Origin of the sequence: Fibrella forsythiae (genome assembly GCF_017353175.1) — a bacterium.
Taxonomy (GTDB): Bacteria; Bacteroidota; Bacteroidia; order Cytophagales; family Spirosomataceae; genus Fibrella; species Fibrella forsythiae.
This window is the reverse complement of the sequence record NZ_JAFMYW010000007.1, coordinates 1-57241: the sequence shown is the minus strand read 5'-3', so window position 1 is coordinate 57241 and position 57241 is coordinate 1. Positions and strand designations below refer to the sequence as shown.

The following is a 57241-nucleotide window of genomic DNA, read 5'->3' as shown; positions in this document are numbered from 1 at the left end:
GTAACGGCTATTGATCTGCCTGCCAACGGATTTGCCCAACATTACAATTACCTGAAACTCCGTGACCGGGCCTCGTATGCCTTCGCTCTGGTGTCTGTCGCTGCTGGCTTGGAACTTGAAGGAAACACCGTAACCAACGCGCGGATTGCATTGGGTGGTGTGGCCCACAAGCCTTGGCGAAAAACGGAGGCGGAAGAACTGCTGGTTGGCAAAGAGGCGGTTGCCGCAAACTTCCGGCCCGTTGCCGAGAAGCTGCTGGAAGGAGCGAAAGGATACGGCCACAATACGTTTAAGATCGATCTGGCAAAACGGGCCATCGTTCGTGCTTTGACTGAAGCGGTAACCATGCAGAAAGCCACGCCACAGTGAGTGAATCAACTAAAAAGACTCAACAAATGACTTATATCGGACAACCCGTTAAACGTGTCGAAGGCGCGGATAAAGTGACCGGCAAGGCAAAATATGCCGCTGAGTTTAACGTACCTGACCTGACCTACGGCTACGTCGTGTCGAGCGCGCTCGTGAAAGGAAAGATCACCAGTATCGATACATCAGAGGCCCTGGCTCTACCCGGCGTGCTGGAGGTCTTCACGCATGAGAACCGGCCCAAAACCGCCTGGTTCGACATGAATTACAAGGATATGGATGCGCCGCCCGGCTCACCGTTCCGGCCCTTACACGACGAAAAAATCAAGTATAGTGGCCAACCCATTGCGCTGGTCGTAGCTGAAACCTTTGAGCTGGCCCGCTACGCCGCGTCGCTCGTGAAAGCCACCTACGAGCAGGAAGCTCACGAGACCGATCTGGAAGCCCATCTGGCCGAAGCCCGCGATCCTGCAGTTGGCGTAGCGAGCCTGCTGAAACCGCCACCACCCAAACCACGTGGCAATGCCGATATGGCGATGATGGCGGCAGACGTCTCGATTAAAGCGCGGCATGTGCATGGTCCACAGCATCATAACCCAATGGAAATGTTTGCAACAACGGTGGAGTACGGGAAGGAAGATAAGGACGGGAAACCTTACCTGACGATCTACGACAAAACGCAGGGCGCCTACAACAGCCAGCTCTACGTAGCGCAGATATTCGATCTGCCGTTTAGCCACGTACGGGTCATTTCGCCCTACGTAGGTGGTGGTTTTGGCTCAGGACTTCGGCCTCAGTATCAGCTGTTTCTGGCCGTAATGGCGTCTAAAGCGCTGAAACGGTCGGTACGGGTCACACTCACCCGGCAGCAGATGTTTACGTTCGGCCACCGCCCAAACACGGTGCAGGAGGTTGAACTTGGCGCTTCATCCGACGGAACCATTACCGCCATTAAACACGACGCCAAAGCAGCCACGTCGCAGTTTGAAGATTATACCGAAGTGGTTGTAAACTGGACAGGCATGCTCTACGACGTACCTGATACCACGCTGACGTATAAACTGAAGCCACTGGACATTTATTCGCCCCTCGATATGCGGGCACCCGGCGGTGTTACGGGCGATCACGCCATTGAAACGGCTATCGATGCACTGGCCTACGAGCTTGGCATGGACCCGGTTGAATTGCGGTTGAAAAACTATTCCGAGAAGAACTGGACGGAAGGCGATAAGCCGTATTCAAGCAAGGAGCTACGGGCCTGTTTTTATCAGGGGGCTGAACGCTTTGGCTGGAAAGAGCGGAACCCTGAACCACGGTCGATGAAGCGAGGTCATAACCTGGTAGGCTGGGGGATGGCAACCGGCATCTGGGACGCCGGGCGATTGTTTGCCCGGGCTGAAGCGATCCTGACGGTGAACGGAAAACTCCGCGTGAGCAGCGCCACGGCCGATATTGGCACAGGTACGTATACGATCATGACGCAGATTGCCGCCGACACGTTAGGCATGCCAATCGAGGACGTGATCTTCAAATTAGGTGATACTGAAATGCCGCTGGCTCCCTTCCAGGGTGGCTCAATGACCATTTCGACGGTAGGCTCGGCCGTTAAGCAGGTGTGCGAAGATCTGGGTAAGAAATTGCTTAAGCTGGCCGGTAAAGACGCCAAGTCGCCGTTTTATGATGCAAACTGGAAAGACGTCACGTTTTTTGATGGTGAACTACGCCTGAAAAAAGACCCGCACGTGTCGATGAAACTTGTTGATATCGTAGCCCTGAACGGTGGTAGGGCCGTGAGCGAAACGTCCACGTCGATGCCGAATCCGTTGGTGTCGGGTAAGTATTCGAAGCACACTCACTCGGCCGCGTTTGTCGAGGTTGAGGTTGATGAAGACCTGGGGACGGTGACGGTGAAAAGGGCAGTAACGGCCGTAGCGGGTGGTCGGATCATGAATCCCCGTACAGCCCGCAGCCAGATCATTGGCGGTATGGTTTGGGGTATCAGCAGTGCCTTGCAGGAAGACAGTAAAATGGACCATAATTACGGCCGGTTTATGAACCACAACCTGGCCGAATACCACGTACCTGTCTGCGCTGATATCCATGACCTCGACGTGATCTTCGTAGAAGAACACGATGATATCGTAAATCCGCTTGGCGCAAAAGGGCTTGGTGAGATTGGTATCGTGGGTATGCCCGCCGCGATTGCCAACGCTGTTTTCCACGCCACCGGCAAACGGATCTATGACCTTCCGATCACCATCGATCGGGTGCTTTACTAGGAAGATTTGTTTTCAGTGCTACAGCGCGCAGTAGCACTGAAAACAAGGCAGTTTATTCAGTAGCAGACTGCCATTTGGCTACGTCTTCCGGCGTATCTAAATCGATGGTACCCTGCTCAAATGGCACCCCGGCTACATCGTCGGGGTGTTTTTGTACCAGCTTTCTGGCACCGGTATCACCTTCCAACGATTTCAACGCCTCAAAAAATTCGGGGCGGAACAGCACAGGAACACCCAGTGTGTCGCCGTATTCGCTGGCGATAATGCCTTTATGCGTCGACGTGGCTGTTTCGATCAGTTGCTCGATCAGCGCCCGGCTTACATAAGGTTGATCCGTCAGCAGAACCAGAATGGCTTCGGGGAATGTCTTTTCCAGCGTTTCCACGCCGACTTTAAGCGAACTGGCCATGCCCGTTTTCCAGTCTGGGTTCGGCACAACACGGACCTGAATATCGTGAATCGCTTCCCTGATAGGTTCGGCATTGGCACCGACGACAACGACAACCGGACCGGCGTTGAGGTCATGGGCAAGCTGCGCCATATGGCGAACAAGCGGTTGTCCGTTCTTTTCCAGTAATTGTTTAGGCTGTCCCAGGCGAGACGATTCGCCTGCGGCCAGAATAATGGTGCCGATAGTCATAGGTAGGTAGCTTTACTGTCTTATAGTAATTTCGATACGTAACGATTTACGCAGTAGCGCAGATGTATACTGTGGAAGCTGTCAATGCTTTCCAACCAAAAATAGCTGGCTATACCGTACTGTCTGAGAAATCATATTCACCGGCCTGCTTGCCCGTTTCCAGAAGGTTCTCACATCAGGGGAAAAGCGACCTTGCCCACAACCAGCGCTATAAACTACTTTTACCCATGCTGCACCAAGAATTTTCACCTCCGAAAGGGCTACAGGATTCCATAAAGTGCTTTTGGTATAACAGTCGAGATGTCGGAGAACAGGAGTCGAATTTTGAGGTACTGCCTGACGGTTACGCTGAACTGATCTTTTATTTTGGAAGTGCCTGTAGCATTTTCCACAATGGAGGCTTGCAGCCATTGCCATCACCATTTATGGTATGGCTGCTTAATCAGCCGGTTGTTTTTTACACGAGAAATCGGTTGGAAATCATCGGCATCCGATGCTTTCCCTGGGCCGTCTTCGATTTGCTAGGCCTGCCACCAGGTAATGACGGACTACGGGTAGTTGATCATCCAATTGCTCAGCTTCAACCCATCTTAACAAAGCTGATCCATGCTGGTGATATAGAGACGGCGTTAGATCACTTGGACCAGTATTTTCTGGATAACCGATCGCGAACTGCCAGCGACAACACGCTGGCCAGGGCTGGCGTTGCCATGCGGAAAGCAAACGGTACCATGCCGGTGAGCCAGGTAGCTGCGGCGGCGCATGCGACGATTCGTACGCTGGAAAGGAAGTTCAAGCAATCGTCTGGCTATAGCGTTAAAGACGTGTCCGGTCTAATTCGTTTTGAGCAGGTTCGAAACCACCTGTGGCTTTTTCCGGATGCCAATCTGGCTGGTATAGCGCATGAGTTTGGCTACACCGATCAATCTCATTTGAGCCGAGAGTTTAAGCGGTACAGTGGCACGTCACCAGGCGCATTCGCGCGGAAAGCAAAAAAACAGGCTATCGATTTTGTCGCGTTTGTACAAGCCTAGGCCTTAGGCAATCCAGAATTTTGTGTGACAATCAGTCCTTATGAAAGCAACACAAAATCAGTCTATTTACGATGTACTCATCGCAGGTGCGGGCCCTGTAGGGCTTTTTCTGGCCTGTGAACTGGCCCTGGCCAACTGTTCAGTTCTGATACTGGAAAAAAAAGAAACCCCACACTCGCCTTTGAAGCAATTTCCTTTTGGGATTCGTGGACTATCGGCTCCTACTATAGAAGCATTTTATCGCCGCGGATTGCTGGACGAACTTGAACTACATAAACGCCTTAAAAACCCACATAGCACCCCAGGTAAGGAAGGGCCGCAGCCACATCGTCAGGGTGGACACTTCGCGGGCATTCCATTCAATCTCAACGACATTGATACGTCGCAGTGGACGCTTCGCCTGCCAGGTTCGACCGACCCAAGTTTGATTTCTACGATGGAGGAGCTTGAAACGGTGCTGACTCGCCGTGCAGAATCATTAGGCGTGGGCATCAGGCGCGGGCTTACCCTGACCGACGTTCGTCAAACCGAGGATGGGGTACTTTGCCAGTCAGGTGAGCAATCGTTTCAGGGCAAATGGCTTGTGGGGTGCGATGGAAGCCGCAGTGTTGTTCGCAAAGCGGGCGGGTTTGAGTTTGCCGGTACAGAGCCAGCATTTACCGGCTACTCCGCTCAGGTTGACCTTGCCGACCCGGAGAAACTACGCCCAGGCCGCAACCTGACACCAACTGGTATGTATTTCCAGTCGCAGCCTGGCTATCTGGTAATGCTGGAGTTTGATGGCGGGGCAGCGCATAAGGCCGAAAAGTCAGTTACGCTTGAACACGTGCAGGATGTATTACGTCGTGTGTCGAACACCGACGTTGCAATCAATGCGCTTCATACCGCAACCACGTGGACTGACCGGGCACGGCAAACCACAACCTACCGCAACGGACGGTTACTGGTAGCCGGTGATGCTGCGCATATTCATTCGCCCTTGGGAGGTCAGGGGCTTAATCTTGGTATAGGTGATGCTATGAACCTTGGCTGGAAGCTGGCCGCAACTATACAACGGAAAGCGCCGGAAGGCTTGCTGGACAGTTATGCTACCGAGCGCCATCCAATTGGTGCCCAGGTGCTGGACTGGTCACGTGCTCAGGTAGCCATTATGCGGCCGGACCCACATGCCCGTGCGCTGAATGCGATTATCCGCGACCTGATGCAAACGCGCGACGGTGCCACGTACATGGCCGGACGGGTGTGGGGTATTTACACGCATTATGATCTGGGTAGCGGCCACCCGCTTGTCGGTCATAGCGTTCCTGATGTTGAGTTCGAGAATGGTACACGACTTGGCGAGCTACTACGCGATGGTCAAGGCATACTGCTCGATTTTGATGGTAATCCGGCTCTTAAAACGCTGGCAAGTGACATTGGTAATCGAATTCATTATATATCGGACAGGGTAAAAGACCATTTGGCTGTGCATGCCCTTCTGATACGTCCTGACGGAATTATTGCCTGGGCATCGGATAACGACTCCGGTTATAACGAACTCCGTAAAGCAGCCGCTCGCTGGTTCGTTCATGAGTAGCTAAACGCTCAGAATCAAGGTGTGACTTATTCGTTATTGCCGTAGGTGGCCGCGCTTTATGAACGAGAAAAGGTACGTCCTTACTAATCGCCTCAACGTCAATTGTGTCTGCTGAGGCGATTAGTAAGGACGTACCTTACAATTCTAATGCTATTTGGCTACGCTTCACCCTGGAGCATGAGTGCTCCAACCGTCACGTTACTGGTTTCGTCAATCAGAATGGCTCCGCCGTTGGCCCGGTTTTGACCATAGGGATCAAAAGCAACGGGCTGAGCTGTACGCAGCACTACCCGTGCCAGATCGTTCAGTTTCAATGTATCAACGCCTTCGATCTGTTCATAGGTCTCAATATTCAACTGATACGGAATGGCCCGAACCGAACAGCGCGTGCGGGACGTACCTACCTGTAACACGTACTTGCTGCCGAGCGACAGCGTTTTGGTATCCATCCAGCAAAGCATCGCGTCAACATCCTGACTTAATACCGGCTGGTTGGCCGACGGCACAATCAGGTCACCCCGGCTGATGTCGATGTTGTCGGCCAGGTGCAAAATAACCGATTGGTTTACGTGCGCTACCTGAACATCCTGTTCATTAGTTTCGATCCGAGAGATGGTCGAGCTTTCGCCGGATGGGAGCACGGTTACGGCTTCACCTACGTAGAACGAGCCGCTGTTAATTTTTCCGGCATACCCCCGATAATCAGGTAGTTCAGCCGTTTGAGGGCGAATGACCAGCTGAACCGGCAGACGGCCAAGCAGTTGGCTGTCGCTCTGGTCGATCTCAATCGTTTCCAGGTGGCTCAACAGTGTTGTGCCCGTATACCACGGCATCGCCGCTGATTGATCAACCACGTTATCGCCGTTAAGCGCGCTCATTGGGATGTACGTGATATCGGGAATGGTCAGTTTCTGCGCTAGTTCGGCGTACTGGATGCAGATATTCGAGAAAACATCTTCTGAGAAATTGACCAGGTCCATCTTATTTACCGCCACCACTACGTGCCGTATACCGAGCATGCTGGCGATGAGTGAATGCCGCCGGGTCTGCTCTACCACACCATGCCGTGCATCGATCAGGACAATCGCCAGTTGGCAGTTCGACGCGCCGGTCACCATGTTGCGGGTGTACTGAATGTGCCCCGGTGCATCGACGATAATGAACTTGCGGGCGGTTGTCTGGAAGTAGCGGTACGCCACGTCGATGGTAATTCCCTGTTCGCGTTCCGAGCGAAGGCCGTCGGTCAGCAAGGCTAGATCAACCTCGCCATTATCCCGACTTTTGCTGGCTTTCTCGATGGCTTCGAGCTGATCGGCCAGGATTGATTTGGAATCATACAGCAGACGACCAATGAGGGTGCTTTTTCCATCATCAACGCTGCCACAGGTTATAAAACGTAGTAAGTCCAATGTGTCAAAGAGTGAAAGTGTGAATGAGTGAAAGTGCGTAAGAGAGGAGGTGCCGGCATTAACCAGTCACTCTTTCACTCTCTCTCCCTTTCACTCTTTAAAAATAACCGCCTTTCTTGCGGTCTTCCATGGCGGCTTCGGATAGTTGATCGTCCATGCGGGTTTCGCCCCGTTCAGACACGCGCGTAGCCTGAATCTCGGCAATAACTTCGTCGAGTGAATCAGCATCCGATTCAGAAGCGGCGGTGCAGGAGATGTCGCCAACGGTACGGAAACGTACCCGGCGGGTTACGCGCTCATCGTCGGCTTCCTGTTGAATCACATTGCCGGCAGTGGCCATCAGCTTACCGTCGCGGAGCAGTAATTCGCGGTCATGGGCGAAGTAAAGGCTTGGCAGGGCGATGTTCTCGCGACGGATATAATTCCATACGTCGAGTTCGGTCCAGTTGGAGATGGGGAACACGCGCACGTTTTCGCCTTTGTGGATCCGGCCGTTGTATAGGTTCCAGAGCTCGGGACGTTGCCGCTTGGGGTCCCATGAACCGAACTCGTCACGCACCGAGAACACCCGCTCTTTTGCACGTGCTTTCTCTTCATCTCGACGGGCACCACCGATACAGGCATCAAACTCGAACTCCTCGATGGTATCCAGCAGGGTGAACGTTTGCAGTCCGTTGCGGGTGGCGTTGCGGCCGGTAGGCTCTTTCAATTTCCGGGTACGGATCGTGTCTTCAACGTACCTGACAATCAGCCGTTCGCCGAGGCTATCGGCCAGCCAGTCACGGAAATCAAGGGCTTCCTGAAAGTTATGTCCCGTGTCGATATGCACGAGCGGGAACGGAAATTTGCCGGGGCGAAACGCTTTACGAGCCAGATGTACGAGCGTAATCGAGTCTTTACCGCCCGAAAACAGCAAAGCAGGCCGTTCAAACTGACCGGCCACTTCCCGCATGATGTGAATCGCTTCCGATTCGAGTTGATCTAAATAATCCATAAAAAACAGCTTACTGTTTTCAGTTTACCGTTTGCTGTTTACTGTTTTCTGTTGCGCTGCTGATTACACAATCCGTGATTTAGCAGCGCAACAGAAAACAGTAAACAGCAAACGGTAAACTGATGATGTTACGGTTTGAAAACTTCTTCGTGGGTATGAAGACCGCATTCTTTTTTCGAATTGTCTTCCCACCACCAGCGGCCGGCGCGGAAATCTTCGCCGGGCTGAATGGCGCGGGTGCAAGGCTGACAGCCAATGCTCACGAACCCCTTATCGTGCAGGGGGTTGTACGGTACGTTATGCTCTTTGACGTAGGCTTTTACGTCATCGAATGACCAGTTCATCAACGGGTGGAACTTGAACAGTTGATGGGCTTCGTCCCACTCCAGCTGCGTCATGTCGTGCCGGTTGTTCGACTGCTCGGCCCGGATGCCGGTGATCCATATTTTCTGGCCTGCCAGTGCCCGGTTCAACGGCTCTACCTTCCGAATAAAGCAGCATTCTTTCCGGTTGTCCACACTCTCGTACATGCTATATGGGCCTTTGGCGGTCATTAGCTGTTCGATCTTTGCCTGATCGGGAAACATCGTTTCGATGGGCAGTCCGTAGCGGCTCAGCGTCTTGTTCCAGACCGAATATGTCTCGCCGAACATGCGGCCGGTATCCAGCGTGAAGAGCCGAACAGGTAGCTCGTTTCGGGCAATAAGGTCAGTGATGACCTGATCTTCGTAACCCAGGCTCGTCGAAAAAACGACCTGACCGGGGAAAAGCTCCGTTAGTTTTCGGAGCGCGTCGACCTCATTCAGACCTGCTAATTGGGCTGAAAGTGATTCGAGGGTGGGGGAGGTGGATTCGGTAATCATACGTATCGTAAGAACTTCTTTCGGCTGAAAAAGGCAACAAATGTGCCCAGTAAGCAATGACTATAACCCGCCACGACTAGCCAAAGTGCGAAACGAACGCCGTCTGGATCGGATTCAGAGTGAACTAATAAGCGAAATATCGCGACATAAATAACGACTAGCGCTACATGGCCAATCACATACTGTTTGAAATAACGCCACGGATAGACCAGCAAAAAACTCCAGAAGAATGTGCTGATAGGGAGCACAGTCAGGAACAACCAAAGTATAATTTGCGGGCCTATCATAAACTACTTCAAGATAACCGCTTTACCCGTTTTGGCTGACTGACGGGCGGCGTCTAAAATTTCGACAACAATCAGGTTGTTTTCCAGCGATGTGAGCGCGTCGGGTTTGGTTTCACCGCGTAGTAGACGGGCCAGGTACGTAAACGGGTCGCTGGCGGGAGCTTCCGTTTGAGGGGCTTCCATGGGCCGTTCAGCTTTGTCAGCCTTTAACCGCACGCGCATCCGGTTGCCATCGATGGTGTTAACGTACCCAGTTTGCCCATATACTTCCATATCCTTGCGACCGAATGGCCAGTTCCAGGATGCCTGAATCACGGCCTGTGCCTTCGGGTACGTTAGTAAAACGGTCGCTTCGTCATCAACGTTCGGATACAGATCAGGCTTGATCTGCTGGGTCACCGCACGCACCGACGTTGGTCGCTGGCCCTGCATGAGCCAGGTCGACAGGTTGGCGCCATAGCAGCCAAAGTCGAACAGCGCACCGGCTCCGTTGGCGACCGGGTCTGTCAGCCAGGCCAGAAACTCCGGATTGCAGCCAATTTCTTTCGGTCCTTCGTGCCCATCATGTACCACGATCTTCCGAATATCGCCGATAGCCTTGTCTGTATGAGCCACGGCATAGGCACGGTGATTACTGCCGTACCAGGTTGTTTCGTAATTCGTCAGTAACTGCGTCTTATGTTTTCGGGCCAATGCCGCCATCTGAACGGCATCGGCATAGGTCGTGGCAAGCGGCTTCTCAACCATGACATGAACGCCACGCGGCGCACAAACCCGAACGGTTTTCACATGATCGGCGATGGCCCCAAAATCAAGCACGGCTTCCGGCTTGCCTTTGGTCAGCATCTCATCGATCGTCGGATAAACCAGCGCCATATCAAACCCGTATTGCTTGGCCAGTCGCCCGGCCAGATCGAGATTGGTTTCGGCAATGCCAACCAAAACAAGATCGCCTTTTTTTAGCCGACCGAGTATCGTGTTCACGTGTGCATGCGTCAACCCCGCAATGCCAACCCGCAGCGGCTTTGGCGCTGTTTGGGCTACGGCAAACTGCGTGATCAGGAGCAGTAGGAGGGTGAGGCGGGTTAACATTGGCTGGTGCGGGCGAATCAGGTGATTATACGCGTTCTTTCAAAATCTCAGCGCTCACGGTCGCTGCCTGCTCAAAATCGGCGATCAGGTCATCGATGTGTTCCAGCCCAACCGAGATACGAATAAGGCCCGGCGTAATGCCCAGCGCCGCTTTTTCGTCAGGTTTCAGCTTCGCATGTGTAGTTGTATTCGGGTTAGTCACGATCGTGCGCGAATCACCCAGATTCGATGAGAGCGTTGGAATCTCCAGCGCCTCCATGAATGCCTGTACGCGCTCAAAGCCCCCTTCCAGTTCGATGGTGACAATGGAGCCACCCGCGCTCATCTGTGATTTGGCCAGATCGTGTTGCGGATGAGAAGGCAGGAACGGATACTTCACCGTTGCCACGTCGGGATGATTCTCCAGGGCTTCGGCCAGTGCCATCGCGTTTGAACAATGCCGCTCCATGCGCAATTCGAGCGTCTCGAGGCTCTTCGATAATGTCCAGGCGTTAAAGGGCGACATCGAAGGACCCGTATGCCGGGCAAAAAAACGAATGGGGGCAATCAGATCGGCGCGGCCTACCACAATGCCGCCCAGCACCCGGCCCTGACCGTCCATGAATTTAGTAGCCGAGTGAACAGATAGATCGGCACCGAAGTCGAGTGGGGTTTGCAGGATAGGGGTGGCAAAGCAGTTGTCGACGTTCAGAACGAAGCCGTGCTTTTCTTTCAACCTGCCCAGCATCGCCAGATCAACCAGTTCAAGGCCGGGATTCGAGGGCGTTTCCAGGTAGACCATTTTGGTATTCGGTTGAATGGCCGCCTCCCACTCGGCTTCCGTCGCCGTCGCGTCGACGTAGGTGTGGGTGATGCCCCATTTGCTCAGGATCTGGGTGATGATCTGATGCGCCGAGCCGAATAGTGCCCGACAGGCTACCAGGTGATCACCCGATTTTAACAGACCCGCCATCGACGCAAATACCGCCGCCATACCTGTTGCCGTGGCGATGCCTTCTTCGGCGCCTTCCAGCATACAAACCTTGTCGACAAACTCGGTGACGTTGGGGTTCGAGAAGCGGCTATAGATGTTTCCTTCGATGGTTTCCTCGAAGAGCTCTTTGCCCTGTTCGGCACTTTCGAAGGTGAAACTAGACGTTAAAAACAGCGGGGTCGAGTGCTCCCGATACTGTGTTTTTTTCGTCTGGGTACGTATGGCTTTGGTCTGTTTTTTCATGGGAGAAATGTCATTCGCTTCGCTGTCATTTATGGCCATTTATTGTTTTGCAATGGATGACTACTTAATGACAATCAATGTCCGCGCAGCAAAATGACCACTTTATGGCTTAAAAGAACATGATTATTTTCCGCAAACTTACGATGATCACGACGATGCCGACCAATACCATCATGGTTTTAACAGGAAGGCGCTGTGCCAGATGTGCCGCAATGGGTGCCGCGATGCTGCCGCCCAGTATCAGACCCAGGATAACCAGGCCGTAATTGCCCAAGCCGACGTAGAGAGCAAATACCACCGACGAAGCGAAGGATATAAAGAATTCAGCCAGGTTGACCGAGCCAATGGTGTAACGCGGATGCCGCCCACTGGCGATAAGTGTTGAGTTCACGATCGGGCCCCAACCACCGCCACCGATTGAGTCGAGAAAGCCACCCGTCCAGGCCAGCATACCGATGTTTTTGATCGGTTTTTTGACAATCCGTTTGACGAGCGCTTTTCGAATGATCAGGATACCCAGAATGGCCGTATACACCGAAATGATGGGCTGTAGCGCCTTGGCATATTGCTCAAACGATGATAATTCGGAGATGAGCCAGGCACCCAGCGCCGCGCCGATGACACCAGGAATCAAGACGGCTTTGAACAGTTTGCTGTTGATGTTGCCAAACTTAAGGTGCATGTAGCCCGAGACGCCCGAGGTGAAAATTTCGGAGCTATGTACGCTGGCCGTAGCATGTAAGGGACTGATGCCCACGCTCATCAGAAATGTTGTGGCCGTGACGCCGTAGGCCATGCCCAGGGCGCCGTCGATCATCTGGGCCACAAAACCAGCCATCAGAAAATAGAAAAATTCGGGTTCGACCCGAACAGACGTTGCCAGTACCGTAATGCGATCCAGTGTGAAATAGCTCAACAGCAAATGCCCCACGATCATCAGCGACAGAGCTGCCGTAACGTAGATTGCAATCTCGGTCCGGGTACGTCGCCGCCAGATAGGCGGCGGTGGCGCAGTCGTGATTTTTGCGGCAGGGTACGCCTTTCGCAAGGCTACGGCTTTCTGGTCAGCTTGCTCACCCTGAATGACAACAGACATGCCGTTGAGGTCGATGGCTGGCGCAACAGAGACAGCGGATACGGGTTCAGAAACAGGCTCAGCCTGATTGTCGATCTGCATAATGTATTAACTATATCGACTTAATAGAGTATTGTTCTTATGAAAAACGCCACAGCGATTGTGGCGTTTTAGTTGGCTGATGAAGCGCAAAGGTAAAAGAAATATTTTGTCCGCATAGTTCACGGCACCCCGCATTTATGATAAATGCACAACAAAGACGGGTAATTCTGCCAGAGTAGAGGCCGTGCCCAGCGAAGTGCGTTGCCGCCACCCATCCACCGACTACGGTGAAAGAGAGAGTCAAACTGAACAACTCAACGTTGACCGGATGACCCTTTCTGGCTACTCATTACCACTAGAATGACTCAGGTAAGCAATCCGTCAGTACTTGCAGGTACATATCAACATACTGTTCCAGATACTTCGAGCGGTACTGGAGAATGTATCGGGGATGATCGACGGTGACGATTCGTCCGAAAAATCCCTGCTCGTCATTCAGCTTTTTCAGGAAACCCTCGTTTTTCCGCCCCAGACAAATGGCCACCCGCTTATCGCAGCCAAACGTCTGTTGTTGGTGCAGGCTGTCGATCATCACCGGCCACAGCTCTTGTGTAGTGGCTTTATCATCATAAAAATTGTAGTTCTTGCCGTCTTTCACCAGCGCCAACGGATACAGCGACGACAGGAAAAAACGGCCGTAAAAGGCATCGACGCCACCAAATGCCTCGATCACTTTATAGATGAATCGGCTCGACAGTTCGGGTGTGGGCGGCAGGTCGTTTGGAATACCGCAGTAACGGGCCAGATTCTGTGGGGTGGTAAACGAAAGGCCCGTTACCCCCGCGCCAAACCGGCCGGGGTTAATACCCAGAATGAACACTCGCGGCTGCTGATCGCTGTAGAACTTGGTGTAAAATCGTTGAACAATGTCTTTCACCACCGGATCGGCGTACGGGTTCATTGCCGAAACACCCGCTGGCAGGCTGTCGGGCTCATGCTGATTGAGATAAAACCGGATAGCCCGTTCTGAAAAAGTCATTGCGCTAACGTGAAGGCGTAACGTTGAGAGTTGAAAAAGCAAAAGTTAATTTTTTCTGATAAACGTTTATGATTAATCCAGTCTGTACCCCGTTTTAATTAGTTCAGTTTCGCTTTCAGTACGTCGATCAACGCACTCATGGTGTCATACGTCTTTATATTATAGCGTTTACAAACAATATCCACATCCCCTTACGCCAATATCCGTCCGGGCAGACAACCATTAATTTTTTTGTTTTGGCGTAGAGACCTAATTCCAGAAGACTGATTGGGCTCTGCGAGGTTGGCGAAAAATACATGATGATGTCAGCTTGTTCCAAAGCTGACAATTCCCATTCTACTTGTTTTCTAAAGTTGCTATCCGAAATGACTGGTTTCCAGTCTTTATTCCAATCATCGCGTCGTGGATTGAGTAACACTGCGTTTTTATCTGTCAGTTGCTGTTCGATTTTAGCCTGCCAATTCTCTGCAGTGCCCATGTCGATACTGCCGCCTAAAAATATCTTAGGGCGATTGTCTTTAGCGGGTACTGCTGCTGGTGATTTTATGATGGTGACTTTCTGCGCAGACGTGGTTAGAGAGAGAAATAGTAATGCGATGGTGAAGCAGGAATATCTCATACCTATTAATTGTTGCAATTAGTCTGCGACGACTATACTGATTATATAATGGCACAAACGACCCTGTCAAAAAGGGCACAACGCTACGATTATGCGGCCATTTATTAAAACAAATATCGATCATGGCTAATACTGATCGCGCTTCGGAATGATATGAATCTACCGTTCAATCCGGTATTTGATCAGCGTTAGATCCTGGCCCATGCCGCCGGTATCATCATACTGACTGATAATCGCCGCGCCAAGCGATTCCGGGATTTTGCGACTGGAAATATTGCGCGAATCAACGGGGTAGATCAGGTATTCGTAGGGAATGTGCTCGTCGGCCCAGTGTTTCAGTGTGTGAATGGCCTCCCGTCCGTAACCGTGCATATGCGCCGACTGTTTCACCCATATACCAAACTCCGGCCGTTTGTCGGCCAGTTTATGCAGTCCGACGCAGCCCAGGAAATCGCCCGTCTGGCGCTCGGTGATGACCATGTTCAGGCTGCTGCCTTCCCGATTGCATGCCTTTGCTGACTCAACAAACGCTTCGGTTTCTGTTCGTTCGTTGGCGGGGCGCGGGTGCATGTAGGTAGCCACCTCGGGCGTAAATTCGCGGAAAATCAGGTCGGTATACTCGTCAGTAACGGGCAACAGGCGAAGCCGTTCCGAGTCGAGGGTCAGGGTGGTCAGGTCGGGTAACATAGTCGTCAGCGTGCACACGGGGCAGTTTCACGAATATACAGGATTGCTCACGTTGGGCAAGCAATGTACCTACAGCAGGAGAGAGCCCACGCAAAAGGCATCGACGATCCACAGGCCTATGGGTACATCCTGTCGTTTACCAACTGCCAGCTTGATGACTGTCCAGCTCAGAAAACCCCAGACGATGCCCTGCGTAATCGAGTAGCTGAACGGAATCAGGACCAGCGCCAGAAAACAGGGGATGGCTTCATCGAGTTCGGTCCATCGAATGCGGGTGACGGGCTGAATCATGAACGTACCCACCAGCACCAGGGCTGGCGCCGTTGCCAGGCTTGGAATGATGGAAAGCAGTGGCGACAGGAACAAAAAGGGTAAAAACAGGCTCCCGGCCACAACAGCTACCAAGCCTGTCCGGCCGCCCTGTGCAATGCCTACTGCCGATTCGATATAAGCGGTGCCCGGACTGGTACCAAAGAATCCGGCCAGTGTGGTAGCTACGGCATCCGTGAGCAGCGATCGGCTTAGGTGTTGGGGTTCACCCTGTTCATCCTGCAAGCCGGAAGCCTCTGCTACGCCGACAAAGGTGGAGATGCTATCAAACAGATCCGTAAAGGCGAAGGCGAAAATGACCGGGGCAAGCGACCATTTCAGTGAGCCGATTAAATCGAGTTTGCCAATCAGGCTGAAATCGGGCGCGGCCACTACGCCCTTCCAACTGACTAATGTAGCTTGTCCGAAGTTGATCGCGGAGGCATCGCCCCACCAGCGGCCAATAGGCCAGGCCAGGGCCGTTGTCAATGTGATGCCTAGCAAAATAGCCCCCGGCACCCGTCGTGCGACAAGCATAGCCGTCAGGAGCAAACCCACCATGAATGTCAGCACAATTGGGTCGTGAAAATTGGCCATCTGCACCAGTGTGGCGGGGCTGGCTACGATGAAATGGGCGTTCTCGAAGCCAATGAGTGTGATGAACAGGCCAATACCGACCGAGATGGCGTACCGGAGCGGGGTTGGAATCGCCCGTACGAGGGCAGTGCGCACATTGAAAACCGTAAGCAACAGAAACAGTACGCCCGCCCAAAATACGGCACCCAGTGCCACTTCGGGCCGGATGCCCATGCCTTTCACCGCTGAAAAGGTAAAGAACGCGTTCAGCCCCATGCCCGGTGCCACCACAATCGGGTTGCGGGCGTACAGGCCCATCATCAGGCTACAAAAGAACGAGAGCAATACGGTGGCGGTTACCACGCCCGAAAAGGGTAACCCGCTCTGGCTTAGAATAGACGGGTTCACCACAATGATGTACATCGTGGCAACAAAGGTCGAGACACCCGCGAGGATCTCGGTTCGGGTAGAGGGTGGAGCCGTATTCACTATTTACAGTCTGGTTGTATCGACTAGTTAGATTTTTGTCATCCCGCAACGGCGGACCGCTCCTGTCGTCGGGATGACAAAATCATACGCGTTTCATGCAAAGGCATCAATCAGCATCGAACGCTACAGGGTATCCAGCGCCGATTTCATGGCTTCGAGCTGCCGTTTTTTCTGAAGCACTTTGGGGGAGGCCACCCGCTCCCGACAGTCGAAAATGCCACAGCGTTCGCAGGCTTCGTTCACGACCCGGTGCGGAATACCCGCGTCAGGATTGTTCAAAAAGCGCATCTTTGCCTTAAGCGTATCATTCACCGCAAAACACATCGACACGCTCATATTCTGTCCGGCGCTGCCATCCGATCGGTCAGAGCGATGGGGATGCGCTACCGAAACGATCAGAAACGTCTGCCCCGTATCGGCGTAAGTCGACAACTGTGCCCGACACAGCGACCCCGTGAAATCTTTATGGTGCTGCAGGAAGCCAAGCTCCTGCAGGCTTGTCAACGCTACCCAACGTCGACAGAAATGCTCGTCGACCATACCACGTGGACCCTGTTGCCGCGACAGGTGCATTTCTTTGGTGAGGGCAAATGTGGTTTGGCCGGGTACGTGGTTGAACCGGTAAAAAAATAGCTGATCGATGCCGAAATCGCGGGGTAGAATATTGCTGAGCCGGTAAAAAAAGCGTTCAGGCGTCGCCCCGAATTCATCGATAACCTCCAGTAATGCCTCGTTGCTCCAGGTGTCGCGGGCAAATAACTCGTTTATACGATCAACCATCGTTTCGCGGCGAATCAGTACAGCCCCGGCAAAATAAGAAGCTTTGTAGTTATTCAGAATCTGCTCGAACGACTCTGCTTCAACATAGGCGTAGGTATAGGGGCGAACCTTCAGCGTGAGGTAATGAAAGCCAACCTCTCGCGCCAGCACGTAGGCGCGTTGCGGCTCCGTCAGCGTGCTGTTCACGTGCAGCGTATGCGATTCGGGCCGGTAGACCGACCGCAACGACGCCAGCGCCGGTTGCTGAGCCGGATCGAAATAGGTCAGCGTAACGGCATAGCGCGTTTTCAGCAGGTTCGTTAACAAACCCGTATCAACGGAGCGCCCCGACGGCGCAAATTCGGTCAGAAACCGACTGGCTTCCACCTCAATATCTTCGAAATGGTTGTCGTTGATCTCCTGATAAGACCGGAGCATGGTCAGGTATAACCGCTCGACGCTCATGTTGTAGCTCAACGCAATATCCATGAACGTACGGATCATGGCGCTGACTTTATCAGGTGCACCCGCCAGCAGATCGAGCAGGTCTGATGGGTCAATGCCAAAGAGTTCGAGCGGAATTTCGGTCAGGAATTTAGACCGGAGCAGGTCAGCAATAGGAGCGAGCTTCTTATTAACCTTCAGCGAAACCAGCGTATCATAATCGACGTCGAGTGCCCTGGCCAGGCCCGAAATCTTGTCGGCTTTCGGGTACTTGCGCCCCTTCTCGATTTCGGAAATGTAGGAGATCGCCAGACCCGACCGTTGAGCCAGCTCACTGACAGAAATACCTCTTTCCTGACGAAGCTGACGGAGTTTGAGCCCAAATAACAGGCGAATATGATCGGAAGAAAGCGACACGGATGATGATTTAGACCTGTAAAGATAGCATTCTCCTGCGGATGCCCGATAATCAGGCCGTTGGCGACTATTTGCCAAACAATACACCTGGTTTAAGTCTATTAATAGCAGTACCGGCTTTACCGGACAATCAAACTGTTAACGGATTCTTTAAATCTATGGAACAAGAGGTGAAACGCCCTGAAAGCGGCGAGTTGAAAAGTGAAGTACAGGATTTCCCGGCCATTCAGGCCAAAATGACGCCTGAGCCGCAGAGCGATCTGTCCAGCTACAACGCGGCGGGCAAACTGGCTGGCAAAGTGGCCATCGTGACCGGTGGCGATAGCGGCATTGGTCGGGCGGTGGCCGTCGCCTTTGCCAAAGAAGGCGCCAATGTGGCGATTATGTATCTGGACGAGGAGCAGGAGGATGCCGACGAAACCAAGCGATTGGCTGAACAATTTGGCACAAAATGCCTGCTGATTCCGTCGGATGTGCGCAGTAAAGCCAAGTGTGTGGAGGCTGTAGAGCAGACCGTGGCTGAGTTCGGTAAACTCAATATTCTGGTCAATAACGCCGCCTATCAGCATATTGTTGAGAAGATCACCGACATCACCGAAGAACAGTTACGCCGCACCTTCGACACGAATATTCTCGGCTATTTCTTCATGGTACAGGCGGCCTTGCCCCATCTGCACGAGAACGACGTTATCATCAACACGGGCAGTATCGTGGGTAAAATGGGTCAGCCTAAACTGGTCGATTATGCCTCAACGAAAGGGGCCATCCACGCGTTCACCATGTCGTTGGCTACACAATTGGGTGAGCAGAAGATTCGCGTGAATGCGGTATTGCCGGGTCCGATCTATACGCCATTTCTGCCGGGTGCGGGTATGGGTCCGGAAGGCGTCGAGGAAGCTGCCAGCAAAACCATTCTGCAACGTCCCGGTCAGCCCGACGAGTTGGCGCCGGCCTATGTGCTGCTGGCGTCGAGTGATGGCTCGTACATTACTGGTAGCCTGCTGGACGTGAACGGCGGGAATGCCTGATTGACAACCCGTTTTAGTGACAAAAACCCGATTGGTGTGCAGGACACCGGTCGGGTTTTTGTTTAATCTCCACTGCTGCATCCACTGGCTGAGCAACCGGAATCACCACTGCTATCACTATCGCCAGCGTGACTTCCGTGGTGTCCATCGCCAGAATCGGCCGAACTACATCCGCTACTGTCGCTGCCGTTCCCGGGACGATTACTGGCGGAAAAATCAATCCACACGCTGTAGATCCAGAGCCCGATCAGGAAGAAACCGACCAGGAAAGCAAGGAGCGCGCCGCCGGAAGCTTGTAAAAACAACCCGGATACAGCCGCAACTATTAATCCGAGAAGCAGCGGTTCAGCACGAATCCAGTTGGGTTTTCGGACGATCCAGTTCGTGCGCCGGTTTACCCGCTCGAAGTCGATATCCGAAAAGCGTTGCTGGTTATTATGCCAGATGTCGGCGGGTGGTGGGGTGCCAAAATAATGGGCGTACAATAGCTGGCTGTGACTATACATACCATCGAATTTCTGCCCTTCGCTAGCGCCCCCTTTGGTTGGGTTATGATTAATGTCGCGTCCAAGGGTGTTCCGGCAAAGGTCGTCCCAATACGATTTGGTGTAAGTCAGGTGTAAATGCCAGGCCTGGTCGACGGGGTCGGAGGGGGTTACGCCTGTTGGGGTTACACAACACAGGAAGAGGAATTTTCGGTACTCCTCCATGACGCGTTGCGTGTAGGCGGCAGTCCAGCCGTTTTCGCGGGCAAGCCGTGCCGCAAAGGTGAGCGAGGGCCGCGCCAGGCGGCTGTCAGACCCATCGATCGAGAAGGTGCTGAGCTTTGTCCACAGAACCACTTCGTCTTCAGACATACACTTTATTGTCGCTCTCATAATGGTAAGAAGGGTTACGCTATTCCAGGAACTTTCCAAGCGTTGTCAAGCCAGAAATTGTTGTCAACTGGTTAAAGGCGAGCCAGTTGTTTTTGATTATCCCGCTTGTTGAGTTCAGGCCACGCACCCAGTGGATCCACTATTACCGCCACAGCGTCGGGGTGGGCGGGTAGCCAGTCTACTTTGTCGGTCCGACCGTCGGTATTCGCCAGAATCAATTGGCGGTAGATCACCTGTCCCGCTGCATTCAGCAGCACGACCGGCACATAATCATTCAGTAACTGCTCGTTCAACTGCCCGGCCGAATCTGTCCGGTATTTGTGGGCCCGAACCTTAACTGACAACCGATCCGGGTACGTTCCGATCCGGCCAATCCGGAAATCAAACGTAGGTTGTTCGCTCAGGTACGTTCCCAGGTACGTTAGTGAATCGGGCAGGGCTTTCGTGAGGCTTTCGGCAAACGAATGTATGTCTGTCGGGTTTGCAGCCTGCACAAATGATCCGATCTGCCGACAGAGTTTGTCATGCCCCCATACTTCACCAACGCACGTAAGCGACAACGGACCACGGGCTGTCAGCAGGGCTGGGACTTGGTCAGGTACGTTGCTTTTGTTGGCTGGCGTTCGGCAAGCACGCTGCACACGAGCCAGTTCTGTTGCCAGCCATTCATCACCGCGTTGATGCTGTACAACCCGGAGGGCCAGGTAGTCAGGAAGGCTTTGACGGATAAAAGCGCTGGTTAGCCGCTTTTTCGCAACCCAATGGCGCAGTATGATTTTGGAAATAGTTAGGTCAACCTGTCCGGCGTCGAAGGGATCGCTGGTATCGGTCAGCCAGCCATCGCGTTCGTTGACATCGATTCGAGTCGCTGATGCGCTTTGGGTTTTCATGAAACGGGGGACTTCGGCAATGGTCAATTCCGCTGATGGGAACGTACCTAACCAGCCTGTCGCCTGCTGAAGGGTCTGGGCGGCCATTGCCTGTATCCGGGCAAGGTTCTGGCTGTGAACATAGTGGTAGTGGATCGTAACGGGCCGATTCTGCACTGTTACGACCTGCGTTGTCCGGTGTAAAAGTGGGGCGTTGCTTGCTGTGTCTGCACCATCCGCTAGCTCATTGACGGGCAAACGAAGGTAGAGTTGACCGATACAAACACCAGCAACCACAGCCGCCAGCCAGACAACGTACCCAGGCCGCAGCCCCGACTGCCAGCGCCTTACCACCACCCGCATGGGCACAACTACGCCTCGCTGTACCAACCCGGAGGCCAGCGAGAGCAGGCCCATTGCCAACACCGACCACATAGCGGCATAGACCCAGCGGAACCGCCCCGCGTTACCATACCCTGTTAGTTCGGAATACGCCCATGAGTTGGGTAAACTGCTGTAAACGGCTAGCCATGAGCCTTGTAGGCCATATTCGTCAACGGACAGCAACAATCCGATTGCAACCACCGCTGCAAGGTGTCCCAGCAGTCGGATGGGGAGGAGGGTCTGGATCAGAAAAGCCAGGGCGATCAGTTGCGCGTAGCGAAGAAACCCATCAATAAGCAGGTCATTGGCATATAAAGACCAGTCGATGGGTGTTTGGCCGTTTAGCCACTGTATTGATAACCCTGTCAGAAACAACGTACCTGTAAGCAAAGCGGCAATACCCAGCATGGCCGCGTACTTCGCTATAAACAAAACCCAGCCGGGTTGAGGGGTTGCGTCAACGAGTGGCCACATGCCTGAATTCCGCTCGCGGTAGAGCAATTCGCCCGAAAAGACCGACAGAAACAGGCCTGTAAAAAAAAGCAACGGTAACCGAACGAAGGTCATGCGGGACGTAGACGGGAGCAATCGTTGGCCTGTCTCGGTCAGGTTGCCCAGGCCGGTAGCATACCCAATGATCGCCAAAACAAGCAACAGCCCCACCACACTGAAGGCAGGCTGATTAACCACGTGTCGGAAGTAAGCTGGAGTTAGCTGACAGAGTACTCGCCAGCTTGCCCGGCCGTTGAACCGCCTGGTCAGCAACGGTAAGGGAATTGACTGGGTACGTTGTGGCTGCGGGTTAGCAAGGTCACGTTTGGTGGCACGTTGCGACGGGAGGCCACTCCAATAGTGAAAGGTCAGCCGATTGGCGGCTCGTACCAGTAGGCCACCGCTCAGACCAAGCCAGAGCAGCCGATTAATAAGCAGCAGGTCGGGCAAGGGCAACGTACCTGACCGTTGTTCGAAGGACGTAAGCTGGCTGAGCGCATCGCGGATCAGAATGTGACCAAACGGATCGAGCAGGAGCAACAGATCGTTTCTGACCACGACAGGCTCACCTATGCGGAGTAGCACCTGCCCAATTACCAGTGCAAGCAGGGCCAGATAAGCGCCCGCCATTCGCTGCGTAACGGCCGTTAAGGCATAGGCCAAGCTGACGACAATCAGTAGATTAGGAAGCATCAGGAGACTGAACGATACCAGAATGGCCGACAGCGGAAATGGGCCAACCGGTACTGTAACCCATAGTGGCAGGAGCAACGTACCCAGTACGATTCCGGTAGCCAACAACAGACACGTACCCAGCACACCGATCAGTTTTCCGGCGAAATAGAGCAGTTCGTTCAGCGGCAGGGCGTAAAGGTAGTCGCCCACACGGTAGGTACGATCGCGTAATAATGACTGGCCGGTCAGCAGCGCGGCGAGTGCCGTGAACAGAACACCAACGGTTGAAAAAACGCTGATAAACAGGCCGGGAGCGTTTGAATAGGGGAGGCCGAACAATTCCTCGTTAACCGCATCCAAGCCGTAGAAAAAACCCTGGGCAACCATCAGTCCATACAACAGGTAGAAGACTGGTTGCCTGAGGTGATACCGAAACTCGAAGCGGGCGGTTTGCCAGAACGTTTGCATCTGAAACGATAGGTGAGGGTGAAGTAATGTCGGACACAAGATGGCGAAACTTGTCACGTAATCAAGGCGTTGTGCCCTAAATTTCCCATCCGTCCCCCCCCCGATGAAACCTACCATTCAGGATCTACACGAATCAGGCCACTACCGCCTTGTCGACTCGTTCAGGATTGATGAAATGATGCAGTTCCTGGCTCGTGAGCTGGGAATAACGCCGTCGGGTCAGAACGTGCCGACTACCAAAACAACTAATCAGAAAGTTAAAGCTGGACTGCGTTTGGCGATCATCTTTATCGGATCGCTGACGTTCGGCTGGTTTGTGGGTACCGGTATGTCGACGTGGCTATCAAAAGACGAGCTTGTTTCTGGCGGTTCCCAGTTTCTGATCGGATTCCTGGTGTTCTTTCCGCTGATTACTGTCCACGAATTCATTCACGGCATTTTCTTCAAACGGGTAGGTGCGCCCCGCGTGGGCTACGGCTGGTCGTGGAAAGGGATGATGGCCTATGCTTACGCCCAGAATTACGTGATGAACCTGCGCGAAGTGGCCTTTGTGGCCGCAATGCCCTTTCTGATACTAACGCCTACCCTGATTGTCGTCTGGGTTCTGTTGCCGGCCTACGGCGTCGTGTGGGGAACGTTACTGTTTCTCCATACAACCGGCTGTATCGGCGATTTTGTGCTGATCAATTTCTGGCGCAAAAATCAGCACCGATCGATGTTTACTTACGACGATGTTGAGAACGAAAGCCGAACGTATTTCTTCGAGTGCATAAGCTAGTAACGAAGCAATAAACCCCAACGGTGTAACAACCGAGTTGACTGGCGAACATCATCAGTGCCCTGCCGTGGCCGAATCGAACAAGCGGCAAAAGTTGCCGCTGCCTATCTTACCAATTTCGGTGTCGGTAAAGCCAGTTTTCAGCAGTGAATCGACTACGGCGTAATAAAACCCAACCTGCTGATCGGGCCAGGCTCCATTCGTGCGCTCACCAACCCGTTCACGATTTTGACCACCGCCCTGTTGATTGGTAGGATTGCTGCCTGGTCTATACGTCGGGGTCATCTTAGTATCAGTGCCAGGGCAAACGTGGTCGATGCCAACGACATCGACCACGTTTGCCCGGATATTCTGCGCGTACTCCAGCGGACTGTCGGTCAGGTGGGTCCACACGCCCAGCACGCCGCCCGCATTAGCAACGATTGTTGCCTGCTCCTTGCTGATAAGCCTTGGCCGCATCATGTTGGCCATCATCGGGTTGGTTCCCAGCTTTGAATCGAGGCCGGTGTGCGTGATGACCACGGGTTTGGTGGCTACTTTCAGGGCCGCGTTGATTGTGTCATTGCTGGCGTGCGTCAGGTCGACGAGGATACCCAGTCGGTTGCAGGCCCGGATGACGTCGGCACCAAACTTGGTTAATCCGCCCCACTGCGGCGGATTAGTGTAAATATCACCCAGGGGCACCGATGCGTCGTTATCGTGAAGCAGCCCGAGCAGGCGCAGCCCCCGACTGTACGCTTCGTCCAGCCGCTCTATATGTCCTTCCAGAAAGTGCCCCCCCCTCGACAGACTAAATGACGGTCGGCTGCCGTTTTTGGTGGGCTGCACGTAGGTCTGCCAGGTTCAGGGAGCGTTTTACGCCGTTTTGGGCCAATTGCTCATTCATCGAGGCCATCGCGTTCTTGAAGCGTTCGTACGCATCGCCCGGATTGACCAGTGCTGGTCGGTCAACGGCGAATGTCATGCAGATGGCCGATAAGCCCGACCGTTTCAGGTCGCTGGTCAGGTCAAGCGAAGGGCCGGGCACTTCGGCGGCGACAAAGGGTACGTCTATGTGATTGTGCGAATCAATACCGATCGTATTGGCCACGATAGCGGCTACCCGTGGGTCAACGTCATCGACCGCCCAGGGAGATGAATGGATGCAGCGCCATGGCGGCACTTGCGCCGGTTTAGGTGTAGATAAACGACCGACGCGAGTAATTCTGTTTTGACCTGTTCATACGGCACTAAATGTAGCCAGGGACCTGATTTAAAAGTAGCTGACCTGGATCGATTCGTATCTGCCAAAAGGGAAACGAATCATCTAGTAGCAAAGCATCATTTCATCGCCCCGATCCAGTCGCGAAGTAATTCCAGACTTTCGGTATGCACCGTCTTGCGGCCCAACTCGGGCATCATCACGCCGGGGTCGGTGGAGTGCAGGCGGTAAATGAGGATCGACTCGTCGGGCTTGCCGGGCACAATATCGTACGATCGTCCACCTGAGCCGCGACCGGCAGCAACAGGTGTTTTCAGCAGGCCGATGGCCGTAGGATCTTTAGCCGATACGCTTAGGTTCAGCCCCGAAGTCATGGCTGGTCCCTTTGGGTTATGGCAGTGCGCACAGTTAATGTCGAGCCAGATACGTGCCCGGTCGTTTAGCGAACCGGTAGTTGGGTCGTTCCAAACGGGGGCTTTCGGGCAGTTAGCCAGCGCAGGCATACCCGTAAGCATGGCCGTCTGCTGCCAGTGCATGAGCTGATTTTTGGCTTTGTTGCCATAAACCAACTCGCCATTCAATTGCCGCGCCGATGGACCGATCGGCGTCAGCACCTCCTGTTGATTATGACAACCCTTACATTGATTGAGGTTCGGAATCAGATAGGGTTGCTGGTGACTGACACCGGTTTTATCAATGTAATTTACCGTTTTTGTGTCGCCGGCAACTTCCAGAAATGCATCGGTCTGTTCATCGTTCCAGACATAGTCCAGCGCTTTCCAGCCTTCCGGCTGGTGAACCAGCAACCGCGTTTCGATCAATCGGCGGCCCTTCGCCGGGTCGCGAAAATCGGTGGGATAGTAGAACGTTTTGATCAACGTGGTACCCACCGGAAAGGCCAGCACAGCCGTATCATTATACGCAACCGACTTCCCGGCGGGCAACTTGACGAACCGGAGTTTTTCAGCATAGTCGCTAAAGAGCGGCGTGTTCAGCGTATAAGGCACAACCCCGGATGCCGGGCGCTGCTCGGCGGGGTTTCCTGCAAAAAAACCGTAGTCGCTTAGCTTTTCGGGAATGGCTACTGACCGCCAGCCAGCCGATACGAACCAGAATGTTGCTACGGTTATACTATAAATCAGGTACGTGACCAGCCTATTTGCGTTCATTAACTGCCGTATTTTTTAAGGGAGTCAACTGACAGTCGAAGGGCACCGCATCGAGCGACGCGTTTTTAAAGCCGCGTCCGGCATCGAGGTTCACCAGGCTCTGGTTCTTATTGTTGCGAATACAGATACGCCGATCGGGGAGGGGCTTGCCGGCTTTGTCTAACGTACCTGGATCAACGATGCCGTCGTACAGAATATGCGGAACCGCCTGACCCTCTTTCAGAATTGCCTTGAAAATGCTGTTGTACCGCCCGCGCGAACTGGGTGGACCGGGGTTCCGCTCATACACGTTATCATGAATGGAAATAGCGGTCGGATAAGGGTAATAGCCTTTATCGGTTATGGGCCGTTCGGTGATCAGGTAGCTGATAATGCCGGTACCCATGGTTTGATTGCGGAGAAAGCGGTTGTTGAACACCTCCACGTTGTTCGTCGCCAGAATCAGCAGGCCCGTCCCGTCCGACACGCTGGCCACGATATTGCCCGCCGGGGCAAAATCAGGCAGGTTGTTGTCGTGGATGTTGTTGTTAAATACCCGAACATTACCGCCCTGTTTCTGCACCAGATCGGGCAGGTCGAACACCAGCACGCCGCCCGTGTTGTCGTACGCTTCGTTATCGAACACATCGGCATCGCGTGAATTTTCGATCTCGATCCCCGCCACGTTATGATGCGCCACGCAGTTCTTGACCACAATGTTCCGCGACTGCCCGACGTAAATGCCCGCATCAGACGCGCCGATGGAGATACACTTGTCGATCATCACATTATCGCACTGCACCGGATACAGGCCGTAGCTACCATTCTCGGGACTAGGTGGCCCGGTCCACTCTACTTTGACGTTGCGGAAGGTGATGCCCTTCACGTTCATGGTTTTAATGGCGTCGCCTTTCGTGTCCTGAATGGTCATATCCTCGATCACGATGGCTTCGGCATTCGATACGCGCAGGCCTTCAGCGCCGTCGGTCTGACCTTTAAAGCTGAGAATGGTCTTGTCAACGCCTTTTCCCCGAATGATGATGCGCTTCTTATCCTCCATGGATAAACTCCCGGTAAAGATGAACGTACCTGCATCAAGATCGATCGTGCTGCCATTGTCGGCCATGATCAACTGTGTCTGAATGCGCTTCTGCACAGCTGGTTGCGCCAAGCTTTTCAAGCAGCACAGACAGGTGAAAAGGATAAAAAGGAGTTTCATTGGTCAGGAAGTTAGGTAGTTAGGGTAGAAGAAAACTAGTAATGGCACATACTCTTTCGGGCTATTATAGTGAATTGCTTCGCGAGCTAGGTTGCTGACGCGTGGCCCTTCGACAGGCGCCCCCGACTCAGGGTGACAATCTCACACAAGGTCGTCATTAATATTTTTGAGTGTCCTGTCACCCTGAGTCGGGGGCGCCTGTCGAAGGGCCTAGAGCGCGAAGCCATACACACCATAGCGCGAAGCAATTCAACAGAACGTACCTGGCAACTTCATGAAACTACATTATTTCTACGAACTCTGTAAGAAATAGCTTCCTGTTTGGTACTAATAGGCTAACTATCGACTATCATGACCGAACAAGAGCAGAATCAAACGTTTACCGACTGGCTTGGCCAGTATAAGGCGCTGCTCTTCAAAGTAGTGCGTGCTTATGCGGTTCCGATTATGGATCAGGACGACCTGCTGCAGGAAATTCTAATTCAGGTATGGCATTCCATCCCGACGTTCAAGCAACAGTCTTCATCCACGACCTGGGTGTATCGAATAGCGCTGAATACGGCTATAAAATGGTCGACGAAAGAACGGAAGCATACTGATGCTCGGGAGACCATCGAGACGGTACAACCTATGTTACAAGAGCCATCCGCTCAACCTGATGAGCGCATTAGCTGGCTCTACGACGAAATACATCAGCTCAACGAAGTGGATCGTTCCCTTTGCCTGCTCTTTCTGGATGGATTCAGCTACAAAGAGATGGCGACGATACTAGGCATCTCGGAATCAAACATTGGCGTGAAAATCAATCGTATCAAAAAGCAACTGATCACCAAATCAAAGCAACCCAATCACTATGGAATTTGACGAACTGCAAAAAATCTGGGATGTCCAGACGAAAGAGCCGATGTGGGTCATCAACGAAACCGTCCTTCGCAACCGTGTTCAGGCTAAAACGCAACAGACTTTCCACATCACCCGAATCAGCGAGCTACTGTCTATTATCGTGAATGCGGCTGCCGGCAGTTTTGTGTTGGCGGTCAATCTGGCAAAATCCCCAGCTAACCTGGCCATGTACCTGCTGGCCACCTGGATATTCGCCACGGCCCTCTACGTGTTGGTAAGCCGGATTCGCCGACTAAATGGCGAAAAAACGTTCGACCGCACGGTGCTTGGTGAACTAGCGCACGCTATCTCGATGGCCACCTATCAGGTACGTCTCTCGCGACTCTTACGCTGGAACATGCTGCCCATTGTGGCGCTAACCCTGCTGGGTGTATGGGAAGGAGGGAAGTCTGTCTGGCTGCTTCTGGGCCTGATCGCTTTTTTCGCGTTGGCCTACGTCGCCAGCGGCTGGGAACATAGCATCTACGCGGCTAAAAAGCGCGAGTTGGAAGTGTTGCGGGAAAAGCTGACGCAATAAGTGACAAGATCGACAGCGCGGTGATTTGGCTTTATGAATCAGCCGCAAATCGATTGGTTGTCATATTGTTTATGACGCGTGCATTGGCTTTGCGCTTTAGTCCCTTCGACAGGCTGGGCGCCCCCGACTTAGGGTGACAATCTTACTCAGGCATGTTCATGCTGACTTTGAGTGAGATTATTACCCTTAGACGGGGACGCCCAGCCTGTCGAAGGGACTAAAGCGCGAAGCCTACAGCAAAAAGTGAATCGTTACTAATTCAGCCGTGTCATGGCCTCCAGTATGGTGGCGCCACTGAGCTGGGTAGTCAGGTCCGTTTTGCCGTCGGTAGGGCGATTACCCCAGAATGTTCCATAGACAACCTGAGGTTTTTGGGTACCTGTCCGCCACAGCGTTTCGGCGTTGAACTTCAGGTAATTAACGTATCGGGTGCGCGTATCGGCAGGAACGGCGGGTTCGGTAGCCAGTAGGGTCAGGTAACGCACCAGCACCGCTTTGAACAGGCCACCGTCGCCGTTTCCTTCAGCACGCATCAGGCCACCGTTGGTCAGTTCGGGGTCGGCGATGGTGAAATTGGCCGTTTTGGTCGCGTCGCTCAGGTACGTCTGGTTTTGGGTAGCGCGGAACATTTCCAGGCCGGCACCAATCATAAGGCCCTGATTGTACGTGAATTTCCAGGTCAGGTCAATCTTGCCGTCATTCTGCCGGTTGATACCATCGTACGTGTTCCCGGTGGCGGGATCGACCAGCGTTTTTAGCTGCCAGTCGTAGATTTTTTTTGCCCACTCCAGGTCTTCGGGACGTTTCAGGCGTTGGTACAGACGCGCTGCCAGAATGATAGCCGGTGCGTTGGCCGGTGTGTTTTTGTAGTACCGCTGCCCTTTCCGCCAGGCTATACCGCCGCCCATGGTATCATTCCAGCCAAGTTTGATATCGTTCCAAAGCAGTTGCGACGTATCGAGCCACTTTTTGTCGCCGGTAGCGTCGTAGGCCCGAAGCGTGGCCAGTGCATTCCAGAGCATATCATCGTAATACTCATTCAGGAAGCCGCCGTTGTTTTTTACCGGAACGCCGCCGTACCAGTCATTCATGTAGGTCAGGTAGCGGCTGTCTTTGGTGCGCACGTAGGCATCCACCAGCACATCGAGCGCGTGCGCCTGCGGCCAGTAGTTGAACTGCGTGCTGCCGCTGTTGTTCTCGTTGAAGTAGCGTCCCTGCTCGTTAAAAAACTGCCGGGTCAGGGCCTGCGTGCTGCTGTCGGCAATAACCGTCCAGTTGAAGACGTAGGGCTTGGTCGCGGGCCCCGCGCCTTGCCCGATGCTGTTGTCTTTGCAGGCAACAAAAAGCGACAGCGTAAGAAGGGCAAGTAATTTATTGAGTGATGACATCGACGTTGAGGGGTTTTGAGATCAGAATGTTTACTCAGTTATTAATTTATTGCTTTCGCGTTGTAGCGTATCGCTGACGCCTAGTCGAAGGGCCATGCGTCAGCAATACGCTACAACGCGAAGCAATCTACTTAATCGTAACCTTATGCGTGTAGGGGCCGGTCGGGGCTAGCGACACCATGATATCGGCGTTCTTGTTATCAACGGCGCCGTTGAACTTATACGTGTAGTCCCACTGGCTTTCGCCGATGGGCAGCAGGAAGAAGTAACTGTCGGGGGTGTTGGCATCGGCGCGGGAGTTGTCGGCTTTGCTGCTGCCCAGCCACTCGTAGGCATCTTTACCATCGGCCCCGACTGTGGTGAGGCGAAACTTGTAGCGCTCATCCCGGCCCCACGAGAACTGTACGAACTCCACTTTGTAGTTCGGAATCATCCAGACGCCTCCGCCCACATACGGCAAGGTAGTGCGAACGGCGTTGTCGCCCGCGACCCACAGGCCCACCGATTTGATCTCGGTTACCCGGGCGGCGGCATTGTTGAAATCCAGTGTGATACGGTACGTTTTAGTGGCCCCGGTCACGGTGGTGGTTCCGCTTTCGCCGATGTTCGTTCCGTTGACGTTGAACGATTTAGCCGTGCCTGTCGTGCGGTCCACAAACGAGTACGTACCTGCTTTAAGCGATGTGTACACTTCAAAGATACCCGAACCAACGCTTTTCAGCTTGATCGCTTTGGTCAGGTCAGTGCCTGCTTCGGTGGCGTCGCCGGTCAGGTAGACCTCCGCCGGAACTTCAGCGAAACCGGCTGGGCGCTCCACGTTCAGCATCCGGCTCTGGCTGGCCTGCTTCACGTTGGTACCCCGCGATGCCTGCACCGTCCATTTCAGTTTACCCTGTCCCAACGAGCCAATGCCAGCCAGGGCGGCGATGCGGTTCAGGGTGGCGTGGGTCACGGTCGCCTTGTTCATCACACCGTTCTGGTCGGAGGCAAGTTTATAAATCGGTTTCGAGAAATCGCCGGTCTCTTTGTCAAATGCCAGTTCATACAGCACCAGCGTACCATCTTCGGCCCGCGCCTGATCCCATTCGAACACCACCGTAGCCGGGGTGGCGGGAAGTAGTTTTATCGACTGGTTGTCGTTTGGCGCAAAGAAGGCCGTCACGTCGCTGATGTTCGTGTTAATGTCACGACCAGCGTCTTTGCACTGCATCAGCATGCCCGCGAGACAAAGGCAAAGAAGAGAAAGAAGGGTCTGTTTCATGGAAAAAGGGCGACCAACGGGTACGGGGCCAGCGCTACTGGTAGCCGTTGCTCCGTACCCGTTGATCTGTTTGGTTTACCAGTTCGGATTTTGTGTTAAGCTGTTATTCAGATCACGCTCGACCTGCGGTATTGGCCAGAGGTATTGTTTACTCGGATCGAAGGTGCGGCGATCGACCCGGACGTACCCATTGTCGATGGCCGGGTCGCCAAATCGGGCGCCGTGGGCAAATCCGTTCAGTACCGTTTCCGCCAGGCGCCACCGCCGGATGTCGAACACACGCAACCCTTCCATCGCCAGTTCAATGCGCCGTTCGCGGCGGACAATATCCCGCAAGCTGACCTGGTTACTCCCTGTAGGAAAGGCCAGGGCATTGGCGTCGGTGAAGCCCGCCCGGCGACGAATTGCCCCGATGGTTTTGTCCCAGATAGCGGTGGTCATCTGCCCTTGCTCCGTTTTGGCTTCGGCATACATCAGCAGCACATCGGCGTAGCGAATCAGCATCAGATCAAGTCCCGACTGGAAGCTGGCGTTGGCCGTCGGATCGTAGTATTTACGGACGTAATAGCCGGTTGTCGAGGCGTTTTGTTTGCCAAACTCATTCCGGGCATCGACGTTGGCGGGCGTTGAACCCGGCCTGATATAGATGGTCGTGGTAGACCCGTCGGCCCGGCGCCAGAGATATCCGTCATACACGATCGTTGCCGCCAGACGTGGGTCGCGATTCGCGTACGGGGTCGCTTCTGAATAGCCGGAACCCGTTTCGGTGATGGCTCTGCCGTTGCTGGTCAGATACGCATTGACCAGTTCCTGCGTGGGGGCAATGTTGTTGACCCGCTCGCCGATCGTGATGGGCACAAAGTCGCGGAAGTTACCGTGGGTACGTAGCTCTGGCACGAAACCAAGGCTCAGGATGCTCTCCTGACTGTTTTCGGCAGCGGGTAAAAACAGTCCCTCATAGCTGGGGTACAGCCCATACGTTCCGTTAGCCGTGTTATCGATCAACTGCTCGCAAAGGGTTGCCACCTCGGCCCAACGGCTCTCGTAGAGCAGTGCCCGCGCTTTCAGCGCCAACGCCGCGCCTTTCGTGATTCGGCCCTTGTCGGCCGCTGCGTATTGCCCGTTGGTGGGCAGGCCCGCTGCTACCGCATCCAGTTCCGACAGCACAAAGGCCAGAACCTCCGCCCGGGGCGTACGGGGAATGGTGCGTGCTTCAGCAATGCCAATGTCCTGCGTGAAAAGGGGAACATCACCGTACCAGGTCAGCAACTGGAAATAGTGGAACGCCCGAATAAACCGTGTTTCAGCCAGAATGCGCGCCTTTAACGTGGCGTCGATCGATGGAATTCGGTCGATGTTGGCCAGCAGGATGTGCGTGGTCTTGATGCCGCCGTAGTGAAAATCCCACTCGCCTTTAATGCGTCCCAAAGCCGGGTCGTAGGCGCCTCGGGCAATGGAGTTGGCCCCCTGAAAGTCGCCCAGTTGATTGTAGGCATTGTCGGACAGGGCATCGTTGGCGAAAAAATAATCGGGCGAGTACAGGCCCGCGTAGGCCGTGTTGAGCACGCTGAGTGCCCGGTCGGCAGACGTCCAGTAGGTAGCCTCGGTGAACCGGTCGGTGGGGGCCAGGTCAAGGGATTTACATCCGCCCATCCACAACGCTGCCACCAACAAGGCGATATAGGTATGTTTCATAATCTGATCGGTGCTTAAAACGTTACGTCCAGCCCAATGCCGTTGAACTGCGGGTTGGGGTACACCCGTCCTGAGTTCACGTTGCCGCGTGTGGACACTAAACTGTTGTTGAACTCGGTGGCTTCGGGATCAATGCCGACCTGCATGGGTGTGAGCGTCAGCATGTTCTGACCGGTGTAGTAAACGCGTAATTTGCTGATGCCCAGTTTGTTCGTGAGGCGTCCGGGCAGGGTGTAGCCTACCTGTAGGTTTTTCAGGCGCACATACGAGGCATCCTGCAGGAACCGGTCCGAGCCAACGCCCCAGTTGTTCCGCGAGGCACCGCCGAGAGTCAGGCGTGGATAGGCGGCATTGGGGTTCGTGGGTGTCCAGTAGTCGCTCTGGTGTTTGAAGATGGCATCCTGGAAGGGGCCGTGGAAGGGTTCAACGGCTTCACCCCGCAGGAACAGCGCACGCTTGCCTACGCCCTGCACGAAGAGGTTCAGGTCAAACCCTTTCCAACTCGCCGTGTAGGTGGCTCCGAAGGTGTAGCGCGGGAAGGGGTTGCCCAGCACCACCCGGTCGGCTTCGTCGATGAGGTTATCACCGTTCTGGTCAACGTACCTGACATCGCCGGGGCGCAGATCGCCGGGGGCCACGAACGTCGGACGCGGACCGGCCGACAACTGCTCCAGGTTCTGGAAATAGCCGTTGCTCTGATAGCCGTAGTACGACCGTACGGGTAGCCCTTCCCGCAGAATGACGGCCAGCTCACCCAGGTAGTTGATGTTCGTTTTTCCGTCGATCGACACCACTTTGTTGTAGCTGTCGGCCAGATTCAATGACAGTGTATGCCGTACCTGACCGGTGTTGTGACGCACCGTCGCCGACACTTCCCAGCCCTGGTTACGTACCTGCGCCGCGTTGTAATCGCCGATCGACCCGCCGAAAATGCCGGGTACCGACGGCGCAATCAGGATGTCTTTGGTCAGCTTGTTAAAATAGTCGAGCGAGAACGTCACCTTGTTGCGCCAGACCGACGCGTCGAGGCCGAGGTTGAAGGTCTGGGCGCGTTCCCAGGTAATGTCGGGGTTCGCCAGTGTTAGGCCGGTGCCGGCAGCGCTGGTGTTGTTGAACCCGTAGGCGTTGGCGAAGTTGAAGTAGGTGCTCTGATACTGGAAATCACCCACGTTCTGATTGCCCAGCACGCCGTAGGAGGTGCGAAGCTTCCAGTCGCCAAAGGTGTTGCGGAAGTTGGACGCAAAGGCTTCTTCGGTGATGCGCCAGGCCAGGGCTGCCGAGGGGAAAAAGCCCCAGCGGTTGGCTTTGGCAAAGCGCGACGACCCATCATAGCGGAAATTCACTTCGGCAATATATTTATCGGCAAAGGTGTAGTTGACCCGCCCGAACACGCTGGAAATGGCATTCTGACTGGTCCGCTGGTTCGAGGTGTACGACGCGTTCTGAATGATCGTCCGCGAAATATCGGTGCCCAGGTCATTGTCGACATCCCGCTTGAAAATGCCATTGCCCTGCGAGGTGAAGCCTTCGTTGGAGAAACCTACCAGCGCCGACACGTTGCTTTTGCCGAACGTCCGGGTATAGTCGGCCAGAGCCTGAACGTTGGTGTAGAGCGACTTGTAGTTCTCATCTTTCACCGTGGCCACATTGTCGGTACCGCCCGTGTAAGGGAAGTAGTTGATGGACCGGTGGAACTCGTACTGGTGGTTGCCGTTCAGTTCGCCCCCGAAAATACCCCGCAGCCGGAACCCGCTGAACACTTCCCACTCAGCCGTGAGGTTACCAAACACGTTGTCGTTATCGTAGCGCCGGTAGCCGCCCTGCTCCAGCCGCGCCAGCGGGTTGCTCTCCGACAGGATCGGTGAGAGAACGTACCTACCCAGCGAGTCTTTGATGGGGTAGGTGCGGGGCATCCGGGCTGCGTCCAGAATCAGGCCATCGGTTGAGTAGGCGTGCTCCTTGATCTCGTTGCGCGAATAGGCCAGAATGCCCGTGAACTTGACCTTGTCGATCTGGTGGGTCAGGTTCATGCGGTAATTGTAGCGTTTCAGGCCAAAATCAGGGCCTTTCAGCAGGTTGGACTGGTTCAGATACCCCACCGAGATGTGATAGGTGGTCTGCGCATTCCCGCCCGACACGCTCAGGTTGTGGTTCTGCTGTGGTGCCTGCTTCTTAAGGATTTCGGTCAGAAACCAGGGGTAGGATCCCTGCTGCCTGAACTGCGCAATCTGGCTCGGCGTGAACTGAGGCGACAACCCCGAATTCACCAGCGCCTCATTCTTGAACATCGCGTATTCCCACGCCTCGTTCGATTCGCGCAACAGCGTTGGCGTCTGGGCACCGAACGTGCCGTTATAGGTCACGGTCGTTTTGCCCGATTTGGCGCCTTTTTTTGTCGTCACCAGAATGACGCCGTTGGCCGACCGTGAGCCATAGATAGCGGCCGAACCGGCATCTTTCAACACTGAAATCGACTCGATATCCGACGGGTTCAGCACGTCGAGCGAGCCGGGAATACCATCCACGATCACCAGCGGACTGTTGTTGCCCAGCGTACTGACGCCCCGGATGTTGATGTTCAGCCCGGCACCCGGCTCGCCCGATCCCTGCTGCACCACCAGATTGGGCGACACACCCTGTAACGCCTGCGACACAGTGGTAACGGGTCGCCCTTCCAGCGCCTGTTGCCCCACCTGATCCACGGCCCCCGTCACGCTCGACCGGCGCTGGGTTCCGTAGGCCACCACGACCACCTCGCCCAGCGACTTGGTATCGGGCGTCAGTTTCAGGTCAAACGAACTGCGGTTGCCTACTTCCTGCTGCTGGGTCACGTACCCGATAAAGCTGAATACCAGCACCGACTGCGGACCGGCTACACTCAGCGTGAAGCGACCGTCGGCATTGGTCGTGGTGCCGTTCGACGTACCCCGTTCAATGACGCTTACACCCACCAGTGGCCCGCCGTTCTCGTCCGTAATGGTGCCGGTCACAGTCTGTACGGCTTTTTCGGCTGAAAAGGTCAGGCTGTTTAATTCGCGTTCAGGTACGTTGCCCGATGAGGGTGACCGCAGCGACAGCAGCTGTCCGTCGGTGAGGCGGGAAGGCAGTAAACCGGTTGGGCGGCTGTTATCGACCACGATCGAATAGTACCGGTCTGCCATCCGTTGCGAGCGCAGGTTCACTGGATTCAGCAGTTGCTGAAGCGTCGCGTCGAGGCTGGCGGCCGATGGCAGTTCGGCGCTGACCTGGATGTTGCGAACCAGCTTGCTTTCGTACGAGAAGAATACTTTGTACCTGCGTTCCAGCTCGGTCAGTACATCGCGGAGGGGACGTTGGCGGGCCGCCGAAGGCCGTTCCAGTCGATTTTTGACCGAGGCTGTTTCCTGGCTATGGGCGGGTAACTGGTACAATAAGGTTATACCAAGCAGGCCGTAGCGGAGTTGTCTGTGGAGTTGTCTTTTCATTGGGGTTTCAGAATTACCTGATTGGGCCGGCGGTCAACGGCCAGATTATACGATAACGAGAGTGTGCGGAGAACAACCGTCAGGTCGTTGTTGGGCAACGTACCCGTCAGCTCACGACGGGCCAGTTCGCGGTTCGGCACCACGACCCTGATGCCATAGTATTCTTCGATCCGTTGCGCTACCTGGCTCAGCGGCGTATCGGTAAAAACGAGCTGGTTCTGGCGGTAGGCCGCCACCTGATCGGGCCGCAGGGTCAGCTTGCGCCGGAAGGCCGTATCGCCTTTCATCAGCGTCACCTGGTCGCCGGGTTTCATGGTCAGGGAGTGCTTGTCTGCGGCGTTGGCCTCCACCAGTTCTACTTTCCCCTCGCTGAGCACCACCTCTGTCTGACCGGCACGGGCATCGACATTGAATTTGGTACCCAGCACATGAATATCCAGGTTGCTGGTGTGCACCGTGAACCGGTGGTCGTTCACCGTGTGGCGAACGTTGAAGTAGCCCTCACCCGTCATCCAGACGTCGCGGTCGGCGTTGCCAAATCCGAAGCGCGGCACCCGCAGCACCGAGTGGGCATTCAGCGTCACGTCGGACCCATCGGCGAGGGTAAAGGTGCGGGTCTGACCATAGGGTGCCGTCAGCGATTCGTAGCCCCACCAGTCGTAGGTAACGTACCCAACACCCAGTAGCAGCAGTAGAGAGGCCGCAATGCTCAGCAGCCAGCGCGGACTCTGCCGAACGGGGAGGGGGCGGATAGGGGCCGCTGTGCCGTGGCGCGGGTACGTGCCGCCCTTCATAAACGACTGGTAATCGGCCAGCGATGTGGTGAGGTCGGGTATGTACTGACTGTGGTCGGCTTCGTAGCGGGCCAGGCACTGGTAATACAATTCCTGGTTTTCGGGGGTACGCAGCCAAACCTCTACCGTCTTTTTTTGAAGCGGCGTGGCTCGGCCGGCAAACAGGTCATGCAGGGTACGTTCTATAGATGGTCCGTCCATAAGGTCAATAGTGAGCAGGGAGTATTGTCAAGAAGTTGACAGGTAGACAAGGTGGCGGTGCTTTACCCTATATAAGGCCCGTGGCCAGCAGCAGCGCCACGACAAATTCATTCCGGAGCATGTTGCGCAAGGCGGTTAATGCCCGGCTGATGTTGGCTTCAACGGCCTTGACGGAGATGCCCATTTCCTCCGCAATGTCCCGGTACGACTTCTGTTCAAAGCGCGAGAGCAGGAAAGACCGGCGGCATTGCGGCGGCAACACGGCAATGGCCTCGTTGATCTTCTGGTAGAGTTCATCGAACTGCACCACTTCGGCGGGCGTGTGCAGGTCGGTGGCGACAACAGCGGCAGATGCATCACCGAACACGTCGGTTCCGACAGCGGACCGGTCCAGTTCCCAGCGCAGGTAGTTCAGCGACTTGTTGCGAACGGCCACAAACAGGTAGGCCCGGTACGACGTGGTGATGGTCTCATACAGCTTGTTGGTCCAGAGCGTGCAGAAGACCTCGCCCACAATATCTTCGGCTACTTCCCGCGAGTAGACGTACCTGAGCGCGTGATTGCACAGCAGGGTGTAGTACCGGCGAAACAGCCAGCTACACCCCTGTTCAGGATCCGTTTTCATCAGTTGGGCAACCAGTACTTCATCGTCGAGCATAAGTGGATGCGCTATCGTATCGACCTGCTGTACGTTGTTTGTGGTCAGTGGTGCCGGGCTTCTGGGTATTAAATGGGGCATAAAAGGGCTCAACCAGGTCTTGAACTACGTATAACGATTTGAAGACAAGATTGCACCGCACTACCCTATATGCTCATCCAGAAAAAATTGAAATCTATTGTATGAATCTGCTTTCAGCGCCCGCTCACAGGGCAATAGTTACCCGACGCTTAAGCGTTTTGGTACGTTGAACTGGTGGAGCGATTATCCATTATCAGATCAGTTGATTGGCCCCTTTCAGTGAACGTAGCAGCTGGGCACCTGGCTAGAGCCTAGACTATAGACAAAGCGTCTTCATAGCAGCTATTGACGACTTGTCTGAAAGGTCAGAGCAGCTAATTTTATTCAATGAAGCATTCGCTGGTGAGTAGTCAGTCTTAGGGGCTGATCTCGATAGTAGGTAACCTACTATATGGCGGCAAATTGGTGAAGCGATAAATAAGTCTCACTTTAACCATTATCGCCCTGCAAAATTGCTGGCTGCGAAAGGTGTTGATGAGAGCTATTTCTCGCCCGAGACGTCAGGAAGGTTTGAAAAAGCCATCATTGATATGAACAAGCTATTCTAAGTAGCCCATCTGAACCTTACATCGCCATGCTCAATTAAATCTTGTCATAAGATAAACGTTGGTATGTCTTATGACAGACTAAAGTGCAATGTTACGAACGACTCGAAAGCTGCACTTTTTCAAAGGTGTCGTTCTGATACCTGTATGTTGTTCGATTAAAAAATAGAATAGTACATGGACACGCTTATCTCTGCCTGCTTGATTTATTCACTTAGGAAGATAGGCGTAAAACGTAGCGCCCTCCCCTGGTTTACTTCTTGCCGTTAACCAACCACCATGATTATCAATCACCCGTTGGCAAATCGCTAACCCAATACCAGTTCCCGGAAAGAGCTTTTTGTCGTGCAGGCGTTGAAAGACGGCAAAAATTCGGGTCAAATGCTTTTCATCAAACCCTATGCCCTGATCCGATACCGTGATCTTGTGAAACTGTTGAGCGGGGCTGGTCGGCTGACAAGAACTTGGTAATTGATCCCTTACTAGTAACTCACAACTGATGCTGATTGCTGGCTGCTGATCCGCAGGCGTAAACTTGATTGCATTGGCAATCAAGTTTTGAAGTAACAAATAGAGTTGAGATTCATTGCCTGTGACCTGGCCTAGTTGATCGCTGTGAAGCCGCACTTTCCGTTCTTGGATGGGTAGGGCTAGCGAATCCATCACATTTAGAAGCACCTCATCCAGGGAAACAGAGCCGAAGGTTTGTTGACGCGTAGCAATCCGTGAGTAGGCTAGTAAATCTTTGACTAGGGCCGACATACGCCCTCCTGCTACCTGGATCCGCTCTAAAAAATGGGCTTCAGTCGGGTCTAATTTATTCGCCAGGCTCTCATTTAAGGCGTTGCTGAAGGTCTGAATTTTGCGGAGCGGTTCCTGCAAGTCGTGCGAGGCAACAAAGGCGAATTGTTGCAGGTTATCATTGGAGCGTTGTAAATCCTGATTGAGCCGTAACAGGTCCTGGGTGCGCTCACTGACCTGCGCTTCCAAATCAGCCTGGGTTGCCCGAAGTTGGGTAATATCCCGACTAACTCCGTACAGCGATAGGGGAACACCGTTGTCATCAAACGTGGTTTGCCCTATGGAATGGAGCAAGAAGACCTGGCCTGTCTGATTGTTTCTCAAGCGGTATTCCACGTCAAGACGACCGCCGAACTCGGCAACATGGGCCTGCTGGAAGGCCGCCTCAAAATGAGGCAGATCCGCTGGATCGATGGCCGCAATGGCCGCTGGCAGCGTCAGGGGATCCTGGCCTACCCAATCCACCACACGTTGGGAAAAGTGAGCTGTATTCGTGGTCAGATCAATTTGCCAAACGCCCAGTTGAGACAGATCGACCGCGTTTTGTAGCGCTTGTCGCGTTTGCTCAAATTGTTGGCGCAACAAAACTTCCTCGGTCACATCAACCGCCAGGTCCATCACGGCAAAAACCTCTCCGTTAGCATCGCGCACGGGTTGGTACGTGAAGTCGAAATAGGCAGTCTTTAATTGGCCATCGATGAGTAGGTTGGCTGGAACACTCTGGCCCGTAAAGGGTGTGCCACTCGTGTAAACCTGGTCCAGAAGCGTCAGAAATGGTTGTTCCTGTAGTTCGGGGACGGCTTCGGCAAGCGTTTTGCCTAACACGGTCTTTCCTTTGCCCCACATTTGCAGCATGTGATCGTTAGCCACCTCGATTGTCAGGCTTCGACCAACAAACAGGCAAATAGCGGCCGGCGCTTGCTCGACCAGCGATCGGAAGCGGGCTTCACTGGTTTGCAGTTGCCTGCGTAAATCCGCTTCCTGAACTGCTTTTCGCCGGGCGGTCAGTAAGGTCATCACTTGGTTGGCCAGAATCCGTAGGGCGTTCAATTGACCGGCGTCAAGTTGCCGCTTTTGTGAGTCAATGACACACAGCGAACCAAGCACCATATTATGTTCGTCTATCAGCGGTTGACCGGCATAAAAGACAATGTGTGGGTCGCCTGTCACCAGGGGGTTAGCTTGAAAACGCTCATCCGTCCGGGCGTCTTCGACAACTAAAGGCCCGGTAGGGTTAATCAAATTGTGAGCGCAAAAGGATTCTTCACGCGGAGTCTGGCGGAAGGATAATCCCTGTTTGGCTTTGAACCATTGTCGCTCGCCGTCGACTAGACTAATGAGCGCAACAGGCGTTTGACAGATTTGAGCGGCTAGTTGGGTGATGTCTTCGTAGTCCTGTTCAGGCAACGTATCCAGAATATTGTAACTGTCTAGGGCCGCTAACCGCTTGGCTTCTTCTGATGAAGAGTAAAAAAGGTCCATCAACAAATTTAAAGTCAAAGTAAGCTAGTAAAGCTAGCTAAAATTCTATTTTCCCGTTCTTACAATTATCTAGTGACGATAATCCGTTATGGGAAGCATAATTATACGCAAACTAAAAGCTTGTGTTTACAGACATGCAACCAACGTTGGTTGCATGTCTGTAAACACAATACGTACCCAGCCATACTGACCAGGCACGTGAATTAGTTACTCTTCAACTGACAGCTTTGGACATACATAATGTGTTAGGCGATCCGTTGAGGCTAAGCCGGGCATCGTCGCTACCTCATCTGCCGGTATTAGCATTTCATTTGGAGACAGATCAGCAAAAGCTCGCGGGCCATTTTAGTGTTTAAGTTTCAGGGCAAGTTTATACGAACGGCGATAAGCTTTAGCGAGTCGTTTCACCTTTGATTGGATTTGACCGGTAGATTAGCTAGTGTATAGTCGTAGACTAAGCGGCTGATGTGCTTGACTGTCGTCAGCTAAGCGGCGAAAAAAGACAGGCCAACAAATCCTGCTCCCCAAGATTCTCATAGGCTGCCAGAATTTCGTAACGGGTCATGGCTGAGGCAATCAGTTCCGGTATCGTTTCACCTGTAAAGCGAAGTTCGTGAGCAACAGGCTTGCCATAACAGATGTTTGGGCTGAATGTGTTTCGATTTAGGAGATAGCCTATAAACGCAAAAAAGCCCGCTTGTTAGCGGGCTTAAAATTTCAGCAGAGAGAGAGGATTTGACACCCCTTACCACTTATTATAGTATAACTTATTGATTAATAGACCGATGCCTTGGAGGCAATTCCGACGTAACCGTATCTGTAACCGCAATCTGTGTAAAAAAAGGGAAATCCCTTATTTTAGCCTACCAACTCGCAGGCCATTAGCCGCTCGGTAGCAGGGTGAGTGCGAAGACTAGACCGGTCTGGGGTTACGTCGTTAGACTTTCCCAGTGTGGCCTCCAGCATCCGTTGAAGACTGGCAATCTGTTGATCTTTTGCGGAGAGCTGCCCTTCGAATACTCGCCGCATCTCTTCGAATCCTGCCTGAACTCTACCTAGTACTTCAGCTCCAAATGAACCTCCGTCTGAAGCTTTGTTGGTTTGAGTAATTGCTTGTCTAAACATCTCTCCTTCTCCAACCATCAACCAGTCCCGACTTACTTCAGGGAAGTATGTGCAGACTAACTCTAGAAACTCAAAACCTGGCTTGCTTCTGCCATCCACTATTACAGCAACTGATGATTGAGCTTTACCAATCTTCTTGCCGAAAGATGTAGGAGTATGTCCCAGTGCTTTCACTAACTGGGCTACCCTTTCATTAATTGCTTCCATTGTATGTGTATAAATTTATTTGAACCCTCGATGCATATAATTGTACTTGTAAAAACTACAATTACGGATAATGCCACTCACTAAATCAATTTGATAAATAGTGCGTGTCCCTTCATTACGACTAAATAACTAGTTTAATATCGAACCAATGCAAACATGTTATTTGTAATTGCGTTAGTAAGTATTAGTTAAATAGTTGTAAATCAATTATTTATGTGCACAGTAAAAAATTATATAACGTAATTATGTTATATATAATGTAACTGTGTTAATATTGCTCCTGTTGTCACAGACAAATATAGATACGCTATAGAAAAATGATAGCGAAATCCTTGAATTCTGTATAACCGGCACTATGAGCAATAGAATGAACCCAATTGCCCGTCTGCTTGAGATGCTGCCCGCCAGGGTAGCCGACGAGAAGCGACTGGCTATCCTGAACGAACTCCAGCCATTAGGCTTCGAGTCCCACTGGCGGCAGACCTGCCTGCGTGAACACAAGAACACCGGCGAGATCTACGCCCAGGTCGGGTGGGTGATCTGCAAGCACCTGGAGGTGCCGCTGGACTTTCTCTGGGATGCGGACGTGGCCGCCAGCGAGTCCAAACGCCTGATTGACCACTATGTCAAGGCGCAGCTGCAAACGATCTGAACTAGAGAAGCCGGTAGGGGAGAGGGCGTCAGCCTGATGCTGCCAGGCTACCGATGAGCTTACCCAATTTTTCACAAAAAACCCCGGCCTGCTTCCAACAGAACCGGGGACACTAAACAGAGTAGATCAGAATGCAAACGTACGCAAAAAATGGCTTCACCCGCTACGAGTGGGTGAGGCTGTATCAGGCCTGCGCGGCCCTGCGCCTGCAGGCTAACCTTCGGGGAAATCTCGTGCTGTCTTTTTTCTGCAGCTGGCTGATGAGCCAGTGTCAAACCAGGATAAAAGGCGTTGTAACCACCTCAAACCCAGTAACACAATGAGTAGTGAACCGGTAGTCAACCAGTTACAGACCAGCCACGATGAGCTGGCCGAAACGATGAACGTCCTGGCCCTTGTGCAGCAGGATTGGGAGCAGGGTAAGCGGGTAAAGTTGATTCTCCAGCAGGATAGCGGGCAGGGCAGGGGCGTGACCCTGGCCTGCACCTGTGAAGAGGAGAACTCGTTTCTGATCAGCACCCCCCTATACATGCTCATCGAAGAAACCCAGAGACGAATCGGTAGTAAGCAAAATCGGCCCGCCGCCCTATGACGCTCTGGCTAACGCTTGGATTGGGGGTGGCCATTGCCATTCCCTTCCTCCTGAAAAAAAGGCGCAACCCGCTGGATGATCGCCTGCCAGCCCACTTTCCCAAAACGCCTGCCAAGAGCAGCAAAACGTATTCCTGATGACAACCAACACGAATCCCCAGGATGGCCCAGGCGGGCCGCCTGACCCGGTCAATGCCCAGCCCGGTAGCTTTAAGTTCGAGGCCTTCAAACAGACGATTGACTACCTGCGTACTACGCCGATGATGGCGCACCTTGATCCTGGCACCGTGCTACTGGGGTCGACAATGGCCGCCTACATCAACGATGATCTGGAGGAGGCCGACCTGCTGGAGTTGGTAGAGACCGACCGGGAACGTACCCTGGTCTACGGACTGATTGCCTCGGTCTGGGAGCTGCACTACGGCGAGAAATCGATCAGGCTCGATCACGCCTCCCACGACGTAGCCATTGGGCTCTTTGCCGCCGGTATTACTAAGCAGGAGGACTTTACCGCGTTCCTCGAAAATCTGATTGATGTGGAGGACGAGCTGGATCCGCTATGATCCAGGCCCTGATCTGGCTCCCGCTAGCCGCTAAGGCAGCCGCCCTGACCCTGAGTTGGGGCGCGCTGCTTTGGCTGGTGATCTCCTACCTGTTTGATCCAACCCGCAACCGGACCAAGTTCCGCTTACCGCTTCACCACGTATGAATCCCAGTTCTGTTTTAAACCCCAAGCGGCAGGCGTTTGCCGACGCCCAGCAGGAGCTAATTCCCCTGCTGGATCAAGGGCCCATTGACCCGGCCACCGTCGAGGAGGTCGTCAACAGGGCCGTCGAGCTGATCGAGAGCCTGGAGGTAGCCGCCGCCCTGCCCAAAAACACCTATGGGCCGCGCTACGAAACCACCAACCAGCAGTACAATCAGCCGGGCGGTGATTTCATCCAGCACCAGACTATCGCTCCCCGCTCGGTGCAGCATCACACCACCGAGATCAACGTGCCCACCGAGCGCTTCTACCGACTCTCTACGAACCTGATCGTCTCGACGGGTGGGCAGTTCCTCTTCCGGCCTGAGACCAAAGAGCTCTACACGGCGGCGGCTTCCATCACGCTGACTGAGACGGAGGCCATCCGGCTGGAAGCCTTTCTTCACAACGACTATAACTGTTAATGCGCCAGTATACCCCTAACCTCGGTACTGGCTTCAGAAAGCCAGCCGGACCTCAGCCCGATAAGCCGGGTGCCTACGCCTCCCTGGTAACTGATGATGATCTGGAGGCGGAAACCAAGAAACGCCGGGCTGGCCTGGTATTCCCCCTGGATGTGTTCCCCGACCGGCTTAAACCGCTGATCGCCCAGCTGGTGGAGAACATGCACGGAGAGCGTGCCTTTATTGGTCTGTCGCTACTGCAATGCGCCTCGGCCGCTATCGGCTCAGCGCTCCGGGCTCAGACGCCCTCCAGGTGGCAGGTGTGTCTGAGCATGTGGGGAGCCACGGTGGGCATTTCCTCATCGGGTAAGTCCATGATCCAGGGCGTCCTGCTGCGGCCGTTGCACAAGATCCAGGACGAGTACAACCGGTTGTACCTGGATGAGTGCCGGGCGGCCGCTGCCGAGAATTCAGACAAATTCCCCAACCAGAAAGTGTTGCTCTTCTCCGATATCACCTTCGAGTCGCTGATCAAAGACGTCTTCGGTCACAACTACAAGGGGGTGGTTCGCTACGAGGATGAGCTGCTGAAGTGGCTCGATGACATGGACCGCTACAAAACCGGCAAATCGGAGGCCTCGTTCTGGACTTCGGCCTGGTCGCCTTCCTCCTCCTTCTCGATGCGCCGGGCGGGTAACAAATTCACCTACATCGACAAAAACCACCTGGTAGCCTCGGTGATGGGTTCCACTCAGCCCGACGTGCTCTACCGCTTCTACGAGCAGAACCGGCTCCAGACGGGCTACATCTTCCGGATGCTGTTTGCCTTCGCCGAGACTGACCGGGTGATCTCGCCCAACCTGACCTATAGCCTGCCCGAAGAGGTCATTGAGCCCTATACCACCATGATCCAGCGGCTGCACAACGAGCTGCGCATGGACTGGCCCGACTCCGAGCCCCAGGTGGTGACCATGCACGTAGAAGGGGTGAAGCTGTTTCAGGAATGGCAGGATAAACACACCAGGCAGATCAACCGGATGGAGAGCCTGACGGACCGAAACGTACTGGGTGGCATTTTCGGCAAGATCAAAGAGTATGTACTGCGCATCAGCCTGATCCTGGCGGCCATGGACTGGACCTTCACCTACGGCACCCTGGGCAGCGTAAAGGGTTTCGGCATCAAGGTTGAGTACGTGGCCGCCTCCCTTCGGGTATGCGAGTACTTCATGGCCAGCGGCTTTGAAGCCTATCAGGTAGCCAAAAACAAGGTTATGGTGCCGCCCAGTGTGCTTGAATTTGCGGCGCTGCTGAAGGCCTACAACTACAACCAGACGGAGATGGCCAGGGCGCTGAACAAATCCAGGCAAGCGGTAAACCGCCAGCTCCACGATTATATGGACAAATATCCCGGTGCGTTCGGAGCGCGTAATTTCTGATCAATTACGGTGCATGTTGCGATGTTGACACGATTTAGTGCAATTAAGTACCTAAACCATTGATAATCAATGTCAACACGTGTCAACATCTGTCAACATTTAGCCGTTTTCAAAGCAGTTAACTCCCTGATTATCAATAGGCGTATAGCAACATAGTCATGTTGACAGATGTTGACATCGTGTCAACACGTGTCAACGCACCACAGTTGACAATCCCCCTCTGATAATCAGGAAGTTAAGGGTGTCAAAAACGGCTAAATGTTGACTCTAGTTGCGCGGTAGAGTAATCTGTAAATCAGTTAGTTAACACCTAAATAGGACTAAACTAACGTGAATTATTGTCAACATGTCAACACGCACCATAATGCTGTGGTGCCAAACCAATAAGCTGAAGATGAATTCAAACACGCCAAACACCGAACTCGACATCCGTAGCATTGTCACCCACGCGCTGATGGGCCATCCCGATGTGGAGCCCCAGGCGGTCGATCTGATTGTTGACCAATGCGCCAAACTGGTGGCAGGAGCTGGGCTATCAATACCCTTTACGACCATGAGCCACGGTCACCTCAACCTGCTCAATGATCACCTGAAGCTGCTCAACCAGATCAAAGAGGTGAGGGATACACAGGCCGCTTACTTTGCCAGTGGCCAAGGGCGTTACCGCGACAAAAAATTGCTGGCCCGCTCTAAAGGCCTGGAGCGGGAGCTGGATCGGCTGGTAGCCGAGCAGCTGGCCACCGCTGAAACGTACCTAACCACCGATACGCCTCCCTCCAATGTCAATCCATAAGCTACGCGCCTGGTGCCTGCGTCCTTCTATCTGGTGGAGTATGATTGGCTTTTCGTCGGCTGTTTCAACACTCCAGCCGCTTCGACTAATCTTTAGCTTACGCTAACCATGCCCATCGACCGCCGCCGCTACGGAAAAGGCCGCCCCAAACGCTGGCTGAAGATCAGCTACTTTATCCGTTTCGTGCGGGGGCGGGGCAAATGTGAGGCGTGCGGAGCCGAACACGGCAAACCTCACCCCAAAACCGGTAAGAAAGTCAAGCTGCACTGCGCGCATCTGGACCACAACCCGGACAATCTTAGCTTTTTCAACCTCAAGTGCCTTTGCCACGTCTGCCACCACCACTTCGATTCTCATGACAACTGGCGACGTAGACATTACGGAGAAACGGGACAATACAGAAATCAACTTGTTTTACCCTTATGAAGAACCATCATAAGCAGCAGGCCACCCGGTTTGCCGAAGCACTGATCGAAACCAACCTGAGTGCCTTTGGCCGCGAGCAAAGCGTCAAAACGGCCGCTCACCTGCAATTTGCCGACGGGTTCATGCGGGACTATATCAACGAGCTGGAGGCGAACATCAACTCGCTCGACGTGGCGGAGTCCCTGCCCCCGCTGATTCAAAACTGGGATACGCTCAGCAGTTCCGCAAAGCGTCAGGCGATCACCGAGGTGACCAAACAGCTTAAAAACACGCTGGCTCACGCCAACGCCTTCCAGCGGATGCTGACGGGGCAGACCAATTTTATCGAGGAGGTTAATGCTCAGGCGGTTGAGGCGGAAACTACCCGCATTGCCCGGGAAAATAAGGAATTCGGATAAGTAACTTTATGTTGATTGAGTTCTGACCTATTTTTTGCCCTAACGGCCTGTTAAGTTTATACTAGACTTTTCTACCCAGCGCTCTTTTCTGTGAACCCGGCTACTTATCGCACTCTTACTCTTGCCGTTACTCCATTGGTTAAACAAGTCGTGCTCGCTTCTACCCAGGGCCAGCCGCTCCACGTTAGCCGTGATCATCGCAAGCAATTCAATCAGTACGCCGTTTACCTACTCGCTCTGCTTGAACGTCAGCAGATGCGGCATGCCGACTCCATGGATCGTGGGGCAGGCCATGAGACGCTGACCGAAACGATGCCTATCACCATTCCCGAGTGGCAGATCCGGCTCGGCGTGGCCAGCCTGATTACCCCGGCCCGTGAGCTGGAATTCAATCAGTTCGTACTGCGTACGTTCCGCCAGCGCCTGCGCGATGAGATTGCCCTGCGCATGGAGACAACGGCTTCAATTCGCAAAGCGGCCGAGCTGACGCTAAACCGATGGGGCGTTGGTGAAGATGTCTACCCACTGGCTGCAGCACTGCGTCACTACAACCGTCATCAGGACTCTGCTATTTCGTAGCTGGTTTACTTTTCATGCGATTTCCCAGACGGCCCCTCTACTGGACGGGCCGTCTTTTTTATGATTGAGTTCTGACCTGTTTTTCGGGCTGGTCAGGTCCCTATTTCGTGGCTGCTATTCGACGATTCCTCCTTTCAGACATGTAGTGTCAACCTAAACCCATGAACACCCGCCCGACATCCTGGAACCCTGGTGGAGGCGCTGAGCTTCGCATATTGCCTATTGCGGGCATTGCCGATCTCAGCGCTGCCACGGGCGGCGTAAGCCTGAAACCCGGCTACAGCTGGCAGGCTTTCTACTGTACACCAGGCATGCTGTCCTACGACGATCAGGAGAGCGATACCGATAACGGGCCGCTCCACCAGATCGCCATTCAGGGCTTTGCGCCCAACGATGCGCCGACGTATTCCACTATTCTGACGAGCCTATCGGGTATCCCTCTACTGGTTCGCTTACGTGAGTACGCGGGCAGCTGGCGTCAGGTCGGGTCACTGCTCACGGGTATGACCCTGACCTACACCTACAACTCAGGCCGAGACGTACCCGACAGCCGGGGCTATACCCTGAAGCTGGCTGGCGATTTCGATCAGCCCTGTTTCCTCATCTCGCCTACCATCGCCCAAAATGGCTAAATACACCCTTACCCTGGCCGATCTGGCCAACCAGCCCTGGGCCATTGAGCCAGCCACCGGTAACGCTCTGGCCATGCAACTGGCCCACGCGCCGATGGCGCTGGAGACCCCCGAAGAGGATCCGATCATCTACGAATTCAACTGGGTATGGTATCCCAAAGCGCAGCTGCCTAACTCCATCGCTGTTATACAGATCCGGGGGGCGATCTACGATTATTACGCGCAGTATATCTGCGATAAACTCGATCTGATCTACCGCGACCAGAACGTGACCGGCCTGCTGGTGAAGCTCAGCTCACCGGGCGGGCAATCGATGGCGGGCACCAGGATCGCCGACAAACTGCTGGCAGCTCCCTGGAATACGGCCTGTGTGGTCGATTACGGCATGGCTGCTTCAGCAGGCTACGCCATCGGAGTCGCCTGTGATGGGTTCTACGGTGGCCGATCGTCCGATATGGTCGGCAGCATCGGCACCTACATTACCTGGCAGGACTTCTCGGGCTATTTCAAAAAGAACGGCATTGTCATCAAGGACCTCTACGCTGATCAGTCTACCGAGAAGAACGCCGAGGTACGTGCGGCTCAGGAGGGAAACACCGAGCCGCTCCGAGCTATTGCCACCGCTGAAGCGACCCGCTTCATTGATTACGTCAAGAGCCGCCGCCCTAACCTGGGCAGAAACGCCAGCATTCTGAAGGGGGCCATGTTCATGGCCGATCAGGGCGTTTCCGAAGGCATGCTCGACGGCATTGCCACCGAAAAAGAAATTCTCGCTGCCCTGCGCGGCACCAGTGCTTCACTAACCATTTCCTCAACCCGTACCGATATGTTCGGATTTAAAAAAGTACCTGCCCTGGAGGCCCTTGCCGGGCTCCAGGGAGAGCAGCTGACTGATAGTCTGCTCGAATCGGCCAATGCAGAATTGGCTACCCTTGGCGTAACCGGCTGTGCCATCGTTACCCAGGCCCAGTTCGAAGCCATTGCCTCCGCCGCTGATCCAGCAGCACTGACGAACGCCAACGCGGAAGTAACGCGCCTGACTACGGAGCTAAACACGGTAAAATCAGAGCGGGACAAAGCCAAGGGCGAACTGGAAACGGCTCAGTCGGAAGTAACGCGCCTGGGTAGTCTGAACGGCGCCGAGCCGACCACGCCTAAAAATGCCAACGACAAGCAGGCTGATGCCGATCAGACTGAGAAGATCACGCTCAGCTACACGGCCGAGTCTGCAGGCATCGCCCACCTGATTAACTAACCGAATTTTTCAACCTTTTCTAACGACTAATCGTGGCGTTAAACATCACAAACATTGTGTCCGACTTCGGGGCGTATTACCTCAACTCGGGACAAAACATGCGTCGGCTGTATCAGCTGCTGTTCCGCACTCTGCAAAGCGAAGAGCTCTTCACGCCCATCGTGCAGGACGACACCATCTGGCGGGCCTCACAGACGCTGCAAACCCGGCTGGTACAGGCCTACCAGGCGGCCTTTACGCCAATCGGCAACACGACCTTCAATCCGGTTACGATTGCCATGTACCACCAGAAGGTCGACACCAAAGCTACGCCCCACGATCTGGAGGCGAGCTGGTTGGGCTTTTTGACGGGCGAAGGCGTCAAACCATCAGAGTGGCCCTTTATCCGCTGGTGGATCGAGGTGAAGATCATTCCCCAGATTCAGGAAGATCTGGAGCTCTATGAAATCGGCTCAGGTGTGCGCGCGGAGCCAACGGCGGGTACGGCTGGTGCTCAGGGTGCCTCGATGAACGGCTACCTGACGGTGATGAACACGTTGACCACAGCGGGCAGCATCGTGCCCATTACGATGGGCGCTATTCCGGCGACGGACAACGCCTTGCTGGTGAAGTACTTCGAGGATTTCGCCGATCAGCTCGACAAGCGCTACTGGAAGCTGCCGATGACGATCGTGTGCTCGGAGACCCTGGAGCGCCGCTACCTGCGCGGCAAGCGTGACAAGTACGGTAAAGACACCCGTGGCGATGCCAGCATCGACAACACGATTGAGAACACCAGCCTGATCGTGAAGGGCTACGCCTCCATGGGCAGCTCGACGCGGATCTGGTGCACGCCAAAGGATAACGCGATCATGCTCAAAAAGCGCACCCAGAACGAGAAGGCCTTCGATATGCAGCCCTTCGAGCGTGAAGTGAAGCTGCTCTCTGACTTCTGGCGTGGACTGGGCTTTGTGATTCCAGGCCTGGTGTTCCGCTCCGACCAATAATCAACCTCTCACCTTGCCCAAGGCGTATCAGTTCGTGCTCCAGTAGCCAGTAACTGATACGCCTGACGCATAAACCAACAACAGATCATGAGTGATCAAGCAGAAAAAATCAAGAGCCTGGAGGCCGACGTCAAAGAACGTGACGAGATCATCGAAGGCCAGGCCGCAACGATCAAGGCTCTGGAGGCTGAACGGGACGCCCTGAAGGCGGATCCGGGTATTACGCCGACCATCACTGTCGATGAGAAGACCTACGCGGTGCGGGTAGCCAAGTTCCGCTACAAGCGGGAGGGCGTCGACGAAGATCCACGCGAGTACTCGGTGGCCGACTTGCAGGCCGACGCTGAGCTTCAGGCGGAACTGGTGGGCAAAAAAGTAGGATTTCTGGAGCTTGTTAAACCGGCCGTTAAAGCCGCCTAACCATGCCAGCAACCTACAAGTCAATTAAGGACGTAGGTAATGTCAACCGCATGGGTGGTCTTCAGCAGCGGATCCTGCTGTGCCCCTACGGTGATATTACCACGCTCCAGGAGCCAGTCGATTACAAGGTAACGACGGCTCATACCTGCGCCACCGGCAAAGGCTTCATCGAAGTCTACAGCACCAAAGACCTGGCGTCTGTGCTGCTGGAGGCAATGGGTGGACCTGACCGGCAGTCGCTGAAAGGCAAAGCCGAGTTCTACCTGCCCGGTGAGTCAGACGACGCTGTTACCTTGTTCAACCTGGCTAAGAATGATCGCTTCATCGTGCTGGCTCCCCTGCCAGGCTCGACGGAGATGATCCAGTGTGGCGACAAGGAGTTCCAGGTGAACATCCGGGCCACCTACGATACCGGCAAAAACTCAGGTGACGGTCGGGGTATGAAGTTTGAACTGGAGTGGTTTGCGGCGAACCTGGTTAAGTACACCGCGGCTACTGTTACCATGAAACCAACTGCGTAATCGTGGCAGAGAACAAAAAAACGGAGCTGGCCACTGAAGCAGTGGCCACTCCAGTGGTAGAGCCTACGGCCTCCAAATACAAGCTCGTGGGCCTGAAAGGGCAAAAGGAGATTTTCGTTCCGCTCACCAATCGCACCTACGTGCTGAGTGAGATTACGGAGGATCAACTGGAACAACTCCATGCGCTGAAATTCCCGCATGTGCAGCTTGTCCAACCCGCTCAATAACATACCCTCAACCGAAAAAAAGGGGAACCGCCGTTTCGGTGCGTTCCCCTTTTCTTTTCTATGCGTGCAGAACTGAAAGCCTGGCTCGGTCAGGCTACACCCGATTATCAGACTGGCCTGAAGCTGCTGAAGGGCACCGGCTACGATCAACAATCACTCACCTGGAATCTGCTCCAGCGGGGCGCGGATACGTTCACCCGCACCAAACTGCGCAACTGCCTGACGGCTGCATTAGCCAGTTTATCACAGGCCACACCTCAGCTCCTTGTGGCCCCGGCTGCAGTCATGATCGCTCCAGTTGATAATCAGGCGTTAAAGGCTCCCTTACTCAACGAACGCACTGAACTAAAAGCCAGGGTTCGGGCGATCCTCGACGAGCCTGACCAAGCTGATCAGCGCCTGCGCCTGGCGCTCCGGGTGAAGACTGTGACCGAGGAGCTGGACCGGCTCTACAACCCGGCCGCCTTCGAGGTTCCGGCCAAAAAAGCCAAACCCCTCACCGTGGCCAACCTGCGCACCTACGTGAGTCTGTACCGCAAGAAAACAACTCTGGAGCCAGCTAATGCCACGTACGCCCAGAAGCTGATCCACTACCAAACCCTGCTGACCTCCTTGACTGATGAGACGATTTGACGAGATTTTTGATGCCCTAATCCAGTGGTATAAAGAGGGGGGCGTCGATGAGCTGCCCCCGGAGCTGAAGGTCCACCGCCTGCGGTGGATGCAGATCCGGGATTACATCATGACCCACAACCCCAAGCATGATGGGCAGGTGGTGTCTCATTTTGGCATTGAATGGGGGCTGCAGGAAACCGTCGTGTATTACGAGGTCCGGAATGCCAAACGGTTCTATGCTCATATCGAACCGGCAGTAGTGGAGTTCGACAAAATCGTCTTAGTCTCCCAGATCAAGGCACTCCGTCAGACGGCTATCGTAAACGGTAAACTAGCCGTGGCTGCCCAATGCGATAAAAATCTGATTGCCCTGGGCGCTTACGATCAGCCTAAAGCCCTGGAGGGTGGTGGGGCCACGGTGATCGAAATGCACCTGGACTTTAACCCGGCCCTGGTGACGGGCGGCGCTAAACGGGATCCGAAGCTGCTCGACCAGGTGAAACGCTTCCTGGGTGAGGCCAAAGCTAAACGCGAGCTGCTGATCGACGACGTCGAGTTTGAAGATGTACCTGACCAGCCTGAGCCATGACCGTTGTTCGTAATGTACCGGGTGTTGATGAGGCCCGCGATATCCGGCAGGGCCACATGAACTCGGCCCAACTCATGGCCAGGCTGGTCAACCCCCAGAATTTTACGGGGATTATCGGCCGGGGCGGTGGTAAGTCCGATGGCATTCTGGCTCCGCACCTGCACGACTGCGTCAAGCAGATGCCCCGTGGCTCGTTTGTGTTGCTGGGCGTCTCCTACATTCAGATCCTGACCCGGACACTACCGGCCATCCTGAACGGGTTGCACCGGCTGGGCTACGAGCGCGATCGAAACTACTGGGTGGGTCGGTATCCGGAGAGGAGTTTAGGCTTAAAACTCCCTTACTTTTCGCCACTGGATCCGAAGTACTCGATGTTCATCCGGGACGGTGATGAGCTGTCAGTGGTGCCGCTGGTGGGTCAGGATCGACCAGGCTCCGCCAACGGCCTCAGCGTCGATGCGGTGCTGGGTGATGAGGTTAAATTCATCAACAAACGCAAGCTCGACGAAGAGGTGCGGCCGATCAAGCGGGGCAACCGGCAGCGGTACGGTCACTGCCACCTGCTGCACGGGGAATGGTTCACCACGGACATGCCCACTGGCAAGGAGGCCAAATGGATTTTCGAGGCAGAGGCCCAGGCTAACCTACCCCATAACCGGCAGGCCGTCGAGCTCATTTTGGCGCTGGAGCAGGCCATTTACGACGATCGGCAACGTCTGAGGAAAGGACCGAACTCGTCTGCCACGGCCCGGATCATCGAACACCAGGCACTGCTGGGTGAACTGCGTCGGGAGCTGACCTACTACCATGAGGCCAGTAGCTTCGTGAACATCGACGTGCTGGGCATGGCCTACTTCCGGGAACAAAGGCGCGATCTGCCACCGGCCCGCTTTAACGCACAGATCCTGAGCAAACGAGACCAGGGTGCGGAAGGTGGTTTTTACCCGTCTTTCGATCGGGACCTTCACTGTTATGATGCGATCGATTATGGGTACGTCGACAATCAGGAGTTCGGGGCTTTATTCAATGATTGCCGGAAGGACGTTGACGATGATCCGACTCAGGATTTAACGATTGCCGGTGACTACGGGGCAAGTTTTAACTGTCTGTGGGTGGGCCAGCGCCTTAGCCGCTTTATCTCCCGGAACAAGACCGGCCGCGATGAGGTGCGGTACCTGAATCACTTCTACCTGCCTCACCCCCAGGAGACTGTTGACGTGGTGCAGAAGTTCTGCGACTACTACAAATACCGGCTACGCAAGCGGGTCGAGTACGTCTTTGACCTGACGGCCGTAGGTACGTCGGGCCTGGGCAAAAACACGTACGCCAGCGTGGTCATCGATACCCTCCGCAAAAACGGGTGGACGGTCATTGAGCGCTATATCGGGAAGGTGCCCGCCCACAACGAGCGCTACCTGGCCTGGGGCAAAGCCCTGCGGGAACAGACGAGCGGCGTACCGCTCCAGCGCTTCAACCGAGAGAATACCATGGTCGGTACCTCAGCGATGCTGGGAGCTGGGACCAAACAGGGCCGCAATGGCTTCGAGAAAGACAAAACCGATGAGCGTAACCAGGCCATCGACCAGCACCTGACCACCCACCTGACCGATGCAGCGGATACGCTGTTCTGGTGGCTGACGGTGCTAGTGGGTGGTACAGGCGATATCTCCGGTGTATTAACCAGTACCTAACCCTCTTTTCTTCTCCAATGAAAACCTCCTTGACCCCGCCCATTCGTTATTACGGTGGCAAACAAAACATGCTGGCTCACCTGCACCCGATGATCCCCAGCCACAAGATCTACGTTGAAGGCTTCGTCGGTGGCGGTGCTTTATTTTGGACCAAAGAAGCCTCCGACTTCGAGGTGATCAATGACCTCAACGGGAAGGTGCTCTCGTTTTATCAGGCCATTAAATACGACTGGAAAAGCCTGCAAACGCTAATCGATGAGACCTTTCATGCCCGGCAGCAGTTCGATCTGACCAAAGAAATCTACCACACTGACGAAGACGAAGCTACCACACTGGCCATGGCCTGGGCGGTATGGACGCAGGCCAATCAGGGCTTTGCCGGTAAGATCGGCGGCACGTTTGGTTATGATCGGTCGGGTCAGTCACCGAGCACGATCTACAACAAGAAGAATCGTTTTACGGAGGCTTACAAGGATCGCATGCGGTACGTAACGGTGGAGTGCCGGGATGCCCTAAAGGTCATTGACGTGTTCGATACGCCCAACACGTTCTTCTACCTGGATCCGCCCTACGTATCGAGTGACCAGGGCCATTATGACGGCTACACCAGGGACGATTTCAAGCAGCTCCTCGACAAGTGTTCAACCATGCAGGGCAAGTTCCTGCTCAGCTCTTACCCGGAGCCTGATCTACTCGAGTACAGAAAGCAACAGGGCTGGAACACCAGGGATATTCAGCAAACACTGGCGGTCAATGGGATGCGCACCGGTGGGCCGAAGCAGAAGACTGAATGCCTGACCTGGAATTATAGTTTGTGAGTAAATTACGGCATGAAAATCTCGTGGACGTTTCTCTATCAGCCTGGTCAATCAGTGACGCTCAACGTGGTGTACACGCCTGAACTGGATGCGGAGCCATTGCCCCATGGCGGGTTTCTAAACCCAGAAACAAACGTAGCTTATGTTGACTGGGACACCTTCAGACGGTTCAATGATTACGATGTGAAAGGTCGACGGGATGCGTTTCAACGCCTAACGCGGCTGGTAAAGGGCGAGGAGGCCAAATCTCCTTCAGGGCGAGTGCTCACCTTGACCTGGCCGAAAACTCAACCGCCTGAAGACGAGTATGACATCTCCCTGCGGTATCTAGGAATTGATCCCATCCTGCTCGGCTTCAAGGATATTACTGATCAAGACCACTTATAATGATTTGCGTATTTTTGACGCATACATAATAGCTCCCTAGAGGCCGTTGAAGGCGTGGAGCATACCCCAGGCGAGTAGCCCTTCCCCCGGAGTGGGGGAAGGGCTTTTTTATGCCTCAAAATGTTCAGTGAAGTCCCCAGCGGCATAGTCCACCTTCACTTTATCCCAGCCATAATAGGCATACTCCAGCGTAGTCTGCCGAATGATCAAGATGGGTTTCTCCGTGAAGGCATGATGCCGAAACTCCCTCGTCTCTCCATCACTACCCAGTAAGCCCAGGTACTGGATTTGGATATCTCTATCGGTATCTGCATAGAGTACCAGGTAGCGCTTCGTCTCCAGCTCGATGAGCTGGCCGGGAGTGATGGTCAGGTTCATGGGGTAATAAAAATAAATCAGAGCGATTCGTTCATGCGCAACGTGTTCCACGCGACTTACTGTTTCACGCAGACCCCCTGTCATATATCACCGGAAAACTGGATTACAATTGTAATGGCTCGGTAGTGCGTGGCGGGGTCCTACCTGGGATTTGGCTATCGATGAGCTTACTTTTTCGGCCTAAGTGCCTGAAAACGACCCGAAAAGCCAAAAAACGCGGTGAG

At 54.1% G+C, this 57241-nt stretch carries 58 protein-coding genes (1 of these 58 cut by a window edge); 29 read left to right on the top strand and 29 right to left on the bottom strand.

Translation table 11 applies throughout. From position 1 onward, the window contains the following. Positions 1-369: the final stretch of an FAD binding domain-containing protein gene (locus J2I46_RS21225; protein ID WP_207331078.1), read on the top strand. 648 nt of this gene lie to the left of the window's left edge; 369 of the gene's 1017 nt are visible here — the last part of the coding sequence; its start codon lies beyond the left edge, outside the window; its stop codon occupies positions 367-369. 26 nt (positions 370-395) lie between these two features. After that, a complete protein-coding gene (locus tag J2I46_RS21220) occupies positions 396-2645 on the top strand; it encodes a xanthine dehydrogenase family protein molybdopterin-binding subunit (RefSeq protein ID WP_207331077.1) in 2250 nt (749 codons plus the stop codon). A gap of 52 nt (positions 2646-2697) precedes the next feature. On the opposite strand, the gene J2I46_RS21215 is transcribed toward J2I46_RS21220, so the two are convergent. Next, positions 2698-3285, bottom strand: a complete 588-nt coding sequence (locus tag J2I46_RS21215) for a nucleotidyltransferase family protein (protein WP_207331076.1) — start codon at positions 3283-3285, stop codon at positions 2698-2700. 227 nt (positions 3286-3512) lie between these two features. Between J2I46_RS21215 and J2I46_RS21210 the strand changes: the two genes are divergently transcribed. Continuing rightward, positions 3513-4319, top strand: a complete 807-nt coding sequence (locus J2I46_RS21210; protein ID WP_207331075.1) for a helix-turn-helix domain-containing protein — start codon at positions 3513-3515, stop codon at positions 4317-4319. 40 nt (positions 4320-4359) lie between these two features. Beyond that, positions 4360-5895 carry an FAD-dependent monooxygenase gene (locus J2I46_RS21205; protein ID WP_207331074.1) on the top strand — a complete coding sequence of 512 codons (1536 nt, stop codon included), beginning with the start codon at positions 4360-4362 and terminating at the stop codon, positions 5893-5895. A 158-nt stretch (positions 5896-6053) separates the two neighbouring features. On the opposite strand, the gene J2I46_RS21200 is transcribed toward J2I46_RS21205, so the two are convergent. The 11 genes from J2I46_RS21200 to J2I46_RS21150 form a co-directional block, all read right to left on the bottom strand. Then, positions 6054-7304: a sulfate adenylyltransferase subunit 1 gene (locus J2I46_RS21200; RefSeq protein WP_207331073.1), complete on the bottom strand. Its 1251-nt coding sequence runs from the start codon at positions 7302-7304 to the stop codon at positions 6054-6056. A 97-nt stretch (positions 7305-7401) separates the two neighbouring features. Then, a complete protein-coding gene (gene cysD / locus J2I46_RS21195) occupies positions 7402-8298 on the bottom strand; it encodes a sulfate adenylyltransferase subunit CysD (protein ID WP_207331072.1) in 897 nt (298 codons plus the stop codon). Positions 8299-8426: 128 nt separating this feature from the next. Beyond that, positions 8427-9161 carry a phosphoadenylyl-sulfate reductase gene (locus J2I46_RS21190; RefSeq protein WP_207331071.1) on the bottom strand — a complete coding sequence of 245 codons (735 nt, stop codon included), beginning with the start codon at positions 9159-9161 and terminating at the stop codon, positions 8427-8429. 290 nt (positions 9162-9451) lie between these two features. Then, entirely contained in the window at positions 9452-10540 is a 1089-nt protein-coding gene (locus J2I46_RS21185) for a Gfo/Idh/MocA family protein (RefSeq protein WP_207331070.1), read from the bottom strand. A 25-nt stretch (positions 10541-10565) separates the two neighbouring features. Further along, complete coding sequence (locus J2I46_RS21180) at positions 10566-11756, bottom strand: trans-sulfuration enzyme family protein (RefSeq protein ID WP_207331069.1); 1191 nt, start codon at positions 11754-11756, stop codon at positions 10566-10568. A gap of 109 nt (positions 11757-11865) precedes the next feature. Next, a complete protein-coding gene (locus J2I46_RS21175) occupies positions 11866-12933 on the bottom strand; it encodes a sulfite exporter TauE/SafE family protein (protein WP_207331068.1) in 1068 nt (355 codons plus the stop codon). Between the two features lie 295 nt (positions 12934-13228). Beyond that, positions 13229-13912, bottom strand: a complete 684-nt coding sequence (locus J2I46_RS21170; protein ID WP_207331067.1) for a uracil-DNA glycosylase family protein — start codon at positions 13910-13912, stop codon at positions 13229-13231. Positions 13913-14066: 154 nt separating this feature from the next. Then, the gene (locus J2I46_RS21165) at positions 14067-14531 is read right to left on the bottom strand and encodes a nucleoside 2-deoxyribosyltransferase domain-containing protein (protein ID WP_207331066.1); all 465 of its coding nucleotides are present in this window, start codon (positions 14529-14531) and stop codon (positions 14067-14069) included. Between the two features lie 159 nt (positions 14532-14690). Further along, complete coding sequence (locus tag J2I46_RS21160; RefSeq protein WP_207331065.1) at positions 14691-15218, bottom strand: GNAT family N-acetyltransferase; 528 nt, start codon at positions 15216-15218, stop codon at positions 14691-14693. A 69-nt stretch (positions 15219-15287) separates the two neighbouring features. After that, positions 15288-16592: an NCS2 family permease gene (locus tag J2I46_RS21155; protein WP_207331064.1), complete on the bottom strand. Its 1305-nt coding sequence runs from the start codon at positions 16590-16592 to the stop codon at positions 15288-15290. Positions 16593-16715: 123 nt separating this feature from the next. Next, on the bottom strand, positions 16716-18212 hold the full coding sequence (locus J2I46_RS21150) for a helix-turn-helix domain-containing protein (RefSeq protein ID WP_207331063.1): 1497 nt from the start codon (positions 18210-18212) through the stop codon (positions 16716-16718). 158 nt (positions 18213-18370) lie between these two features. Here J2I46_RS21150 and J2I46_RS21145 point away from each other — a divergent pair, with 158 nt between their 5' ends. After that, positions 18371-19240, top strand: coding sequence for an SDR family oxidoreductase (locus J2I46_RS21145; RefSeq protein ID WP_207331062.1), 870 nt, complete (start codon positions 18371-18373; stop codon positions 19238-19240). 62 nt (positions 19241-19302) lie between these two features. On the opposite strand, the gene J2I46_RS21140 is transcribed toward J2I46_RS21145, so the two are convergent. Then, a complete protein-coding gene (locus tag J2I46_RS21140; RefSeq protein ID WP_207331061.1) occupies positions 19303-20118 on the bottom strand; it encodes a glycine-rich domain-containing protein in 816 nt (271 codons plus the stop codon). A 71-nt stretch (positions 20119-20189) separates the two neighbouring features. Then, the gene (locus J2I46_RS21135) at positions 20190-23006 is read right to left on the bottom strand and encodes an ABC transporter permease (protein WP_207331060.1); all 2817 of its coding nucleotides are present in this window, start codon (positions 23004-23006) and stop codon (positions 20190-20192) included. Between the two features lie 103 nt (positions 23007-23109). On the opposite strand from J2I46_RS21135, the gene J2I46_RS21130 reads away from it, so the two are divergent. Then, a complete protein-coding gene (locus J2I46_RS21130) occupies positions 23110-23784 on the top strand; it encodes a DUF3267 domain-containing protein (protein ID WP_207331059.1) in 675 nt (224 codons plus the stop codon). 54 nt (positions 23785-23838) lie between these two features. Here the strand turns inward: J2I46_RS21130 and J2I46_RS21125 are convergent, their stop codons facing one another. The 4 genes from J2I46_RS21125 to J2I46_RS21110 form a co-directional block, all read right to left on the bottom strand. Next, positions 23839-24612 (bottom strand): membrane dipeptidase, encoded by a 774-nt coding sequence (locus J2I46_RS21125; RefSeq protein WP_207331058.1) that lies wholly within the window; start codon positions 24610-24612, stop codon positions 23839-23841. Further along, the gene (locus tag J2I46_RS21120; protein ID WP_207331057.1) at positions 24575-24946 is read right to left on the bottom strand and encodes a hypothetical protein; all 372 of its coding nucleotides are present in this window, start codon (positions 24944-24946) and stop codon (positions 24575-24577) included. Before J2I46_RS21120 ends, J2I46_RS21125 begins: the two co-directional genes overlap by 38 nt. A 158-nt stretch (positions 24947-25104) precedes the next feature. Continuing rightward, entirely contained in the window at positions 25105-26154 is a 1050-nt protein-coding gene (locus J2I46_RS21115) for an SO2930 family diheme c-type cytochrome (protein WP_207331056.1), read from the bottom strand. Further along, positions 26141-27352 (bottom strand): parallel beta-helix domain-containing protein, encoded by a 1212-nt coding sequence (locus tag J2I46_RS21110; protein ID WP_207331055.1) that lies wholly within the window; start codon positions 27350-27352, stop codon positions 26141-26143. Before J2I46_RS21110 ends, J2I46_RS21115 begins: the two co-directional genes overlap by 14 nt. Positions 27353-27703: 351 nt before the next feature. On the opposite strand from J2I46_RS21110, the gene J2I46_RS21105 reads away from it, so the two are divergent. Continuing rightward, positions 27704-28216, top strand: a complete 513-nt coding sequence (locus J2I46_RS21105) for an RNA polymerase sigma factor (RefSeq protein WP_207331054.1) — start codon at positions 27704-27706, stop codon at positions 28214-28216. Continuing rightward, the gene (locus tag J2I46_RS21100) at positions 28206-28772 is read left to right on the top strand and encodes a hypothetical protein (RefSeq protein ID WP_207331053.1); all 567 of its coding nucleotides are present in this window, start codon (positions 28206-28208) and stop codon (positions 28770-28772) included. Before J2I46_RS21105 ends, J2I46_RS21100 begins: the two co-directional genes overlap by 11 nt. Before the next feature lie 254 nt (positions 28773-29026). Here the strand turns inward: J2I46_RS21100 and J2I46_RS21095 are convergent, their stop codons facing one another. The 9 genes from J2I46_RS21095 to J2I46_RS21055 all read right to left on the bottom strand — a co-directional run bounded on the left by J2I46_RS21095 (position 29027) and on the right by J2I46_RS21055 (position 42474). Then, positions 29027-30160, bottom strand: coding sequence for a glycoside hydrolase family 76 protein (locus tag J2I46_RS21095; protein ID WP_207331052.1), 1134 nt, complete (start codon positions 30158-30160; stop codon positions 29027-29029). 127 nt (positions 30161-30287) lie between these two features. Continuing rightward, the gene (locus J2I46_RS21090; RefSeq protein WP_207331051.1) at positions 30288-31421 is read right to left on the bottom strand and encodes a SusE domain-containing protein; all 1134 of its coding nucleotides are present in this window, start codon (positions 31419-31421) and stop codon (positions 30288-30290) included. Between the two features lie 75 nt (positions 31422-31496). Continuing rightward, complete coding sequence (locus J2I46_RS21085) at positions 31497-33116, bottom strand: RagB/SusD family nutrient uptake outer membrane protein (RefSeq protein WP_207331050.1); 1620 nt, start codon at positions 33114-33116, stop codon at positions 31497-31499. A gap of 14 nt (positions 33117-33130) precedes the next feature. Next, positions 33131-36580, bottom strand: a complete 3450-nt coding sequence (locus tag J2I46_RS21080) for a SusC/RagA family TonB-linked outer membrane protein (RefSeq protein ID WP_207331049.1) — start codon at positions 36578-36580, stop codon at positions 33131-33133. Beyond that, a complete protein-coding gene (locus J2I46_RS21075; RefSeq protein ID WP_207331048.1) occupies positions 36577-37575 on the bottom strand; it encodes a FecR family protein in 999 nt (332 codons plus the stop codon). The genes J2I46_RS21080 and J2I46_RS21075 overlap by 4 nt, the downstream gene beginning before the upstream one ends. 67 nt (positions 37576-37642) lie before the next feature. Further along, positions 37643-38314, bottom strand: coding sequence for an RNA polymerase sigma-70 factor (locus J2I46_RS21070; protein WP_229379879.1), 672 nt, complete (start codon positions 38312-38314; stop codon positions 37643-37645). A 755-nt stretch (positions 38315-39069) separates the two neighbouring features. Further along, on the bottom strand, positions 39070-41142 hold the full coding sequence (locus J2I46_RS21065; RefSeq protein ID WP_207331047.1) for an ATP-binding protein: 2073 nt from the start codon (positions 41140-41142) through the stop codon (positions 39070-39072). A 481-nt stretch (positions 41143-41623) separates the two neighbouring features. Then, on the bottom strand, positions 41624-41821 hold the full coding sequence (locus J2I46_RS33535) for a DUF433 domain-containing protein (protein WP_207331414.1): 198 nt from the start codon (positions 41819-41821) through the stop codon (positions 41624-41626). 179 nt (positions 41822-42000) lie between these two features. Next, positions 42001-42474 carry a helix-turn-helix domain-containing protein gene (locus J2I46_RS21055; RefSeq protein ID WP_207331046.1) on the bottom strand — a complete coding sequence of 158 codons (474 nt, stop codon included), beginning with the start codon at positions 42472-42474 and terminating at the stop codon, positions 42001-42003. 367 nt (positions 42475-42841) lie between these two features. Here J2I46_RS21055 and J2I46_RS21050 point away from each other — a divergent pair, with 367 nt between their 5' ends. The 8 genes from J2I46_RS21050 to J2I46_RS21015 all read left to right on the top strand — a co-directional run bounded on the left by J2I46_RS21050 (position 42842) and on the right by J2I46_RS21015 (position 47095). Continuing rightward, positions 42842-43126, top strand: coding sequence for a hypothetical protein (locus J2I46_RS21050; protein WP_207331045.1), 285 nt, complete (start codon positions 42842-42844; stop codon positions 43124-43126). Between the two features lie 319 nt (positions 43127-43445). Beyond that, positions 43446-43718: a hypothetical protein gene (locus tag J2I46_RS21045; protein WP_207331044.1), complete on the top strand. Its 273-nt coding sequence runs from the start codon at positions 43446-43448 to the stop codon at positions 43716-43718. After that, positions 43715-43855, top strand: a complete 141-nt coding sequence (locus J2I46_RS21040; protein ID WP_207331043.1) for a hypothetical protein — start codon at positions 43715-43717, stop codon at positions 43853-43855. The genes J2I46_RS21045 and J2I46_RS21040 overlap by 4 nt, the downstream gene beginning before the upstream one ends. Further along, positions 43855-44280, top strand: coding sequence for a hypothetical protein (locus tag J2I46_RS21035; RefSeq protein WP_207331042.1), 426 nt, complete (start codon positions 43855-43857; stop codon positions 44278-44280). The genes J2I46_RS21040 and J2I46_RS21035 overlap by 1 nt, the downstream gene beginning before the upstream one ends. Then, entirely contained in the window at positions 44277-44426 is a 150-nt protein-coding gene (locus J2I46_RS21030; protein WP_207331041.1) for a hypothetical protein, read from the top strand. Before J2I46_RS21035 ends, J2I46_RS21030 begins: the two co-directional genes overlap by 4 nt. Beyond that, positions 44423-44887, top strand: a complete 465-nt coding sequence (locus J2I46_RS21025; RefSeq protein WP_207331040.1) for a hypothetical protein — start codon at positions 44423-44425, stop codon at positions 44885-44887. Before J2I46_RS21030 ends, J2I46_RS21025 begins: the two co-directional genes overlap by 4 nt. Next, positions 44887-46302, top strand: a complete 1416-nt coding sequence (locus J2I46_RS21020) for a DUF3987 domain-containing protein (RefSeq protein ID WP_207331039.1) — start codon at positions 44887-44889, stop codon at positions 46300-46302. Before J2I46_RS21025 ends, J2I46_RS21020 begins: the two co-directional genes overlap by 1 nt. 394 nt (positions 46303-46696) lie before the next feature. After that, positions 46697-47095: a hypothetical protein gene (locus J2I46_RS21015; RefSeq protein WP_207331038.1), complete on the top strand. Its 399-nt coding sequence runs from the start codon at positions 46697-46699 to the stop codon at positions 47093-47095. Between the two features lie 102 nt (positions 47096-47197). Here the strand turns inward: J2I46_RS21015 and J2I46_RS21010 are convergent, their stop codons facing one another. Further along, on the bottom strand, positions 47198-47473 hold the full coding sequence (locus tag J2I46_RS21010) for a hypothetical protein (RefSeq protein WP_207331037.1): 276 nt from the start codon (positions 47471-47473) through the stop codon (positions 47198-47200). 44 nt (positions 47474-47517) lie between these two features. Between J2I46_RS21010 and J2I46_RS21005 the strand changes: the two genes are divergently transcribed. The 13 genes from J2I46_RS21005 (at position 47518) to J2I46_RS20945 (ending at position 56639) form a co-directional block, all read left to right on the top strand. After that, positions 47518-47919: a hypothetical protein gene (locus J2I46_RS21005; protein ID WP_207331036.1), complete on the top strand. Its 402-nt coding sequence runs from the start codon at positions 47518-47520 to the stop codon at positions 47917-47919. A 150-nt stretch (positions 47920-48069) separates the two neighbouring features. Continuing rightward, on the top strand, positions 48070-48498 hold the full coding sequence (locus tag J2I46_RS21000; RefSeq protein ID WP_207331035.1) for a hypothetical protein: 429 nt from the start codon (positions 48070-48072) through the stop codon (positions 48496-48498). Between the two features lie 161 nt (positions 48499-48659). After that, positions 48660-49130 (top strand): hypothetical protein, encoded by a 471-nt coding sequence (locus J2I46_RS20995; RefSeq protein ID WP_207331034.1) that lies wholly within the window; start codon positions 48660-48662, stop codon positions 49128-49130. Continuing rightward, positions 49123-50385: a S49 family peptidase gene (locus J2I46_RS20990; RefSeq protein ID WP_207331033.1), complete on the top strand. Its 1263-nt coding sequence runs from the start codon at positions 49123-49125 to the stop codon at positions 50383-50385. Before J2I46_RS20995 ends, J2I46_RS20990 begins: the two co-directional genes overlap by 8 nt. A gap of 98 nt (positions 50386-50483) precedes the next feature. Further along, positions 50484-51371 carry a hypothetical protein gene (locus J2I46_RS20985; RefSeq protein WP_207331032.1) on the top strand — a complete coding sequence of 296 codons (888 nt, stop codon included), beginning with the start codon at positions 50484-50486 and terminating at the stop codon, positions 51369-51371. A gap of 87 nt (positions 51372-51458) precedes the next feature. Next, entirely contained in the window at positions 51459-51791 is a 333-nt protein-coding gene (locus J2I46_RS20980) for a hypothetical protein (RefSeq protein ID WP_207331031.1), read from the top strand. 2 nt (positions 51792-51793) lie between these two features. Beyond that, a complete protein-coding gene (locus tag J2I46_RS20975; protein WP_207331030.1) occupies positions 51794-52312 on the top strand; it encodes a hypothetical protein in 519 nt (172 codons plus the stop codon). A gap of 2 nt (positions 52313-52314) precedes the next feature. Then, positions 52315-52539 carry a hypothetical protein gene (locus J2I46_RS20970; RefSeq protein ID WP_207331029.1) on the top strand — a complete coding sequence of 75 codons (225 nt, stop codon included), beginning with the start codon at positions 52315-52317 and terminating at the stop codon, positions 52537-52539. A gap of 60 nt (positions 52540-52599) precedes the next feature. Next, positions 52600-53172 (top strand): hypothetical protein, encoded by a 573-nt coding sequence (locus J2I46_RS20965; protein ID WP_207331028.1) that lies wholly within the window; start codon positions 52600-52602, stop codon positions 53170-53172. Beyond that, positions 53159-53743 (top strand): hypothetical protein, encoded by a 585-nt coding sequence (locus J2I46_RS20960; protein WP_207331027.1) that lies wholly within the window; start codon positions 53159-53161, stop codon positions 53741-53743. Before J2I46_RS20965 ends, J2I46_RS20960 begins: the two co-directional genes overlap by 14 nt. Next, positions 53740-55434 carry a hypothetical protein gene (locus tag J2I46_RS20955; protein ID WP_207331026.1) on the top strand — a complete coding sequence of 565 codons (1695 nt, stop codon included), beginning with the start codon at positions 53740-53742 and terminating at the stop codon, positions 55432-55434. The genes J2I46_RS20960 and J2I46_RS20955 overlap by 4 nt, the downstream gene beginning before the upstream one ends. A 17-nt stretch (positions 55435-55451) precedes the next feature. Then, complete coding sequence (locus J2I46_RS20950) at positions 55452-56252, top strand: DNA adenine methylase (protein ID WP_207331025.1); 801 nt, start codon at positions 55452-55454, stop codon at positions 56250-56252. A gap of 12 nt (positions 56253-56264) precedes the next feature. Next, positions 56265-56639, top strand: a complete 375-nt coding sequence (locus tag J2I46_RS20945; protein WP_207331024.1) for a hypothetical protein — start codon at positions 56265-56267, stop codon at positions 56637-56639. A 108-nt stretch (positions 56640-56747) separates the two neighbouring features. Here J2I46_RS20945 and J2I46_RS20940 read toward each other — a convergent pair whose 3' ends face one another. Beyond that, positions 56748-57068: a hypothetical protein gene (locus J2I46_RS20940; protein ID WP_207331023.1), complete on the bottom strand. Its 321-nt coding sequence runs from the start codon at positions 57066-57068 to the stop codon at positions 56748-56750. Between the last annotated feature and the right edge of the window lie 173 nt (positions 57069-57241).

Excerpts from the sequence above, each read along its gene's own strand:
- J2I46_RS21220 (WP_207331077.1), top strand. The coding sequence starts at position 396 with ATGACTTATATCGGACAACCCGTTAAACGTGTCGAAGGCGCGGATAAA.
- J2I46_RS21215 (WP_207331076.1), bottom strand. The coding sequence starts at position 3,285 with ATGACTATCGGCACCATTATTCTGGCCGCAGGCGAATCGTCTCGCCTG.
- J2I46_RS21210 (WP_207331075.1), top strand. The coding sequence starts at position 3,513 with ATGCTGCACCAAGAATTTTCACCTCCGAAAGGGCTACAGGATTCCATA.
- J2I46_RS21205 (WP_207331074.1), top strand. The coding sequence starts at position 4,360 with ATGAAAGCAACACAAAATCAGTCTATTTACGATGTACTCATCGCAGGT.
- cysD (WP_207331072.1), bottom strand. The coding sequence starts at position 8,298 with ATGGATTATTTAGATCAACTCGAATCGGAAGCGATTCACATCATGCGG.
- J2I46_RS21190 (WP_207331071.1), bottom strand. The coding sequence starts at position 9,161 with ATGATTACCGAATCCACCTCCCCCACCCTCGAATCACTTTCAGCCCAA.
- J2I46_RS21185 (WP_207331070.1), bottom strand. The coding sequence starts at position 10,540 with ATGTTAACCCGCCTCACCCTCCTACTGCTCCTGATCACGCAGTTTGCC.
- J2I46_RS21180 (WP_207331069.1), bottom strand. The coding sequence starts at position 11,756 with ATGAAAAAACAGACCAAAGCCATACGTACCCAGACGAAAAAAACACAG.
- J2I46_RS21175 (WP_207331068.1), bottom strand. The coding sequence starts at position 12,933 with ATGCAGATCGACAATCAGGCTGAGCCTGTTTCTGAACCCGTATCCGCT.
- J2I46_RS21170 (WP_207331067.1), bottom strand. The coding sequence starts at position 13,912 with ATGACTTTTTCAGAACGGGCTATCCGGTTTTATCTCAATCAGCATGAG.
- J2I46_RS21165 (WP_207331066.1), bottom strand. The coding sequence starts at position 14,531 with ATGAGATATTCCTGCTTCACCATCGCATTACTATTTCTCTCTCTAACC.
- J2I46_RS21160 (WP_207331065.1), bottom strand. The coding sequence starts at position 15,218 with ATGTTACCCGACCTGACCACCCTGACCCTCGACTCGGAACGGCTTCGC.
- J2I46_RS21145 (WP_207331062.1), top strand. The coding sequence starts at position 18,371 with ATGGAACAAGAGGTGAAACGCCCTGAAAGCGGCGAGTTGAAAAGTGAA.
- J2I46_RS21140 (WP_207331061.1), bottom strand. The coding sequence starts at position 20,118 with ATGAGAGCGACAATAAAGTGTATGTCTGAAGACGAAGTGGTTCTGTGG.
- J2I46_RS21135 (WP_207331060.1), bottom strand. The coding sequence starts at position 23,006 with ATGCAAACGTTCTGGCAAACCGCCCGCTTCGAGTTTCGGTATCACCTC.
- J2I46_RS21130 (WP_207331059.1), top strand. The coding sequence starts at position 23,110 with ATGAAACCTACCATTCAGGATCTACACGAATCAGGCCACTACCGCCTT.
- J2I46_RS21115 (WP_207331056.1), bottom strand. The coding sequence starts at position 26,154 with ATGAACGCAAATAGGCTGGTCACGTACCTGATTTATAGTATAACCGTA.
- J2I46_RS21110 (WP_207331055.1), bottom strand. The coding sequence starts at position 27,352 with ATGAAACTCCTTTTTATCCTTTTCACCTGTCTGTGCTGCTTGAAAAGC.
- J2I46_RS21105 (WP_207331054.1), top strand. The coding sequence starts at position 27,704 with ATGACCGAACAAGAGCAGAATCAAACGTTTACCGACTGGCTTGGCCAG.
- J2I46_RS21100 (WP_207331053.1), top strand. The coding sequence starts at position 28,206 with ATGGAATTTGACGAACTGCAAAAAATCTGGGATGTCCAGACGAAAGAG.
- J2I46_RS21095 (WP_207331052.1), bottom strand. The coding sequence starts at position 30,160 with ATGTCATCACTCAATAAATTACTTGCCCTTCTTACGCTGTCGCTTTTT.
- J2I46_RS21090 (WP_207331051.1), bottom strand. The coding sequence starts at position 31,421 with ATGAAACAGACCCTTCTTTCTCTTCTTTGCCTTTGTCTCGCGGGCATG.
- J2I46_RS21085 (WP_207331050.1), bottom strand. The coding sequence starts at position 33,116 with ATGAAACATACCTATATCGCCTTGTTGGTGGCAGCGTTGTGGATGGGC.
- J2I46_RS21080 (WP_207331049.1), bottom strand. The coding sequence starts at position 36,580 with ATGAAAAGACAACTCCACAGACAACTCCGCTACGGCCTGCTTGGTATA.
- J2I46_RS21075 (WP_207331048.1), bottom strand. The coding sequence starts at position 37,575 with ATGGACGGACCATCTATAGAACGTACCCTGCATGACCTGTTTGCCGGC.
- J2I46_RS21070 (WP_229379879.1), bottom strand. The coding sequence starts at position 38,314 with ATGCCCCATTTAATACCCAGAAGCCCGGCACCACTGACCACAAACAAC.
- J2I46_RS21065 (WP_207331047.1), bottom strand. The coding sequence starts at position 41,142 with ATGGACCTTTTTTACTCTTCATCAGAAGAAGCCAAGCGGTTAGCGGCC.
- J2I46_RS21055 (WP_207331046.1), bottom strand. The coding sequence starts at position 42,474 with ATGGAAGCAATTAATGAAAGGGTAGCCCAGTTAGTGAAAGCACTGGGA.
- J2I46_RS21050 (WP_207331045.1), top strand. The coding sequence starts at position 42,842 with ATGAACCCAATTGCCCGTCTGCTTGAGATGCTGCCCGCCAGGGTAGCC.
- J2I46_RS21045 (WP_207331044.1), top strand. The coding sequence starts at position 43,446 with ATGAGTAGTGAACCGGTAGTCAACCAGTTACAGACCAGCCACGATGAG.
- J2I46_RS21040 (WP_207331043.1), top strand. The coding sequence starts at position 43,715 with ATGACGCTCTGGCTAACGCTTGGATTGGGGGTGGCCATTGCCATTCCC.
- J2I46_RS21035 (WP_207331042.1), top strand. The coding sequence starts at position 43,855 with ATGACAACCAACACGAATCCCCAGGATGGCCCAGGCGGGCCGCCTGAC.
- J2I46_RS21030 (WP_207331041.1), top strand. The coding sequence starts at position 44,277 with ATGATCCAGGCCCTGATCTGGCTCCCGCTAGCCGCTAAGGCAGCCGCC.
- J2I46_RS21025 (WP_207331040.1), top strand. The coding sequence starts at position 44,423 with ATGAATCCCAGTTCTGTTTTAAACCCCAAGCGGCAGGCGTTTGCCGAC.
- J2I46_RS21020 (WP_207331039.1), top strand. The coding sequence starts at position 44,887 with ATGCGCCAGTATACCCCTAACCTCGGTACTGGCTTCAGAAAGCCAGCC.
- J2I46_RS21015 (WP_207331038.1), top strand. The coding sequence starts at position 46,697 with ATGAATTCAAACACGCCAAACACCGAACTCGACATCCGTAGCATTGTC.
- J2I46_RS21010 (WP_207331037.1), bottom strand. The coding sequence starts at position 47,473 with ATGTCTACGTCGCCAGTTGTCATGAGAATCGAAGTGGTGGTGGCAGAC.
- J2I46_RS21005 (WP_207331036.1), top strand. The coding sequence starts at position 47,518 with ATGAAGAACCATCATAAGCAGCAGGCCACCCGGTTTGCCGAAGCACTG.
- J2I46_RS20995 (WP_207331034.1), top strand. The coding sequence starts at position 48,660 with ATGAACACCCGCCCGACATCCTGGAACCCTGGTGGAGGCGCTGAGCTT.
- J2I46_RS20990 (WP_207331033.1), top strand. The coding sequence starts at position 49,123 with ATGGCTAAATACACCCTTACCCTGGCCGATCTGGCCAACCAGCCCTGG.
- J2I46_RS20985 (WP_207331032.1), top strand. The coding sequence starts at position 50,484 with ATGCGTCGGCTGTATCAGCTGCTGTTCCGCACTCTGCAAAGCGAAGAG.
- J2I46_RS20980 (WP_207331031.1), top strand. The coding sequence starts at position 51,459 with ATGAGTGATCAAGCAGAAAAAATCAAGAGCCTGGAGGCCGACGTCAAA.
- J2I46_RS20975 (WP_207331030.1), top strand. The coding sequence starts at position 51,794 with ATGCCAGCAACCTACAAGTCAATTAAGGACGTAGGTAATGTCAACCGC.
- J2I46_RS20965 (WP_207331028.1), top strand. The coding sequence starts at position 52,600 with ATGCGTGCAGAACTGAAAGCCTGGCTCGGTCAGGCTACACCCGATTAT.
- J2I46_RS20960 (WP_207331027.1), top strand. The coding sequence starts at position 53,159 with ATGAGACGATTTGACGAGATTTTTGATGCCCTAATCCAGTGGTATAAA.
- J2I46_RS20955 (WP_207331026.1), top strand. The coding sequence starts at position 53,740 with ATGACCGTTGTTCGTAATGTACCGGGTGTTGATGAGGCCCGCGATATC.
- J2I46_RS20950 (WP_207331025.1), top strand. The coding sequence starts at position 55,452 with ATGAAAACCTCCTTGACCCCGCCCATTCGTTATTACGGTGGCAAACAA.
- J2I46_RS20945 (WP_207331024.1), top strand. The coding sequence starts at position 56,265 with ATGAAAATCTCGTGGACGTTTCTCTATCAGCCTGGTCAATCAGTGACG.